At 39.6% G+C, this 57,671-nt stretch carries 54 protein-coding genes (2 of these 54 only partly in view); 40 read left to right on the top strand and 14 right to left on the bottom strand.

Going from position 1 to position 57,671, the window contains the following annotated elements; genetic code table 11:
• The 3 genes from pheT to ACT170_RS04730 all read left to right on the top strand — a co-directional run.
• Positions 1–1,829: the 3' portion of a phenylalanine--tRNA ligase subunit beta gene (gene pheT, locus ACT170_RS04720; RefSeq protein ID WP_324711661.1), read on the top strand. It extends 580 nt beyond the left edge of the window; the window shows 1,829 of its 2,409 coding nt (coding positions 581–2,409); the start codon falls outside the window, past its left edge; its stop codon occupies positions 1,827–1,829.
• Between the two features lie 67 nt (positions 1,830–1,896).
• Positions 1,897–2,478, top strand: a complete 582-nt coding sequence (locus ACT170_RS04725) for a hypothetical protein (protein WP_022496467.1) — start codon at positions 1,897–1,899, stop codon at positions 2,476–2,478.
• Between the two features lie 91 nt (positions 2,479–2,569).
• A complete protein-coding gene (locus ACT170_RS04730; protein WP_002891184.1) occupies positions 2,570–2,908 on the top strand; it encodes an ATP cone domain-containing protein in 339 nt (112 codons plus the stop codon).
• A gap of 41 nt (positions 2,909–2,949) precedes the next feature.
• On the opposite strand, the gene ACT170_RS04735 is transcribed toward ACT170_RS04730, so the two are convergent.
• The gene (locus tag ACT170_RS04735) at positions 2,950–4,215 is read right to left on the bottom strand and encodes an aminotransferase-like domain-containing protein (protein ID WP_038676205.1); all 1,266 of its coding nucleotides are present in this window, start codon (positions 4,213–4,215) and stop codon (positions 2,950–2,952) included.
• A 159-nt stretch (positions 4,216–4,374) separates the two neighbouring features.
• Here ACT170_RS04735 and ACT170_RS04740 point away from each other — a divergent pair, with 159 nt between their 5' ends.
• The 6 genes from ACT170_RS04740 to nox all read left to right on the top strand — a co-directional run bounded on the left by ACT170_RS04740 (position 4,375) and on the right by nox (position 10,269).
• The gene (locus ACT170_RS04740; RefSeq protein WP_022496466.1) at positions 4,375–4,905 is read left to right on the top strand and encodes a DUF5067 domain-containing protein; all 531 of its coding nucleotides are present in this window, start codon (positions 4,375–4,377) and stop codon (positions 4,903–4,905) included.
• A gap of 137 nt (positions 4,906–5,042) precedes the next feature.
• The gene (locus ACT170_RS04745; RefSeq protein WP_004182063.1) at positions 5,043–5,552 is read left to right on the top strand and encodes an ECF transporter S component; all 510 of its coding nucleotides are present in this window, start codon (positions 5,043–5,045) and stop codon (positions 5,550–5,552) included.
• Positions 5,553–6,410 carry a pyridoxamine kinase gene (locus tag ACT170_RS04750; protein WP_004182033.1) on the top strand — a complete coding sequence of 286 codons (858 nt, stop codon included), beginning with the start codon at positions 5,553–5,555 and terminating at the stop codon, positions 6,408–6,410.
• Complete coding sequence (locus ACT170_RS04755; protein WP_004182018.1) at positions 6,400–6,930, top strand: ECF transporter S component; 531 nt, start codon at positions 6,400–6,402, stop codon at positions 6,928–6,930. Before ACT170_RS04750 ends, ACT170_RS04755 begins: the two co-directional genes overlap by 11 nt.
• A gap of 138 nt (positions 6,931–7,068) precedes the next feature.
• The gene (locus ACT170_RS04760) at positions 7,069–8,607 is read left to right on the top strand and encodes an ABC-F family ATP-binding cassette domain-containing protein (protein WP_004182134.1); all 1,539 of its coding nucleotides are present in this window, start codon (positions 7,069–7,071) and stop codon (positions 8,605–8,607) included.
• Between the two features lie 288 nt (positions 8,608–8,895).
• On the top strand, positions 8,896–10,269 hold the full coding sequence (gene nox / locus ACT170_RS04765; protein ID WP_038676203.1) for a H2O-forming NADH oxidase: 1,374 nt from the start codon (positions 8,896–8,898) through the stop codon (positions 10,267–10,269).
• Positions 10,270–10,363: 94 nt separating this feature from the next.
• On the opposite strand, the gene ACT170_RS04770 is transcribed toward nox, so the two are convergent.
• Positions 10,364–11,350: an L-lactate dehydrogenase gene (locus ACT170_RS04770; protein WP_004182038.1), complete on the bottom strand. Its 987-nt coding sequence runs from the start codon at positions 11,348–11,350 to the stop codon at positions 10,364–10,366.
• A 221-nt stretch (positions 11,351–11,571) separates the two neighbouring features.
• On the opposite strand from ACT170_RS04770, the gene gyrA reads away from it, so the two are divergent.
• The 5 genes from gyrA to ACT170_RS04795 all read left to right on the top strand — a co-directional run bounded on the left by gyrA (position 11,572) and on the right by ACT170_RS04795 (position 17,725).
• The gene (gyrA, locus tag ACT170_RS04775) at positions 11,572–14,040 is read left to right on the top strand and encodes a DNA gyrase subunit A (protein WP_444818098.1); all 2,469 of its coding nucleotides are present in this window, start codon (positions 11,572–11,574) and stop codon (positions 14,038–14,040) included.
• Complete coding sequence (locus tag ACT170_RS04780; protein ID WP_038676197.1) at positions 14,040–14,801, top strand: class A sortase; 762 nt, start codon at positions 14,040–14,042, stop codon at positions 14,799–14,801. The genes gyrA and ACT170_RS04780 overlap by 1 nt, the downstream gene beginning before the upstream one ends.
• A gap of 37 nt (positions 14,802–14,838) precedes the next feature.
• Positions 14,839–15,240, top strand: a complete 402-nt coding sequence (gene gloA2 / locus ACT170_RS04785) for an SMU1112c/YaeR family gloxylase I-like metalloprotein (RefSeq protein ID WP_038676193.1) — start codon at positions 14,839–14,841, stop codon at positions 15,238–15,240.
• A gap of 114 nt (positions 15,241–15,354) precedes the next feature.
• On the top strand, positions 15,355–16,323 hold the full coding sequence (locus ACT170_RS04790; RefSeq protein WP_038676191.1) for a DUF1002 domain-containing protein: 969 nt from the start codon (positions 15,355–15,357) through the stop codon (positions 16,321–16,323).
• Between the two features lie 139 nt (positions 16,324–16,462).
• On the top strand, positions 16,463–17,725 hold the full coding sequence (locus ACT170_RS04795) for an NRAMP family divalent metal transporter (protein WP_038676189.1): 1,263 nt from the start codon (positions 16,463–16,465) through the stop codon (positions 17,723–17,725).
• A 126-nt stretch (positions 17,726–17,851) separates the two neighbouring features.
• On the opposite strand, the gene ACT170_RS04800 is transcribed toward ACT170_RS04795, so the two are convergent.
• The 4 genes from ACT170_RS04800 to yghU form a co-directional block, all read right to left on the bottom strand.
• Positions 17,852–18,094, bottom strand: a complete 243-nt coding sequence (locus tag ACT170_RS04800; RefSeq protein WP_003093591.1) for a type B 50S ribosomal protein L31 — start codon at positions 18,092–18,094, stop codon at positions 17,852–17,854.
• Positions 18,095–18,199: 105 nt separating this feature from the next.
• A complete protein-coding gene (locus tag ACT170_RS04805) occupies positions 18,200–19,132 on the bottom strand; it encodes an FAD:protein FMN transferase (RefSeq protein ID WP_444818099.1) in 933 nt (310 codons plus the stop codon).
• On the bottom strand, positions 19,119–20,063 hold the full coding sequence (locus tag ACT170_RS04810; protein WP_004182107.1) for a DHH family phosphoesterase: 945 nt from the start codon (positions 20,061–20,063) through the stop codon (positions 19,119–19,121). The genes ACT170_RS04805 and ACT170_RS04810 overlap by 14 nt, the downstream gene beginning before the upstream one ends.
• Before the next feature lie 80 nt (positions 20,064–20,143).
• Positions 20,144–20,932, bottom strand: a complete 789-nt coding sequence (gene yghU / locus ACT170_RS04815; protein WP_444818100.1) for a glutathione-dependent disulfide-bond oxidoreductase — start codon at positions 20,930–20,932, stop codon at positions 20,144–20,146.
• A 174-nt stretch (positions 20,933–21,106) separates the two neighbouring features.
• Here yghU and add point away from each other — a divergent pair, with 174 nt between their 5' ends.
• The 15 genes from add (at position 21,107) to dltD (ending at position 36,512) form a co-directional block, all read left to right on the top strand.
• Entirely contained in the window at positions 21,107–22,117 is a 1,011-nt protein-coding gene (add, locus tag ACT170_RS04820) for an adenosine deaminase (RefSeq protein WP_004182124.1), read from the top strand.
• A 184-nt stretch (positions 22,118–22,301) separates the two neighbouring features.
• Positions 22,302–22,910 carry a thymidine kinase gene (locus tag ACT170_RS04825; protein ID WP_004182098.1) on the top strand — a complete coding sequence of 203 codons (609 nt, stop codon included), beginning with the start codon at positions 22,302–22,304 and terminating at the stop codon, positions 22,908–22,910.
• 24 nt (positions 22,911–22,934) lie between these two features.
• Positions 22,935–24,014 carry a peptide chain release factor 1 gene (prfA, locus tag ACT170_RS04830; protein ID WP_002891161.1) on the top strand — a complete coding sequence of 360 codons (1,080 nt, stop codon included), beginning with the start codon at positions 22,935–22,937 and terminating at the stop codon, positions 24,012–24,014.
• A complete protein-coding gene (gene prmC, locus ACT170_RS04835; RefSeq protein ID WP_444818101.1) occupies positions 24,011–24,844 on the top strand; it encodes a peptide chain release factor N(5)-glutamine methyltransferase in 834 nt (277 codons plus the stop codon). Before prfA ends, prmC begins: the two co-directional genes overlap by 4 nt.
• Positions 24,831–25,436, top strand: a complete 606-nt coding sequence (locus ACT170_RS04840; RefSeq protein WP_004182037.1) for an L-threonylcarbamoyladenylate synthase — start codon at positions 24,831–24,833, stop codon at positions 25,434–25,436. Before prmC ends, ACT170_RS04840 begins: the two co-directional genes overlap by 14 nt.
• A gap of 92 nt (positions 25,437–25,528) precedes the next feature.
• Entirely contained in the window at positions 25,529–26,779 is a 1,251-nt protein-coding gene (glyA, locus tag ACT170_RS04845) for a serine hydroxymethyltransferase (RefSeq protein ID WP_070577380.1), read from the top strand.
• A gap of 6 nt (positions 26,780–26,785) precedes the next feature.
• Positions 26,786–27,763: a nucleoid-associated protein gene (locus ACT170_RS04850; protein ID WP_004182031.1), complete on the top strand. Its 978-nt coding sequence runs from the start codon at positions 26,786–26,788 to the stop codon at positions 27,761–27,763.
• A gap of 1 nt (position 27,764) precedes the next feature.
• Complete coding sequence (locus ACT170_RS04855) at positions 27,765–28,376, top strand: lysozyme family protein (protein WP_175061333.1); 612 nt, start codon at positions 27,765–27,767, stop codon at positions 28,374–28,376.
• A 31-nt stretch (positions 28,377–28,407) separates the two neighbouring features.
• On the top strand, positions 28,408–30,147 hold the full coding sequence (locus ACT170_RS04860) for an ABC transporter ATP-binding protein (protein ID WP_444818102.1): 1,740 nt from the start codon (positions 28,408–28,410) through the stop codon (positions 30,145–30,147).
• Complete coding sequence (locus tag ACT170_RS04865) at positions 30,137–31,885, top strand: ABC transporter ATP-binding protein (RefSeq protein WP_014634614.1); 1,749 nt, start codon at positions 30,137–30,139, stop codon at positions 31,883–31,885. The genes ACT170_RS04860 and ACT170_RS04865 overlap by 11 nt, the downstream gene beginning before the upstream one ends.
• Positions 31,886–32,060: 175 nt before the next feature.
• A complete protein-coding gene (locus tag ACT170_RS04870; RefSeq protein ID WP_002885174.1) occupies positions 32,061–32,192 on the top strand; it encodes a teichoic acid D-Ala incorporation-associated protein DltX in 132 nt (43 codons plus the stop codon).
• Positions 32,193–32,200: 8 nt separating this feature from the next.
• Entirely contained in the window at positions 32,201–33,754 is a 1,554-nt protein-coding gene (gene dltA / locus ACT170_RS04875; protein ID WP_444818103.1) for a D-alanine--poly(phosphoribitol) ligase subunit DltA, read from the top strand.
• Positions 33,747–34,994 (top strand): D-alanyl-lipoteichoic acid biosynthesis protein DltB, encoded by a 1,248-nt coding sequence (gene dltB / locus ACT170_RS04880; protein WP_045768621.1) that lies wholly within the window; start codon positions 33,747–33,749, stop codon positions 34,992–34,994. Before dltA ends, dltB begins: the two co-directional genes overlap by 8 nt.
• Positions 34,995–35,011: 17 nt before the next feature.
• Complete coding sequence (dltC, locus tag ACT170_RS04885; protein ID WP_002891149.1) at positions 35,012–35,251, top strand: D-alanine--poly(phosphoribitol) ligase subunit DltC; 240 nt, start codon at positions 35,012–35,014, stop codon at positions 35,249–35,251.
• Positions 35,244–36,512: a D-alanyl-lipoteichoic acid biosynthesis protein DltD gene (gene dltD, locus ACT170_RS04890; protein WP_049545442.1), complete on the top strand. Its 1,269-nt coding sequence runs from the start codon at positions 35,244–35,246 to the stop codon at positions 36,510–36,512. The genes dltC and dltD overlap by 8 nt, the downstream gene beginning before the upstream one ends.
• Positions 36,513–36,660: 148 nt before the next feature.
• Here the strand turns inward: dltD and ACT170_RS04895 are convergent, their stop codons facing one another.
• Entirely contained in the window at positions 36,661–39,297 is a 2,637-nt protein-coding gene (locus tag ACT170_RS04895; RefSeq protein ID WP_410537117.1) for a calcium-translocating P-type ATPase, PMCA-type, read from the bottom strand.
• A 227-nt stretch (positions 39,298–39,524) separates the two neighbouring features.
• The gene (pabB, locus tag ACT170_RS04900; protein ID WP_444818104.1) at positions 39,525–41,243 is read right to left on the bottom strand and encodes an aminodeoxychorismate synthase component I; all 1,719 of its coding nucleotides are present in this window, start codon (positions 41,241–41,243) and stop codon (positions 39,525–39,527) included.
• 146 nt (positions 41,244–41,389) lie between these two features.
• Here pabB and ACT170_RS04905 point away from each other — a divergent pair, with 146 nt between their 5' ends.
• The 3 genes from ACT170_RS04905 to metF all read left to right on the top strand — a co-directional run bounded on the left by ACT170_RS04905 (position 41,390) and on the right by metF (position 45,303).
• Positions 41,390–41,740 (top strand): hypothetical protein, encoded by a 351-nt coding sequence (locus ACT170_RS04905; protein ID WP_155212135.1) that lies wholly within the window; start codon positions 41,390–41,392, stop codon positions 41,738–41,740.
• A gap of 252 nt (positions 41,741–41,992) precedes the next feature.
• The gene (metE, locus tag ACT170_RS04910) at positions 41,993–44,242 is read left to right on the top strand and encodes a 5-methyltetrahydropteroyltriglutamate--homocysteine S-methyltransferase (RefSeq protein ID WP_444818105.1); all 2,250 of its coding nucleotides are present in this window, start codon (positions 41,993–41,995) and stop codon (positions 44,240–44,242) included.
• Between the two features lie 185 nt (positions 44,243–44,427).
• On the top strand, positions 44,428–45,303 hold the full coding sequence (gene metF, locus ACT170_RS04915) for a methylenetetrahydrofolate reductase [NAD(P)H] (protein WP_004182090.1): 876 nt from the start codon (positions 44,428–44,430) through the stop codon (positions 45,301–45,303).
• Positions 45,304–45,441: 138 nt separating this feature from the next.
• Here the strand turns inward: metF and ACT170_RS04920 are convergent, their stop codons facing one another.
• The 4 genes from ACT170_RS04920 to ACT170_RS04935 all read right to left on the bottom strand — a co-directional run bounded on the left by ACT170_RS04920 (position 45,442) and on the right by ACT170_RS04935 (position 49,067).
• Positions 45,442–47,160 carry a phospho-sugar mutase gene (locus ACT170_RS04920; protein WP_073687951.1) on the bottom strand — a complete coding sequence of 573 codons (1,719 nt, stop codon included), beginning with the start codon at positions 47,158–47,160 and terminating at the stop codon, positions 45,442–45,444.
• Positions 47,161–47,244: 84 nt separating this feature from the next.
• Positions 47,245–47,817, bottom strand: a complete 573-nt coding sequence (locus tag ACT170_RS04925) for an ECF transporter S component (RefSeq protein WP_021144028.1) — start codon at positions 47,815–47,817, stop codon at positions 47,245–47,247.
• A 28-nt stretch (positions 47,818–47,845) separates the two neighbouring features.
• Complete coding sequence (coaC, locus tag ACT170_RS04930; RefSeq protein ID WP_084869334.1) at positions 47,846–48,391, bottom strand: phosphopantothenoylcysteine decarboxylase; 546 nt, start codon at positions 48,389–48,391, stop codon at positions 47,846–47,848.
• Complete coding sequence (locus ACT170_RS04935; protein WP_084869336.1) at positions 48,384–49,067, bottom strand: phosphopantothenate--cysteine ligase; 684 nt, start codon at positions 49,065–49,067, stop codon at positions 48,384–48,386. The genes coaC and ACT170_RS04935 overlap by 8 nt, the downstream gene beginning before the upstream one ends.
• Before the next feature lie 195 nt (positions 49,068–49,262).
• Here ACT170_RS04935 and ACT170_RS04940 point away from each other — a divergent pair, with 195 nt between their 5' ends.
• From ACT170_RS04940 to ACT170_RS04950, 3 genes are all read left to right on the top strand, one after another.
• Positions 49,263–50,933 carry a formate--tetrahydrofolate ligase gene (locus ACT170_RS04940; RefSeq protein ID WP_037600835.1) on the top strand — a complete coding sequence of 557 codons (1,671 nt, stop codon included), beginning with the start codon at positions 49,263–49,265 and terminating at the stop codon, positions 50,931–50,933.
• A 196-nt stretch (positions 50,934–51,129) separates the two neighbouring features.
• Complete coding sequence (locus ACT170_RS04945) at positions 51,130–51,804, top strand: response regulator transcription factor (RefSeq protein ID WP_073688405.1); 675 nt, start codon at positions 51,130–51,132, stop codon at positions 51,802–51,804.
• Positions 51,794–53,209: a sensor histidine kinase gene (locus tag ACT170_RS04950; protein ID WP_084869337.1), complete on the top strand. Its 1,416-nt coding sequence runs from the start codon at positions 51,794–51,796 to the stop codon at positions 53,207–53,209. Before ACT170_RS04945 ends, ACT170_RS04950 begins: the two co-directional genes overlap by 11 nt.
• Before the next feature lie 77 nt (positions 53,210–53,286).
• Here the strand turns inward: ACT170_RS04950 and rpsT are convergent, their stop codons facing one another.
• Positions 53,287–53,523, bottom strand: a complete 237-nt coding sequence (gene rpsT / locus ACT170_RS04955; RefSeq protein ID WP_004182129.1) for a 30S ribosomal protein S20 — start codon at positions 53,521–53,523, stop codon at positions 53,287–53,289.
• A 69-nt stretch (positions 53,524–53,592) separates the two neighbouring features.
• Entirely contained in the window at positions 53,593–54,513 is a 921-nt protein-coding gene (coaA, locus tag ACT170_RS04960; RefSeq protein ID WP_104021193.1) for a type I pantothenate kinase, read from the bottom strand.
• A 112-nt stretch (positions 54,514–54,625) separates the two neighbouring features.
• Between coaA and ACT170_RS04965 the strand changes: the two genes are divergently transcribed.
• The 5 genes from ACT170_RS04965 to ACT170_RS04985 form a co-directional block, all read left to right on the top strand.
• The gene (locus ACT170_RS04965) at positions 54,626–55,216 is read left to right on the top strand and encodes a class I SAM-dependent methyltransferase (protein ID WP_045768632.1); all 591 of its coding nucleotides are present in this window, start codon (positions 54,626–54,628) and stop codon (positions 55,214–55,216) included.
• Complete coding sequence (locus ACT170_RS04970; protein ID WP_444818106.1) at positions 55,213–56,490, top strand: pyrimidine-nucleoside phosphorylase; 1,278 nt, start codon at positions 55,213–55,215, stop codon at positions 56,488–56,490. The genes ACT170_RS04965 and ACT170_RS04970 overlap by 4 nt, the downstream gene beginning before the upstream one ends.
• Before the next feature lie 33 nt (positions 56,491–56,523).
• A complete protein-coding gene (gene deoC, locus ACT170_RS04975; RefSeq protein WP_444818107.1) occupies positions 56,524–57,186 on the top strand; it encodes a deoxyribose-phosphate aldolase in 663 nt (220 codons plus the stop codon).
• Positions 57,173–57,571 (top strand): cytidine deaminase, encoded by a 399-nt coding sequence (locus ACT170_RS04980; protein WP_073687945.1) that lies wholly within the window; start codon positions 57,173–57,175, stop codon positions 57,569–57,571. Before deoC ends, ACT170_RS04980 begins: the two co-directional genes overlap by 14 nt.
• A 67-nt stretch (positions 57,572–57,638) precedes the next feature.
• A protein-coding gene (locus ACT170_RS04985) for a BMP family lipoprotein (RefSeq protein WP_277619134.1) crosses the window boundary here: on the top strand, positions 57,639–57,671 show its 5' end (the start). It continues 1,032 nt past the right edge of the window; only the first 33 of its 1,065 coding nucleotides appear in the window; the start codon lies at positions 57,639–57,641; its stop codon lies beyond the right edge, outside the window.

Genomic DNA, 57,671 nt, shown 5'->3' on the forward strand with positions numbered 1-57,671 from the left:
ACTTCCCTGAAAAAACGGTTACTGAAGACAGCAAGCCAGCTTCTGATAAGATTTCAGTAGCCATCGAAAGTGATAAAGTGGCTACTTATGCTAGTCGTGTGGTTGAGAATGTCACTGTTCAACCAAGTCCACAATGGTTGCAAAACCTTCTTATGAATGCTGGTATCCGTCCAATCAATAACGTGGTTGATGTGACAAACTATGTTCTTCTTTACTTTGGACAACCAATGCATGCCTTCGATTTGGATAAATTTGAAGATTCACGTATCGTTGCCCGTGATGCCCGTGATGGGGAAAAATTAGTCACTCTCGATGGTGAAGAACGTGAATTGACTGCTGAAGATATTGTTATTACAGTTGCTGACAAACCAGTTGCTCTCGCAGGTGTTATGGGTGGCGCTTCAACTGAAATTGACAACAATTCTAAAAATGTCGTTCTCGAAGCTGCTGTTTTTGATGGAAAATCAGTTCGTAAGACAAGTAGCCGTCTCAACCTTCGTTCAGAATCATCATCACGTTTTGAAAAAGGTATCAATAACGATACTGTCCTTGAAGCACTTGATTTTGCTGCAGCTATGTTGCAAGAATTGGCAAATGGAACGGTGCTTGCAGGCCGTGTTCAAGCGGGATCTGTTGACACAGAGCCAGTTCAAGTTTCTACAAGCCTTGACTACGTGAATGTTCGCCTTGGTACAGAATTGACTTTTGCGGATATTGAAGATGTCTTTGCAAAACTTGGTTTCGGTTTGACAGGTGATGCAGATAAATTTACAGTTTCTGTACCACGTCGTCGTTGGGATATCAGCATCCAAGCAGACTTGGTTGAGGAAATCGCACGTATCTACGGCTATGAAAAATTGCCTACGACACTTCCAGAGGCAGCAGGAACAGCTGGTGAATTGACTGAAACACAAGCGCTTCGTCGCAAGGTTCGTACCATTGCTGAAGGTGCTGGATTGACTGAAATCATCTCATATGCTTTGACAACACCTGAAAAAGCTGTGGAATTTGCTGTGACACCTACTAACTTGACTGAGTTGATGTGGCCAATGACTGTTGACCGTTCAGCCCTCCGTCAGAACATGGTCTCTGGTATGCTTGATACTGTTGCTTACAATGTTAACCGTAAGAATAGTAACGTTGCTATTTACGAAATCGGTAAGGTCTTTGAACAAAATGGTAATCCAAAAGAGGAATTGCCAAATGAAATCAATACCTTTGCCTTCGCTATTTCAGGTCTTGTAGCTGAAAAAGACTTCCAAACCAAAGCAACACCAGTTGATTTCTTCTATGCCAAAGGGATTGTTGAAGCTCTCTTTGATAAACTTGAAGTTTCAGTTGACTATGTACCGACAAAAGATCTAGCAAGCATGCACCCAGGTCGTACAGCTGCTATTGTCCTTGATGGTCAAACGATTGGATTCCTTGGTCAAGTTCACCCACAAACTGCTAAAAACTACGGTATTCCAGAAACTTATGTGGCTGAAATTAACCTTAGTGCTGTAGAAGCAGCCTTGCAACCGGCTCAACCATTTGTTGAAATCACAAAATTCCCTGCAGTATCACGTGATATCGCCCTTCTTCTTAAGGCAGAAATCACACATCAAGAAGTTCTTGATGCTATCTACTCTGCAGGAGTCAAACGCTTGGTTGCTGTTAAACTCTTTGACGTTTACGCAGGTGAAAAACTTGGTACTGGTATGAAATCAATGGCTTATAGCCTTACCTTCCAAAATCCAAATGACAACCTTACAGATGAAGAAGTTGCCAAATACATGGAAAAAATCACCAAAGCCCTTACTGAGAAAGTCGAAGCAGAAGTACGTTAATAGTTAAAAATCCATCTGAGAAGATGGATTTTTAAGTGACTAGACTATATTACAAAAAGGAGTTAATTTGTTTTTAGAGTTTTTTGATGGGATATTAGGACATTACACTTTTGAATCTGATAAAGTCAATGTTCTGATTGATGGTTTACCCAGTTTTGCTTATCCCTTGGGTCAACTGACATTTTTAGTACTAGCCTATTGGTTATTTATTCATCGATACTTGAAAAAGTTTAAGAAAATGTCACCTCAGGATATTTGGGCTTGGCATAAAGAGACGTTCCGCAAAAGTAAATTATCTTTCATTGTCGTCCCAATAGTTTATCTGTTCGTTTTCGGAATGACCTATGTCTTAGTTGAAGATGTTTTGGCTACCGTCACTATTTACAAAGACTATAGAGGCCCTATAGCTAAAACCATTGATGGTCAAGTGGAAAAAATAGATATTAGTCATGTTGGGACAAAAACGAGTAGTGCTAGTATCAGTGCTCACTTTGTAAGCTCTGACGGGCAGACTTATGACATTCACCTGATAAACGGTGATAAGAGAATCGCTAATTATATGCGCCATCATAAGTCAGAGTCCTACACGGCAACCCTTTCCTTTGATAAAGATGGCAAACCAGTTTACATTTCTAAATTCTGGGAATAAGCAGTCTGGATAGCTCTTTCAGGGATTCGCACTTGACAAATATGTAAATTCTCTGCATAATAAAAGAAAAAGCCATGAAAAGAGGGTAGCCATGCAAATTATTAAACGTAATGGTCAAGTTGCTGAATTTGATCCTGATAAAATCTACCAAGCCATCTTAAAAGCAGCACAGACTGTGTATGTTCTTGATGATACTTGGCGCCAAAACCTTGCTCAAGTCACTAAAAAAGTAGTGCTTGATCTTCAAGATGCTCAGGTGGAACGCCCAACCATCAACATGATTCAGTCATTGGTTGAAAATCGTCTCATGGAAGCCGGATTTATCAATATTGCTGAACATTATATTTCATACCGTTTGCAACGTGATTTGGAACGTAACGGTTATGGAGATAAGGTAATCGTACATCTACGCTTTGAACAGACAAAATAAGAAAAAAGCCATCCAGCGATGGCTTTTTGTGTAGTCAATTTTTACTCAGTCTTTTTCAGGAGTTTCAGAAAGTAATTGAGTTCTTTCCCATGGCCTATCTGTAGATAGGTTTCAGAAGTAGGGCTGATAAAGGAGGATTCCAAAAAGCGAATCTGTTTTTTTGCCTTGAATTTTTCTAGAGAGAGTCCTTTAGGAAGCTGCCAGGTAATATGTCTAGGAGAAATCTGATAAGGAGTAGAAATCTTGGCATTCTCAATGCTTTCTCGACTTTTTTCCATAGTTTGCTGAAAGAGGTCCCGAAGTTTCTTAATATTTTTTTGAAACATGCCATTATCTAGATATACTGAAAGAGCCCTTTGCATGATAAGGTTGGTATCATAATCAATGAGTCCCTTATGGGCTAAGAAAGTTGCTTTGAGATTAGGTGGTAAGACGACACTACCTAGGCGCAGACCTGGAAAAAGGGCCATGGAAAATGATTTGATATAAATGACTCGATTCTGAGTGTCATAGTAGTGAATTGGTAGATTTTTGGTATCACTAAAGTCACCCATATAGTCGTCCTCGATAATATAAACATCGTACAGACTGGCCAGTTGTGCCAGCTTTTCTTTTTCTTTAGCGGTATAGCTTAGTCCAAGAGGGTTTGAGTAACGACTAATTGTATAAAAGAACTTAATCTGTCCAGACTTAAAGTGCTCTTCCAGTTTATCAAAATCCAGACCATCAAAATTACGCGTAATGGTTTCATAAGGTAAATTTTGGCGGTTGATTAGTTGGTTCATGCGGTGATAGGTAGGTTGCTCGATGAGAATTTTATATCCACCATTACCAAAATCTATTTGCGACAGAATGTAGAGGGCTTGTTGGCTTCCTGATGTAATGACAATCTGATCTGAATTGACGTAAATATCGTCAGCTGCAAGTCGGTTCTGTAAGGCTTTTACCAATTCTTTAAGTCCAGCTTGTTCATGGTAATAGTTAAAGAGGTAGTCCTGATGACCTGCTAAACTTTCATCGAGACAAAGCTTAAAATCTTCGTAGGCCAATTGATTGTAGTCGTTAAGGTTGAGGAGGGCTTTATCGTCTGTCTCGTTATACCCTTCGAGAACATAATAGCCACTTTTAGGAACGGCATAAATATAGTTCTGATATTTTAGGTCCAGGAGTGCTCTTTGTGCCGTATCCTTACTACAGACATAGGTCTGGCTAAGCTGTCGGATAGAAGGTAACTTACTTCCTTTTTCTAAGCTCCCATTTTTAATATCCTTAATAATAGACGCGACAATATCTTGGTAAACACTCATAACTGACCCCTCACAGATTTTTTATTATTGTACCCTACTTATCTTCTCTGAGCAAGTGAGCTAGGGGGATTTGACAAGATTATTAGATTTTGACATAATAAAAAGGTTGTAAGGTAAAACTAAATTCCCCTTTCAAACAAGTTTAAGGAGATTATAAGAATGACTTTAAAGAAAATCTTAGGACTTCTCGCTCTTGCTTGCTTAACAATCATCGGTTTGTCAGCTTGCACACCTGAGAAGGAACCTACTTGGACCTACGATAAAAACAAAATGCTATTTACGGGACAAGATGCTAGCGTACAAGTTCTTTCTGCAAATAAAATCGAATCACCTGAAGGTCAAAAAGCTGTACGCGTTCACTATAAACTTAGCAACTCAAGTAAAGAAACAATGAATGCCTACACTCTTTTGATGAAAGTTGTCCTTGATGTGAAACAAGAAAAGGAAGAAGTAAAGGTTGCTACAATGGTCTTTTCTCAGGATGATGACCGAGATAAGATGGCTAATAAGACCAAGATTGCACCTAAGGAAGTCAAAGAAGTCGTTGTTGACTATGCCGTTGAAGACTTTGATCATGATTTGGTTATTGATTTCTCAGACTACGGTACAGAAGCGAATGCGACTGCTAAACTTTCACTCCAAAATCTTGAGAAGGCACCTGTAAAATATTTTGATAAGAAAGCTCAATAAGATTTATCACCACATACTTGTGTGGTGTTTTTTGTTGTCTAAAATCTGTACCCGGACAGTAGCTAAAATACTATCTTGTTTAATCGTCAGAATTTTCATAAACTTAGACTATATTTATTTATCAAGGAGTTTTAGGTATGTCAGCAAAACGTTTAACCCTCTCTGCTTTTTTCATGGCACTTGTGATTATTTTGAGTTCTAGTCTCTTATCCATCCCTGTACCGGGTGGTCATTTCTATTTTAATGGGATTGTTATTTTCCTAGTTGGTTTAATTTTCCCACCTACAGAAGCAGTGATTATTGCAGGTATAGGTTCCTTCATCGGAGATTTTCTCTTTTACCCTCTTCCTATGTGGGTAACTCTAGTGACCCATAGCCTTCAAGTTCTTGCTATTGCACTTGTCGTTGGTGGTCGTTTAGGTAAATTGAGTAAATCTAGGGCTGCTCTTGGTCTCTTGCTCGGGGCTATTATTGATTTAGTTGGTTATGGTTTGGGAAGAGCCTTTATCTATGGAACACCAGCAGTTGCTATTATGAAAATTCCTTTTGATGTAATTGCTGCGATAATTGGTTTGGGCTTGGCCTATTATATTTATTTCCATACCGGATTTGTTAAACAGTTTAAAAAAGTTTGGGACGAAAAATAGATGGCTACAGTGATTGTTGCTAATGACCTTGTTGGGGTGGGTAAGGTTGCTTTGACTAGTAGCCTCCCTATCATGTCAGCCTGTCAAACTGAAGTCCTTCCTTTACCAACAGTTCTTTTATCTTCGCATACAGGGGAGTTTGAGAATATCTATATGCGGGATCTTACGGATGACCTGAAGGGATTCTATAAGCAGTGGGAGCACTTGGATTTTACAGTAGATGGCTTAGTAAGTGGTTATTTTAAGTCAAGAGAAGAACTAAAAATTGTAGGTCAATTGGCTCGTGATAAACGGATAGCTCTCTTTGTTGACCCTATTATGGGTGACAATGGTCGTCTCTATCAAGGTTTTGATATGGAATATGTAGAAGCTATGAAAGATTTTTGTCAGCAGGCAGATGCTATCATTCCCAATCTGACAGAAGCCTCTTTGTTAACGGATTCTCCCTATCTAGAAGTAGGTTCCTATGATAAGGCCACTGTTGATAAGCTTCTGCGAGATTTGACTAAGCTTGGACCTCGGAAGGTTGTCTTAACAGGTATTTCATTCGAGGAAGGCAAAATTGGTTTGGCTTATTTTGATAAAGAGACCAATAAAACGACTTATCTTATGAGGAAAAGCTATAAGTCTCACTTTTATGGCAGTGGAGATCTTGTAACAGCTATCTTGGCATCAGGCTATTTTCATCATCTGAATTTACTAAAAGTAGCTAATCTTGCCTTAGATTTCATGGATCAGGTCTTGTCTTCAACCCTAGCTAGTGGTCGTCCTTTAAAATATGGTCTCTGCTATGAGCCCCATATCGGTTATTTATTTAGTGGTTTTAATGCCCTATTGGAGGAGAAAAATGAAAAGTGATAAAACACGTGAATTAGTTGAATTGAGTTTGTACGCAGCTCTAATTATTGTTAGTGTACAGTTCATTCGTATTCCTTTTGGACCTCAATTTGTCCATTTGGGAAATGCTCTGGTTGTGATTGCTGTGTTGATTTTCGGAGCTAGGAAAGGTGCGCTAGTCGCAACAGTGGGCCTAGGCTTATTTGATATTTTCAATGGTTATGCTGCTGAGGTTTGGATTACTATTTTAGAATCTTTGATTGTTTGTTTTGTTCTCTATCTTGTTTTTGAAAAGCTACTCAAATCAAATGACAAAATGATGAACATCATTATTGTTGGCGTGATAGCTGCAGTAACCAAAATTATTTTGAATTTTGTTAAGTATACGATTATTAATAGTGTCGTTGCGGCTTTACCACTAAATGCTGCCATGGCATTGGCACTTACTAAAATTGGTGGGACCTTTGGGACATCAGTAGTGACAATCATTGCAGTTCCGCTCCTGTATCCTGTCTTCAAACGTATTTTACAGAAACATTAAGGATTTAGCAGGTTTGTCCTGCTTTTTCTTTTTAATTTTCCAGAAGCAGAGGTCCAAATTTTCACTAAAAAATGGTAAAATAGTAAAGTTAATGTCAAGAAAGGAAAGGGCTGAAAGCAGGTTTAGCCCAGATATACTATGTCTATTTTAGAAGTCAAAAATCTTAGTCACGGATTTGGTGACCGTGCTATTTTTGAAAATGTCTCATTCCGTTTGCTCAAAGGTGAGCATATCGGTCTTGTCGGTGCTAACGGTGAAGGAAAGTCAACCTTCATGTCTATCGTTACTGGAAAATTGCAACCAGATGAAGGTAAGGTAGAGTGGTCTAAGTATGTTACAGCGGGTTACTTGGATCAGCATGCAGTTCTTGAAAAGGGAATGACAGTTCGTGATGTCCTTCGTACGGCTTTTGATGAGCTTTTTAAAACTGAAGAACGCATCAACGAAATTTACATGTCTATGGCTGAAGAGGGTGCTGATGTTGATGCTCTGATGGAAGAAGTAGGAGAGCTTCAGGATCGCTTGGAAACGCGTGATTTCTATACATTAGATGCTAAGATTGATGAGGTTGCTCGTGCTCTTGGTGTCATGGATTTTGGTATGGACACAGATGTAACAGACCTTTCAGGTGGTCAACGTACCAAGATTCTCTTGGCCAAGTTGCTACTTGAAAAACCAGATATCTTGCTTCTCGACGAGCCAACCAACTATTTGGATGCAGAACACATTGCCTGGCTTAAACGTTACCTTCAGGAGTATGAAAATGCCTTTGTTCTTATTTCGCATGATATTCCGTTCCTAAACGATGTGATTAACATTGTCTATCATGTTGAAAATCAAGACTTGGTTCGCTATGCAGGTGATTATGATAATTTCCAATCTGTCTATGCTATGAAAAAGGCACAATTGGAAGCTGCCTATGAACGTCAGCAGAAAGAAATTGCAGACCTTCAGGATTTTGTTAACCGTAACAAGGCGCGTGTTGCTACGCGAAATATGGCCATGTCTCGTCAGAAGAAATTGGATAAGATGGAAATTATTGAATTGCAGGCTGAGAAGCCAAAACCTGAATTCCATTTCAAGGAAAGCCGTACACCTGGACGTTTTATTTTCCAAACCAAAGACCTCGTTATTGGTTACGACCGCCCTTTGACCAAGGCTCCTTTGAATCTAACCTTCGAACGTAATCAAAAAGTAGCTATCGTGGGTGCCAATGGTATCGGTAAGACTACTTTGCTTAAGAGCCTGCTTGGTATTATTCAACCACTAGAAGGAGAAGTTGAAACAGGTGACTTTATTGACCTAGGTTACTTCGAGCAAGAAGCAGAAGGGTCACGTCAGACGCCTCTTGAAGCGGTTTGGGATGCCTTCCCAGCCTTAAATCAAGCTGAGGTCCGTGCGGCTCTAGCCAAATGCGGATTAACCTCTAAGCATATTGAAAGCCAAATTCAAGTGCTTTCAGGTGGAGAACAGGCTAAAGTTCGCTTCTGTCTCCTTATGAATCGTGAAAATAATGTTCTTGTTCTGGATGAACCTACCAACCACTTGGATGTTGACGCCAAGGATGAATTGAAGCGTGCCCTTCAGGCCTTCAAGGGCAGTATCCTTATGGTATGTCACGAACCAGAATTTTATGAAGGTTGGACAGACGTTTGGGATTTTAATGAGTTAGTATAGAGATAAAAGAGTGTTGACATTCTCTAAAGAGAAAGTTACTCACTCTTTTTTTATATTTTAAAGCAAAGTAACTTTCTAGGATTTGGTAAGACAGTGATGGTGTTAAGAAAGGTAACCGTCATCATAAAGTGTTTTTCTACCTATTTTGACATGATCTACTTGGGTTTTGAGCATAGAAACTTAATTTGTTCAAAAAGTAACAAAGTCTGAGCATAAAAGGTGTAACCGTTTTCCGATTATGGTAGAATAAAATAGTAAACTATTATCAAAAGAAAGTTGGATAAACTTATGTCAAAAATCGTAGTTGTTGGTGCTAACCACGCTGGTACTTTTAGTATTAATACTATTCTCGATAATTACGGAGACCAAAATGAAGTAGTTGTTTTCGACCAAAACTCTAACATTTCATTCTTGGGTTGTGGTATGGCTCTTTGGATCGGTAATCAGATTTCTGGTTCAGACGGACTCTTCTATGCAACAAAAGAAGGTCTTGAAAGCAAAGGTGCTAAAGTTTACATGAACTCACCAGTTGAGTCAATTGACTTTGATGCTAAAACTGTCACAGCTCTTGTCGATGGTAAAGAGCATGTTGAATCATATGATAAATTGATTTTGGCTACTGGCTCACAACCAATCTTGCCTCCAATCGAAGGTGCTGAAATCAAAGAAGGTAGCCGTACTTTCGAAGCAACACTTGAAAATCTTCAATTTGTTAAACTTTTCCAAAACGCTCAAGAAGTTATTGATAAGTTGAACGACAAATCTCAAGATATCAAACGTGTAGCGGTTGTAGGTGCTGGTTACATTGGTGTTGAGTTGGCTGAAGCTTTCCAACGTCATGGAAAAGAAGTTATCCTTATCGACGTTGTTGATACATGTTTGGCTGGTTATTATGACCATGATTTGACTGAACTTATGGCTAAAAATATGGAAAGCCACGGTATTAAATTGGCATTTGGTGAAACTGTTAAGGCAGTTGAAGGAGATACTAAAGTTGAACGTATCGTCACTGATAAAAATGCTTACGATGTCGACATGGTTGTCCTTGCAGTAGGTTTCCGTCCTAACACAGCTCTTGGTGCTGGTAAATTGGAAACATTCCGTAATGGCGCTTACCTTGTTAATAAGAAACAAGAAACATCAATCAAAGACGTTTATGCAGTTGGTGACTGTGCTACCGTTTATGACAATGCTCTTGAAGATGTGAACTACATTGCCTTGGCTTCAAACGCTGTTCGTTCAGGTATTGTCGGTGGTCATAATGCCGGTGGTGGCGATGTTGAATCAAACGGTGTTCAAGGATCAAATGGTATCTCAATCTATGGTTTGAACATGGTATCTACTGGTTTGACAGAAGAAAAAGCAAAACGCTTTGGCTTCAATCCAGCAGTAGTAGAATCAACAGATCTTCAAAAAGCTGCCTTCATGGAAGATGAAAATGAAGACGTTACAATCAAGATTGTTTATGACAAAGACACGCGTAAAATTCTTGGAGCTCAAATGGTATCACGTATGGATATCTCTATGGGAATCCACATGTTCTCATTAGCTATCCAAGAAGGAGTTACAATTGATCGTCTTCAATTGCTTGATTTGTTCTTCTTGCCACACTTTAACCAACCGCTTAGCTATATTGCTAAAGCAGCTATCTCAGCTAAATAATCTTAAACAGCTAATTCGACTGAATTAGCTGTTTTTTCTTTTTTTAATACGAAAAAAGCCTCCTACTGGAGACTTTTATTTAACTAATGTTAGATTAGTTTTTTGAAGCTTCTTGGAAATCAGGGTTTTTCCATGCTTCATCAATGATAGCTTGCAATTCGTCAGCAGAAGCTTTCATTTTTTGTTGTTCCGCATCGTTCAATGGGATGTTAACTGGACGTACGATACCGTGTGCACCTACGATAGCAGGTTGACCGATAAAGACGTTGCTTACACCATATTGACCTTCTTGGAATACAGACAATGGAAGTACTGCATTTTCATCGTCAAGAATAGCTTTAGTGATACGTGCAAGAGCTACGGCGATACCATAGTATGTAGCACCTTTTTTGTTGATGATTGTGTAAGCGGCATCACGAACACCTTCGAACAATTCAACCAATTCAGCTTCTTGAACGTTTTCTTTATCTTTAAGGAATTCTTCAAGGTTTACACCGGCGATGTTAGCGTGTGACCAAACGGCAAATTCTGAGTCACCGTGTTCACCCATGATGTAGGCGTGAACTGAACGAGCGTCAACGTCAAGTTTTTCAGCAAGTGCTTGACGGAAACGAGCTGAGTCAAGTGAAGTACCTGAACCGATAACGCGTTCTTTAGGGAAGCCTGAGAATTTCCATGTTGAGTAAGTCAAAACGTCAACTGGGTTAGCAGCTACAAGGAAGATTCCTTTGAATCCTGATTCAACAACTTGAGTAACGATTGATTTGTTGATTGCAAGGTTTTTACCAACAAGATCAAGACGAGTTTCACCTGGTTTTTGTGGAGCACCAGCAGTGATAACTACAAGGTCAGCATCCGCACAGTCTTCGTATTTAGCTGCATAGATTTTTTTAGGTGAAGTGAAAGCAAGCGCGTGGCTAAGGTCAAGCGCATCACCAACAGCTTTTTCGAACAATTGTGGAATTTCGATGATACCAAGTTCTTGAGCGATACCTTGGTTTACAAGTGCGAAAGCGTAAGATGAACCTACGGCACCGTCACCAACGAGGATGACTTTTTTGTGTTGTTTAGTTGCAGTCATGGGTCTAAACATCTCCTTATTTTTTAATTGGGTTACCCCGTACACTGCTTATTCTACCACTTTAAGTGATAGATGTCACGAAATAATAAGTAATTATTGGATGAAAGCGTTTTACACAAATGAAAAATAAAGCGTTTTATGGTATAATAATATAGAAATTTTCTATACTCTTTTATTAGAGTTTGGAATGATTTGAATGAAAGAAAAGAGGCATTTTTAGAGTGCAAGATAATAATTTAATTGACGTTAATTTGACGTCTGAGATGAAGACGAGCTTTATCGATTATGCCATGAGTGTTATCGTGTCTCGTGCTCTTCCAGATGTTCGTGACGGTTTAAAACCGGTACAACGTCGTATTCTTTATGGAATGAATGAGCTTGGGGTGACACCTGATAAGCCACATAAAAAATCTGCCCGTATTACCGGGGATGTCATGGGTAAATATCACCCACACGGAGACTTATCTATCTATGAAGCCATGGTCCGTATGGCGCAATGGTGGAGCTACCGTTACATGTTGGTTGATGGTCACGGTAACTTTGGTTCTATGGACGGAGATGGGGCTGCCGCTCAGCGTTATACTGAGGCGCGTATGTCTAAAATCGCTTTGGAGATGCTCCGTGATCTCAACAAGAATACCGTAGATTTCCAAGATAACTATGATGGATCAGAACGTGAGCCAATCGTTCTTCCGTCACGTATTCCCAACCTTCTTGTCAATGGTGCGACAGGGATTGCCGTTGGTATGGCGACTAACATTCCACCACATAATTTGGCTGAAACGATTGATGCTGTCAAATTGATGATGGATAATCCTGAAGTCACAACGCGTGAACTGATGGAAGTTCTTCCTGGGCCAGACTTCCCAACTGGAGGCTTGGTCATGGGGAAATCTGGTATTCACAGAGCATACGAGACTGGTAAGGGTTCTATTGTCCTTCGTTCACGTACTGAGATTGAAACAACTAAATCAGGTCGTGAGCGTATTGTTGTCACTGAGTTTCCTTACATGGTCAATAAGACCAAGGTTCATGAACATATCGTGCGTTTAGCTCAAGAAAAACGTATTGAAGGGATTACAGCAGTCCGTGACGAGTCTTCTCGTGAAGGGGTACGCTTTGTCATCGAAGTGCGTCGTGACGCTTCTGCCAATGTTATCTTGAACAATTTGTTCAAATTAACGCAACTTCAGACTAACTTTAGCTTCAACATGTTGGCCATTGAAAAGGGTGTTCCTAAAATCCTTTCCTTGCGTCAAATCTTGGCTGACTATATTGCGCACCAACAAGAAGTTGTGGTTCGTCGTACACAGTTTGACAAGGATAAGGCTGAAGCACGTGCCCACATTTTAGAAGGTTTGCTGATTGCTCTTGATCATTTGGATGAAGTGATTACGATTATCCGTAATAGTCAAACTGATGCTGAGGCTCAGGCTGAGTTGATGGATCGCTTCGAACTCACAGAACGTCAAAGTCAAGCCATTCTTGATATGCGTTTGCGTCGTTTGACAGGTTTGGAACGTGATAAGATTCAAAATGAGTACAATGATCTCCTTGCCTTGATTGCTGATTTAGCTGATATTTTGGCAAAACCAGAACGTGTCATTGCTATCATCAAGGAAGAATTGGACGAAAGCAAGCGTAAATTCGCGGATGCGCGTCGTACCGAGCTGATGGTCGGGGAAGTCATTTCTCTTGAAGATGAAGATCTCATCGAAGAGGAAGATGTCGTTATCACTCTTTCAAACAAGGGGTATATTAAACGTTTGGCTCAAGACGAGTTCCGCTCTCAAAAACGTGGAGGTCGCGGAGTCCAAGGTACTGGTGTTAACGATGATGACTTTGTTCGAGATATTGTCTCAACAAGCACTCATGATTACCTTTACTTCATGACTAATAAGGGGCGTGTATACCGTCTCAAGGGTTATGAAATACCTGAGTATGGTCGTACAGCCAAAGGCTTACCTATTGTCAATCTCTTGAAGTTGGACGAAGGTGAGACCATTCAAACTGTCATTAACGCTAAGAGTGATGAAGCTTCTGAAAATAATCATCTTGTCTTTGTAACTCGCCAAGGTCTGGTTAAACGTACCAAAGAAGCAGAATTTAAGAACATCCGTCAAAACGGTTTGATTGCCTTGAAACTTAGAGAAGGTGATGAGCTAATCAATGTCTTCTTGACCACTGGTAATGAAGAAATTGTCATTGGTACCAAATTTGGTTACAGTGTACGCTTCAAAGAGGACACTATTCGAAGCATGAGCCGTATGGCTGCCGGTGTTAAAGGTGTCACTCTTCGTGATGGTGACCAAGTTGTAGGTGCAGCTGCCATTACAGAAGACCAAGAAGTCTTGATTATCACTGAAAAAGGTTACGGTAAGCGTACCTCAGCTACTGAGTACCCAACGAAGGGACGTGGTGGTAAAGGTATCAAGACTGCTAATATCACAGAGAAGAATGGTAACCTAGCAGGTATTGTCACAGTGTCTGGTGATGAGGATATCATGGTCATCACCGATACAGGTGTTATCATCCGTACTGCCGTTGCTAATATCTCTCAAACTGGTCGTGCAACTCAAGGGGTTAAGGTCATGCGTTTGGATGACTCTGCTCGTATTGTAACCTTTGCTTTAGTTGAGCCAGAAGAAGTTGAACAAGCTTCCGAAGACCAAGAAAGTGGTGACAACTAATGAGCAAAGATAAGAAAAATAAAACAACAAAGAAACGCCCTAAGTGGCTGGATATTCTTCGCTGGGTGTTGATTGTTGTTCTCTTGGTTGTTGGTTTAGCCTTGATTTTCAATAAGTCTATTCGAAACACAGTAATTGCTTGGAATACAAATAAGTATCAAGTGAGCAAGGTTTCTAAAAAGACTATTGAGAAAAACAAGGAAGCTAAGACGAGTTTTGACTTTGATACCGTTAAATCAATTAGCACAGAGTCTGTCTTGCAGGCACAGATGGATGCTCAGGAACTTCCTGTCATTGGTGGTATTGCCATTCCAGAGGTAGGTATCAATCTTCCTATTTTCAAAGGACTTGGTAATACTGAGTTGACCTACGGTGCTGGAACTATGAAAGAAGACCAAGTCATGGGTGGTGAAAATAACTATTCACTAGCTAGTCACCACGTCTTTGGTATTGCTGGTGCATCTGACATGCTATTTTCACCGCTAGATAAGGCTAAGGAAGGCATGAAAATTTATCTTACGGATAAAAATAAGGTCTATACTTATGTCATTAGTGAGGTCAAGGTCGTCCAACCAACCGAAGTAGCAGTGGTTGATGATACACCAGGCAAGTCTGAAGTTACTTTGGTAACTTGTACGGATGCTGAAGCAACCCAACGTACAATAGTCAAAGGTGAATTGAAATCGCAGGTAGATTTTGACAAGGCAAGTTCAGATATTATTGAAGCCTTTAATAAATCATACAATCAATTTCAAAGTTAAGAAAGGGGCCCTCGGGCCTTTTTCTATGGAGGAAAATATGTTTTTAAATACAGTGCACCATGTTGCTATTATTGTTTCTGATTATGACTTGTCTCGAGATTTTTATGTTAATAAACTTGGTTTTGAGATTATTCGGGAAAATCACCGTCCGGAACGCCATGATTATAAGTTAGATCTACGTTGTGGAGATATAGAACTTGAAATCTTTGGCAATAAGACAAGTGATCCGAACTATGTGGAGCCACCCAAACGCCCGTCTTATCCTGAGGCATGTGGCTTACGTCATTTAGCTTTCAGAGTGACTAATATTGAAGAGGTTGTCAAGAGTTTAGAAGAAAAGGGTATTTCCTGCCAACCCATCCGCAAGGACACTTTTACCGGTGAAAAGATGACTTTCTTTGCTGATCCAGATGGTCTCCCCTTGGAGCTGCACGAGTAGTTTTTTTGACCCTAATTATTTAAGTCATGGTATAATAGGTGAACGGCTGAGCCTAGAGTCAGTCGTCCTTTAGGAGATTATGGAATAATATTCTATTTTCGAAAGGAAACACACATGAAATTGAAAAAACTTCTTGTTACTGGGATGGCTATATTGGCTTCAGTAACAGCTTTCACTTCGGTTGCTCAAGCAGCAACCTCATCACAAGTCCAAAAGGTTATTGATGAATCCTATGTTCAGCCTGATTATGTGATGGGCTATTCCTTGTCAGAGGATCAGCGTAATGAAACCCTGAATTTACTGGGATATGATAGTAGTAAGGATACCAATGTTAAGACACTTACGACATCAGCTTATGCAAAAATTATGAACGTTGCTGACGATTCTAGTCTTCAGCTATATTCTTCAGTTAAGATTGCTAAGCTAGGTGCTAAGGAAACCTTGAGTGTAGAGATTGTGACACCGCAAAATATCACGAAAATCACTCCAGATATGTACCGTAATGCTGCAACGACACTTGGTATCGAACACGCCAAGATTACGGTAGCAGCACCAATCGCAGTTACTGGAGAAAGTGCCTTGGCTGGTATTTACTATTCGCTTGAGCAAAATGGGGCTAAGGTTTCTGATGAAAGCAAAGAGCTTGCGCAGGAGGAACTTAAAACCCTTTCTCAAATTAATGAGGAAAATTCAGGCAAGAGTGACTATGATGCCGACAAGCTTAATGTAGCTATGACTGATATTAAGTCAGCAGTTGCTGATAAAGGGGATAAGTTGACTGAAGACCAAGCTAAAACGATTGTTCAGCAGACTATCAATAATTACAACTTGGATCTTTCTGATACGCAAATTAACCTTCTAGTGAATTTTGCTATGAATTTATCTAAGTCTTCAATCATTGACAGTGCTAGCTTTAAGTCAAGCTTGAGATCACTTAAAGATTCTATCGTTTCCAAAGCTGGTAATACTTTCTCTGGAATTAACTTAAACTTTAATGCCAACAAAGCGGTTGAGAACAGCAAAAATATCTTTGCACAAATCTGGCAAGCTATCGTAGATTTCTTTACAGGACTGTCTAAATAGTAAAAGAGCTATCCGTTTGGATGGCTTTTTTCTATTTTTCAGAAAAATGTGAAATACTATTGAAATTATTCCAACAATTGTGTAAAATGGTAAACATCAATTCAGATTATTCTGAAAATTTGTTTTAGGAGATTTTCTTATGTCACAAACAAGTGCAACTAGTCAGTCTACCTGGCGTAGTAAAATAAAAGCAATGGGACCTGGTATCCTAATGGCTTCAGCGGCCGTAGGTGGATCCCACATTGTTTCATCAACCCAAGCGGGTGGTTCTTATGGATGGGCCTTGCTAGGCTTGGTTATTCTTGCTAACCTCTTTAAATACCCATTTTTCCGTTTTGGTGCTGAGTATACCGCAGATACGGGTAAAACCCTCGTTGAAGGTTATGCTGAGAAAGGTAAGTTCTATCTTTGGGTATTCTTCATTTTGAATGTCTTCTCAGCCTTGGTTAATACTGCGGGAGTTTCTATTCTTTGTTCAGCCATCATTGCTAGTGCCTTTCCAATGCTTGGTTTGACTATTACCACATGGTCAATCATTTTGGTTGCCATTATCTGGGGGATGTTACTCTTTGGTGGTTACAAACTTCTTGATGGTATGGCCAAATGGATTATGTCAGCTTTGACTATTGCAACAGTAGCAGCAGTTATTATTGCGGCAATCAAACATCCAGAGTACAGTGCTGACTTCGTTGAAAAAACACCATGGCAGCTCGCAGCCCTTCCATTTATCGTTTCACTTCTTGGATGGATGCCAGCACCAATTGAAATTTCAGCCATTAACTCACTTTGGTCAGCTGAGAAAAAGAAAACTGTTGATTTCAACACTGATGATGCCCTCTTTGACTTTAACGTTGGTTACATCGGAACAGCTATTCTTGCGGTATTCTTTGTAGCACTCGGTGCTCTTATCCAGTACCCAACTGGTAAACCAGTAGAAGCAGCATCAGCTAAGTATATTGCACAGTTTGTTGGTATGTACGCATCAGTGCTTGGTGAGTGGTCACGCTATTTGATTACCTTTATCGCTTTCTTGTGTATCTTTGGTACTGTAATTACCGTTATTGATGGTTACTCACGTGTTAACGAAATTTCTCTTCGTCTTTTGTTTAACCAAAAAGAAAAAAATCAAACACCTTTGAATGTTTGGATGACCTTGACAGCTATTCTTGGTCTCATCATTATTTTCTTCTTCCAAGGTCAAGTAGCAACCATGCTTCGTTTCGCCATGATTGGTTCATTCCTTACAACACCTTTCTTTGCGCTTTTGAATTACGTACTTGTTACAAAAGAGAAGAAAGACCTTCCAACTTGGTTGAAAGGACTTGCTATTGCAGGGTTGATCTTCCTGTTCGGATTTGCCCTCTTCTTTATCTGGGCTTTGGCTATTGGTAAAGCAGGTTAATAGGATTAAACGGTTTCCATATGGAAGTTGTTTTTTTATTATATAAAGATGGGAGTAGGAGAGTTTAGACTCAAGAGCATACAAAAAAACCATTCCAATCGGAATGGTTTAACAACAAGATGTTGCTTATTTGAGACCGTATTTTTTGTTGAAACGATCCACGCGTCCGTCTGCTTGAGTGAATTTTTGACGGCCAGTGTAGAATGGGTGTGAATCTGATGAAATTTCTACACGGATAAGTGGGTAAGTTTCACCTTCGAATTCAACTGTTTCGTTTGAGTGTTTAGTTGAACCGCTAAGGAATTGGTAACCAGTAGTTGTGTCCATGAATACTACTTGACGGTAATCTGGATGGATATCTTTTTTCATGTTAAAATATTTCCTTTCTGCCATGGTACTTTCCGCACCATAGTTTTTTTAACTATTTTAGTTTATCAAAAGGTGGTCTTCTTGACAAGTCTTTTTTACTATTTTTTAGGAAATTCGCATTTTGTAAATGCCACCTGTCTGAAAGCAGTGATTGTCTTTATCAACGATGATTGCTTCAAGCTCAGCTTGTGAACTAACTTCCTGGAAAATGCGTTCGAGACTAGAGCCAAATAAACGAGTTGTCCAAATTTCACCATCCACTGAGAGGGATGAAATAATGGTAAGACTGGCTAGGTCACTGGAGACTGGATAACCAGTCTGGCTATCAAAAATATGATGGTAGGTTTTGCCATCTATCTCAAAAGTACGTTCATAGATTCCCGAAGTGACAACAGACTGGTCTCTTATAGCAAGCACCATAAGATTTGTGTTTCTAGTCTCCTTAGGATTTTGAATACCAATTCGCCATTTTTGGTCAGGATTATGGAGGGCTGGTCCAAAGGTTAGGACATTACCTCCGAGATTGATTAGGGCGCTGGTTACTTTTTCAGCTTTAAGAAAATCTGCAATACGATCTGCAATATATCCTTTTGCTAGGGCACCAAGATCAATTTTCATCCCTTTTTCTTTGAGAAAAACACTTTGATTTTCCTCAGATAGAAGAATGGCATTAGGATTGATGATATCAAGGAGCGGACGAATTTCTTCAGGAAGAGGCAGCTTAGCATCAGAAAAACCAATGCGCCAAGTCTGAATGAGAGGTCCAATAGCAATATTAAGGTGACTTCCAGGTTGGCAGCTATGCCATTTTCCAAGAGAAATAAGTTCAAAAAGCTCCGGGTGAACTGTCACTGGATGTAAGCCTGCTGCCTTGTTAATTTTCATGAGTTCGGAACTGTCGTCATTAGCTGAGAAGCGCTTGTTGTAGGTATGTAGAAGTGCTTCAACTTGGTCTAGCAGGGGTTCTGGTTCTTTATGATAGATAGAGACGTCAATCACAGTTCCCATGAGACGTACACGACGATTAGTGAGTTGCATGGGCAACAGTATCCTTAATTTCTTGATAGATTTGTTCGTTTTCTTCTAAGCTGTAGGAATTGGCCCCACTAGCAAGTGGGTGGCCGCCACCATCATGGCGTTTGGCAATCTCGTTGATGACAATGCTTTTACTACGTAGACGGACACGGTAATGTCCTTCAGGCTGCTCTACGAAAATAGCCCAAGATTCGACACAATCAATACGGCCTGGAGTTCCAACAATGGCAGAACTTTCAGCATCAGTGACATTGAATTCATCCAAAATCTTTCGTGTCAAGACAACTCGAGCTGCACCATTTTCATCGACTTCTAGATTATCGAAAACATAACCTTGTAGTTTAGCAATTTTGAAAGGAAAACTGTCCATACGACGAGCCATTGCTGCAAAATCAAAGTCGTATTCACGAAGTTTAGCCGCGATTTGAAGTGTTTTAGGAGTAGTAGATGGAAAGAGGAAGCGACCTGTATCGCCAACAATACCATTGTAGAGAACACGCGCAGCAGCATCTGACAAGGAAAGGCCAAGGCTGAGGGCCCAGTCTGTCACAATTTCGCTGGCGCTTGAAGCAGTCGTATCAACAAGTAGAAGGTCACCGTAGGCATCATCGTTAGGATGATGGTCAATTTTGATAAGGAAGTCACCTTTATCATAACGATCGTCGTCGATACGAGGGGTGTTGGCAGTATCGGTAACAATAACAAGTGCCCCTTCATAGTCTTGATCAGCTACCTCGTCCATCTCAGCAATCCAAGATAAGGTAGGTTCATTGACACCTGTCGCAAGAACCTTTTTATCTGGAAAGTTTGTTTTTAAAATTTCCTTCAGTCCTACCTGACTACCAATGGCATCTGGGTCAGGTCTTTGGTGGCGGTGGATAATAATAGTGTCGTAGGCTTTGATTTTTTCTAAAATAGCTTGAAATACAGTCATGAATGTCTCCTTGTGATTTTGCTTCTATTATATCATGAAACAATAGAAAAACGGTTAGCCTAGGCAAACCGTTATAAAAATTAGATTTCTTTATAGTCGACTTCAAGTCCTCGTTTAACTGCTGGACGGTCGACAATTTTTTCAGTCCAAGCTTGAAGATGCTTGTATTCTTTAACATCAAGGAAAATACCAGCCTTATCCCAAATCTTATCTTGAGCAAGACGGCCATACCAAGACCAGATAGCGATATCAGCGATAGTATATTCATCGCCAGCAATATAAGGTTTGGTTGCTAATTCTTTATCGAGCAAGTCGAGTTGGCGTTTGGCTTCCATGGCAAAACGGTTGATGGCATATTCGATTTTTTCAGGTGCATAGTGGAAGAAGTGCCCAAAGCCACCACCTAGAAAAGGAGCAGCACCTGTTTGCCAAAAGAGCCAGTTGAGAACTTCCGTACGTTTTCCGTGATCAGTTGGAATGAGTTTGCCGAATTTTTCAGCCAAGTAAAGGAGGATGTTAGCTGATTCGAAGACACGAACTGGTTGGTCTTCAGAGTAATCCATCATGGCTGGAATCTTTGAGTTTGGATTGATTGAAACAAAGTCTGAGCCGAATTGATCACCGTCACCAATCTTAATACGATAAGCGTCATAACCTGCTTGAGTTACACCAAGTTCTTTCAATTCTTCCAGCATGATAGTTGCCTTGATACCATTTGGTGTCGGAAGAGTATAGAGTTGGAAAGGTTGGTCACCTTTAGGTAAAGTTTGTTCAAAACGTGCACCAGCTGTAGGTTGATTGAGGCCACCCCAGGCACCTCCCATAGAGGTTGGGTTTTCCCAAACTTCTGGTAAAATATAGTCAGACATAAAGTTTCTCCTTGTATTCTTGATAGTTACATCCTAACAAAATGCTAATGGCATTTCAAGAATCTACTACGTCCTATTAGGAGCGGCACCTTGACTTTTTCCATAAGAATGATAAGATAGTAAAAATTATTTTTATCTGATAAAAAAACATATTGTTTAGAGAGGAAGAAAAGAATGACTGCTATTGATTTTCATAAGTTGGCTAAAACAGAACTACACTGCCATTTGGATGGTTCTCTATCATTGGAAACCATTCGTCACCTAGCTGACTTGGCACAGATTGAGTTACCTGAGGACGATGCGGAGCTCAAACATCATGTGACAGCACCGGCTACCTGTGAGAGTCTCCTAGATTATCTTGAGGCTTTTGATTATATTCGTCCTTTGCTTCAAACAAAGGAAGCCTTGACTATTGCGGCTTATGATGTCGCAAAACAGGCTGCTCTTGAAAATGTCATCTATATTGAAGTGCGTTTTGCTCCAGAATTGTCAATGGATAAGGGATTGACTGTCGCTGAGACCATTGATGCTGTTTGTCAAGGCTTACGTCAAGCTCAAGAAGAATTTGGTATTGTAGCCAAGGCCCTAGTTTGTGGCATGCGCCAATCAGATCAAGAATTAACGGCTCGTATTCTTGATGAAGCAAATGAAGTTGAAAATAGTGACTTTGTTGGTTTTGATTTTGCTGGAGATGAACATCATTATGGACCTAAAGCGATTAAACCTTTGATTGAACAAGTCCAAAGTTACAACCGTCCGATGACTTTTCATGCTGGTGAGTGTGGTTGCCCTGCCTTTTTGGCTGAGTCGATTGCCATGGGAATTAAGCGTAATGGCCATGCAACGATTTTGGCTCAAGAACCCGAGCTTTTGGAAGAGTTTGTCAAAAATGGTGTCACAGGAGAGTTATGTTTAACAAGTAATCTCCAGACCAAGGCAGCTGTTACAGTTACTGATTTTCCTTATCTAAAAATGAAAGCGGCAGGGGCTAATATTACTATTAATACGGACAATCGTACCGTTTCTGATACAAACCTGACCAAAGAGTACGAACTCTATCACAAGCATTTTGATAGCTCAGTTCAAGACTTTTATGCTCATAATAAGACGGCAATTGAAGCTTCATTTGCCAGCGATGAGGAGAAAGAAGAACTTCTTGAAAAATTGGCTAAAGCCTATTCATAAGAAACTTTTAGACTGGTAAAACTTTATCAGGAAGATAAGATTGAGCCATTTGGAATACCAGTCAAACCTAGCATAAAAATAAGGGAGAGAGGCGAACTTTTTTCAAAAATTGTTCAGTCTCCCTCCCTTTTACGCTTGGAATTATGATAAAATAAGTACAATACATATTTTAGAGGAGACTGGTTTGGCACAACTTTATTTTCGCTACGGCACCATGAATTCTGGGAAATCCATTGAAATTCTTAAGGTTGCCTATAATTACGAAGAACAAGGGAAACCAGTAGTATTGTTGACCAGTCGTTTGGATAATCGAGATGGGGTCGGCTATATCTCTAGTCGTATTGGCATGAAACGGAAGGCCTATCCTATTGGTGATGATACGGATATTTTTGGTTACATTGCTCATATGGATCCACGACCTTACTGCGTTTTAGTTGATGAGGCTCAGTTTTTGACCCGTGCGAATGTCTATGATTTGGCACGAATTGTTGATGAGTTAGATATCCCAGTGATGGCTTTTGGTCTCAAAAATGATTTTCAGAACAATCTCTTTGAAGGTTCTAAATATCTTTTGCTTTTGTCTGATAAGATTGATGAAATCAAGACTATTTGTCATTATTGCTCGAGAAAGGCAACCATGGTTCTTCGTATGGAAGATGGTAAGCCAGTTTATGAGGGAGCACAAGTTCAAATTGGAGGACACGAGAGTTATATCTCCGTTTGCCGAAAGCACTGGTTTAATCCACCTCAAGAAAACATAATCCCTTTGAATAAGGCTGAAAACGACTATTAGTTATATAAGGAGTAAAGATAACAAATGAATATTTATGATCAGTTACAAGCGGTTGAAGACCGTTATGAGGAATTGGGTGAATTGCTTAGTGACCCTGAAGTCGTTTCAGACACTAAACGCTTCATGGAGTTGTCGCGTGAAGAGGCAAATACTCGTGAAACTGTGACAGCATACCGTGAGTACAAGCAAGTCATCCAAAGTATCTCAGACGCTGAAGAGATGATTAAGGAAGCAAGTGGTGATCCTGACTTGGAAGAAATGGCTAAGGAAGAACTCAAAGAATCCAAAGCCGCTAAAGAAGAGTACGAAGAACGCTTGAAAATTCTTCTCTTGCCAAAAGACCCTAATGATGACAAGAATATCATCCTCGAAATCCGTGGAGCCGCAGGTGGTGATGAAGCTGCCTTGTTTGCAGGTGACCTTTTAGCTATGTACCAAAAATACGCAGAAACACAAGGTTGGCGCTTTGAGGTCATGGAAGCTTCTTATAATGGTGTCGGTGGTATCAAAGAAGTGGTTGCCATGGTTTCAGGACAATCAGTCTACTCAAAACTCAAATATGAATCAGGAGCACACCGTGTACAACGTGTGCCTGTGACTGAGAGCCAAGGTCGTGTTCATACCTCTACAGCAACTGTTTTGGTTATGCCAGAAGTTGAAGAAGTAGAGTACGAAATTGATCCTAAGGACCTTCGTGTCGATATCTATCACGCATCTGGTGCTGGTGGTCAGAACGTCAATAAGGTTGCGACTGCGGTTCGTATGGTTCACATTCCTACTGGAATCAAAGTAGAGATGCAAGAAGAACGTACACAACAGAAGAACCGTGATAAAGCCATGAAGATTATCCGTGCGCGTGTTGCGGACCACTTTGCACAAATCGCTCAAGATGAACAAGATGCTGAGCGTAAGTCTACTGTTGGTACAGGAGATCGTTCAGAGCGTATCCGTACTTACAACTTCCCACAAAACCGTGTAACGGATCACCGTATTGGTTTGACCCTTCAAAAACTAGATACGATTTTGGCTGGGAAACTAGATGAAGTTGTGGATGCCTTGGTTCTTTATGATCAAACGCAAAAATTGGAAGAGCTTAACAAATGATTCTAGCGGATGTTCTGGCTGACTATGAGAAGCAGCTTGAGGCAGTTGGAGAAGAGCCAGAGGCCCTTTCCTTTGTTTATCGTGGTTTGAAGCAGTGGGACTTGACTCATTTTGTTCTTCAATTGCGTCAGAAAGTTTCAGAGGAAGATGCTGAGCTATTAGCTCATGTATTTAGCCAACTAAAGAAACACAAGCCTGCCCAGTATATCTTGGGCTATGAAGACTTTCATGGTTTACGTTTTCAGGTTGATGAACGAGTCTTGATTCCACGTCCTGAAACAGAAGAACTAGTGGACTTGATTGTAGCGGAAAACCCAAGCACAGATCTTAAGGTTCTTGATATCGGAACTGGGAGTGGTGCTATTTCGGTATCCCTGAAAAAGAGTTGCCCCCTTTGGAAAGTAACAGCTAGTGACTTATCAGTGGATGCGCTAGAGCTTGCCCAGGAGAATGCAAAGCTAAATCGGGTAGCCATCAGCTTTGTTCAATCAGATGTTTTCGAAAATATTTCTGGTAGTTTTGATATCATCGTGTCAAATCCTCCCTATATTTCTGAAAACGATAAGGACGAAGTTGGGGTCAATGTCTTGGCTAGCGAGCCGAAGATGGCCTTGTTTGCTGATGAAGAGGGACTTGCCATTTATAGACAGATTATTGAGGAGGCAGATAAGTATTTGACTCCTAGTGGAAAGCTCTACTTTGAAATTGGCTATAAGCAGGGCCAGGATTTGAAGAAACTCTTGTCTCTACATTTTCCTGATAAGCGAGTGCGTGTCCTTAAGGACCAATTTGGACAAGATAGAATGGTCGTGATGGATGATGAAAAGTAAGAAAGTATTAAGAGAAATCTTGGCTGACGGTGGTGCAGTCGTTCTTCCTACAGAGACTGTCTATGGTCTATTTGCTAAGGCTATGGATGAGAGTGCTGTAAACCATGTCTATGAGCTGAAAAATCGTCCTAGAGATAAAGCTATGAATTTGAATGTCGCTTCTTATGAAGATATCCTGTCCTACTCAAAAGAGCAACCCAAGTATTTGAAACAATTGTATGATGCTTTTTTGCCTGGACCTTTGACTATCATTTTAAAAGCTAATGATAAAGTCCCCAGATGGATTAATTCAGGATTGGCGACAGTTGGCTTCCGTTTGCCAAATCATCCTGTCACTAGAGAGCTGATCCAAGCGGAAGGTCCTTTAATTGGTCCCTCAGCCAATAAGTCTGGGGAGGCTAGTGGTCGTTATTTTGACCAAATAAGAGCGCAATTTGATTTTCAGGTGACAGGCTATCAAGATGACGCTGCCTTGTTAGGTGTAGATTCGACGATTTTGGATTTATCTGTTTCACCGGCTAAAATTCTCAGACAAGGGAAGATTACAAAAGAAGACCTATTGGCGGCTCTACCCGAGTTGACCATAGAATAAATGACTAACAGAGACCTATGGAAGTGTGAGATAATTTCCGACTGTATGTGGGTGAGTTGATTGAACCCCATTAGACCTCAAAGGAGACCTCTATGATTTTTGATAAAGAAGATTACAAAGCATTTGACCCTGAACTATGGAACGCCATCGATGCCGAGGCTGAACGTCAGCAAAACAATATTGAGTTGATTGCCTCTGAGAACGTGGTATCTAAAGCTGTAATGGCTGCTCAAGGAACACTCTTGACTAACAAGTATGCAGAAGGCTATCCAGGTAAACGTTACTATGGTGGTACAGACGTGATTGATGTGGTTGAGTCACTTGCTATTGAGCGTGCCAAAGAACTTTTTGGAGCAAAATTTGCCAATGTGCAACCTCACTCAGGTAGCCAAGCTAATGCAGCAGTTTACATGTCTTTGATTCAACCAGGTGATACGGTTATGGGAATGGATTTGTCAGCGGGTGGTCACTTGACACATGGTGCACCAGTTAGCTTCTCTGGTAAGACCTATAACTTTGTGGCTTACAACGTTGATAAAGAAACTGAACTTCTTGATTACGATGCTATTCTGGCTCAAGCTAAAGAAGTACAACCAAAACTCATCGTGGCTGGGGCTTCAGCTTACTCACGTATCATTGATTTTGCTAAATTCCGTGAAATTGCTGATGCTGTAGGTGCCTACCTCATGGTAGATATGGCTCACATTGCTGGTCTTGTAGCCTCTGGTCATCATCCAAGTCCAGTTCCTCATGCACATGTGACAACAACAACAACCCACAAGACACTTCGTGGTCCTCGTGGAGGTTTGATTTTGACTGATGATGAAGATATCGCTAAGAAATTGAATTCTGCGGTTTTCCCTGGTTTGCAAGGTGGACCATTGGAACACGTTATTGCTGCTAAGACTGTTGCTCTTAAAGAAGCACTTGATCCTGCCTTTAAGGAATATGGGGAAAATGTTATCAAGAATGCTGCTGCCATGGCGGATGTTTTCAATCAACATCCAGATTTCCGTGTTATCTCAGGTGGAACTAACAATCACCTCTTCTTGGTTGATGTGACTAAAGTTGTTGAAAATGGTAAAGTTGCACAAAACGTTCTTGAAGAAGTTAATATTACTTTGAACAAGAATGGTATTCCTTACGAGCAATTGTCTCCATTCAAGACATCTGGTATCCGTGTTGGTAGTCCAGCCATTACAAGTCGTGGTATGGGTGAAGCTGAGAGCCGTAAAATTGCTGAATTAATGGTTGAAGCTTTGGAAAATCACGATAAACCTGAAGTTTTGGAACGCATTCGTGGAGAAGTTAAAGCTCTTACAGATGCCTTCCCACTCTATTAAAAGACTATGTTAGATTTATATATTAAACGCATTATCATTCACCAGTTTTCGCCAAATGATACGGAGCTGGTTTTAGCAGAAGGGCCTCTTGAAATAACACCTCGATTAGATGAATATTTTCGAAAGAAACTCTCTAAGGTTTTCTCAGATGAGGCTAAACGTGGCTATTTCGATGCAGAGAATGTTTTCATTAGTCATTTAGGAGATGATTTGATGGAAAGTTCAGTCAAGATTGCCCAACTTTGGAAGGAAGAATTTGTCATTTCTGAAGATCAAAAGACCAATGATTTGGTCTTTATTCAGTTTGACAAAGAAGGGCAAGAATATTTTGCTTTCTTGCGTATTGCTCTCAAGGACAGTTTGATTCATTCTTTGGGAGATAGCCAACATCCTATTCAATTGTCACAAAATAATTTGCCTTCTGCGGCCCAGACACCTGATGAAGCTTTGGTAATCAATCGTAGTAGTAAGCAGTATTATTTGATTGAAAAGCGAATCAAGCATAATGGAAGCTTTGCCAATTATTTCTCTGAAAATCTGTTGCAAGTCCAGCCTGAACAATCTGTCAAGAAATCGATTAAGATGGTTGAAGACACTGCCCAGAAGATTGCCGAGAATTTTAATCAGGATGACTTTAACTTCCAAGGGAAAATGAAATCTGCTATTTTCAATAATTTGGAAGAAGATCAAGAGTTATCACCCGAAAAATTGGCAGACCAGCTCTTTGATAATAATTTGACAGCTCGTTTGACCTTTGTTGATGAGCTCAAAGAGGCCATACCTGAGCCTATCTCGGTATCAGATATTGACCATTCACGTCAAATTAAGAAATTGGAGAATCAAAAATTATCGTTATCGAACGGAATTGAGTTAATCGTGCCTAATAATGTTTATCAGGATGCCGATAGTGTTGAATTTATTCAAAATCCTGATGGCACCTACTCTATTCTCATCAAAAATATCGAGGATATCATCAATAAATAATATGTTTAAATGGATAAGACGTCTGGCGGTTTTTGTCGTAGTCCTCATCATAGGTATCCAATGTTATCGAATCCATGCCAATGTTCAACATGTCTTAACCTATGAATCCATGGTTAAGGAGGTATTGGCTGAGGACGATATTGATAATACAACCAATGTCGATTTGGTGTTGGCTATGATCTACACAGAAACCAAGGGGAAGACAGATGACGTGATGCAGTCCAGTGAAAGTTCTACAGGAGTGACTAACTCCATCACAGATCGAAAAGAAAGTATTCGTCAAGGGGTGACGGTGCTGTCAGAAAATCTGGAAGAAGCTGCTCATCATAAGGTGGATCCTTGGACAGCAGTACAAGCTTATAATTTTGGTAAGGCCTATATCGATTATGTGGCTGATAATGGTGGAGTTAACACCGTCGAATTAGCAAAAGCTTATTCAAAAAATGTCGTTGCTCCGAGTCTAGGAAATATCAGTGGAGAAACTTACACCTATTACCAACCGGTTGCCATGTACTATGGTGGCGGAAAACTTTATACAAATGGCGGAAATATTTATTACGCCAAAGAAGTGCAGTTTAACCTCTTTTTGATGCGTATGTTCTCTCGTCTCTAAGAGGATACGCTTCATTCTTAAGGAAAGACAAATGAAAGCATTATTAGTTTATTTCAAAGGATATGTCAAAGACAGTATCCTGGGACCCGTTTTTAAATTAATCGAAGCCAGTTTCGAACTTTTGGTCCCACTAGTCATTGCTGGAATTGTCGACACAACTATTCCAAATAAAGACCAAAATCATCTGTTTATGATGATTTTTCTCTTGTTCGGACTTGCCGTTATTGGGGTTGTTGTTGCTATTTCAGCACAGTATTTTTCATCCAGAGCAGCCGTTGGCTATGCCCGAGGTTTAACCAATGATTTGTATGCGAAAATCATGCGTTTATCAAAGGAAAAGCGGGATGAGATTGGAACGTCAAGTTTGGTGACACGTTTGACTGGTGATACCTTTCAAATCCAAACGGGCATCAATCAATTTTTGAGGCTCTTTTTGAGGGCACCAATTATCGTGACAGGAGCCATTATTATGGCATTCCGAATTAGTCCACGCTTGACCCTATGGTTTCTTGGCATGGTCTTGGTATTGACTCTTATTATTGTACTAGCCAGTCGCATCGTCAATCCTTTATATGCCAAGATTCGAGTGATTAATGAATCGATTGTTACCAATACGCGTCAACAACTTGAAGGTATGAGGGTTATTCGGGCTTTTGATCAAAGTGAGCGTGAATTAGATAACTTTACTGCCGTCAACAAAGACTTGAAGAAGTGGCAGCTCAAAACAGGAGTGATAGCAAGTCTCATTAGTCCTTTGACTTTCTTGGTTGTTAATATGACCTTGATTGCTATCCTTTGGCAAGGAAATCTGCAAATTCAAGTTGGTCTTTTGTCCCAAGGTATGCTGATTGCTCTGGTCAATTATCTCTTGCAAATTTTGACGGAGCTCCTTAAATTGGCCATGATGTTGACTAATCTGAATCAAAGTTTTATTTCAGCGAAACGGGTACAAGCTATTTTTGAACTCCAAGATGAGGATATTGAAGCACCTTTAGAAGTCCGAACTTCTAGTCAGGCTTCCACAGTGCTAGCTATTGATCAGATGACCTTTACCTATCCTACGGCTAGTCAGCCATCACTTCAAGAGATTCATGTAAGTCTTACTCAAGGTCAGTCACTAGGTATTATTGGTGGTACAGGTTCGGGTAAATCGACATTGGTGAACTTAATCATGAACTTATATCAGCCTCAGATTGGTTCATTAGCTATTTTCAAAGATCAAAAATCACCAAAAAACCTTAAAGAGTGGCGTTCTTGGGTTGCCTACGTCCCGCAAAAAGCTGAGCTATTTAGAGGAACTATTCGTTCAAACTTGTCATTAGGACTTGACCACGAACCGAGTGAGCAAGAACTCTGGCATGCTCTTGACATGGCTCAGGCTGCTGATTTTGTTAAAGACAAAGATCTTGGTTTAGATGAGCCAGTTGAGTCATTTGGCCGTAATTTTTCGGGGGGTCAACGTCAACGTTTGACTATTGCGCGTGCGCTGATGAGACCAGCACCATTCTTGATTTTGGACGACTCCACTTCAGCCCTAGATTACTTGACTGAAAGTCGTCTACTAGCGGCTATCAGAGACAATCTTAAATCAACGAGTTTGATTATTATTTCGCAAAGAACAAATAGTCTAAAAGCTGTTGATCAAATTTTGGTGCTTGATAAGGGACATCAAGTTGGCTTGGGTAATCATGAAGAATTGCTTGCCACAAATAAACTCTATCAAGACATTCATTATTCTCAACATCAAAAGGAGGTCGCTGATGAAGGCTAGAAATAATAAATCAACGCTTAAACGTTTAAGTAGAGATATCTTAAGTCAGCGCTACCTCTTTGCCTTAGCAACTGTTGGGACCATTATTCAAGTTGCCTTAACGGTTTACTTACCTATCTTAATTGGTGATGCAGTGGACGCTGTTCTTAAGATGAACGCCGTTCTATTGATGTCACGATTAATTTGGCAGATGCTTGTAGTTATCTTAGCTAATAGTGCAATCCAGTGGCTTAACCCTTTGATTTATAATCGATTAATTTATTCATATAGCGAAAGTTTACGTGAACGAGTCATGATGAAAATTCATGCTATGCCTCTTAGTTACCTTGATCGTCAAGGAACTGGAGACATGGTTAGCCGTGTGACTACAGATAGCGATCAGTTAAACAACGGACTTCTCATGGTCTTTAACCAATTTTTCGTTGGGCTTTTGACTATCTTTGTCATAATCATTACCATGGCTCGCTTAGACTGGTTCATGATGCTCTTAGTTCTAGTGATGACGCCTCTGTCAATGCTTGTGGCACGTTTTATCGCAAAGAAGAGCTATCAACTCTATCGCAATCAAACTAAATGGCGAGGTGTGCAGACTCAGTTGATTGAGGAAAGTCTGACTCAAGAAGCTTTAGTACAGAGTCTAAATGCTCAAGACCAGATGGTTAGGAGTTTTAAAGACGTCAATGGTAAGTATGCTGATTATTCACAGGGTGCTATCTTTTATTCGTCAGCGGTTAACCCAGCTACACGTTTTGTTAATAGTCTAATCTATGCTCTCATTGCAGGTGTTGGTGCTTATCGAATCATGTCGGGTGGCGCTTTTACAGTGGGACAATTGACTACCTTCCTAAATTATGTCACCCAGTATACCAAACCTTTTAATGATATCTCATCTGTTCTATCTGAACTTCAAAGTGCTTTGGCCTGTGCTGATCGCCTTTATATGATATTGGATGAAGAGGAAATAACAGAAACAGGTAAGGCGGTCTTGGAAGAAGCAGATGTGCAGGGACGTTTTCAATTTGACCATGTCCAATTTGGCTATTTGCCTAATAAACCTCTTATCAAGGATTTGAGCATTGATATCCCTGCCGCAAGTACTGTTGCCATTGTTGGTCCAACAGGAGCGGGGAAATCTACCTTGATTAACCTACTTATGCGTTTCTATGATTTGGATAAGGGGAACATTCTACTGGACGGTAGACCTATTACAGATTATACTCGTGAGAGTCTTCGGAAACAGATTGGGATGGTTTTGCAGGAAACTTGGCTTGAGGTCGGCACTATTCATGATAATATTGCCTATGGAAATCCAGAAGCCAGTCGTGAAGAAGTCATAGCAGCGGCCAAGGCTGCCAATGCTGATTTCTTTATTCAGCAGTTGCCTCAAGGCTACGACACCTACTTGAATGATGCGGGGCAATCCCTTTCTCAGGGACAACGTCAGCTTTTGACCATTGCTCGCATATTTGTCAATGTGCCTAAAATCTTAATTTTGGATGAAGCCACTTCTAGTATCGATACTCGTACAGAGCTTCTCATTCAAGAGGCCTTCGCTAAATTAATGAAATGTCGAACAAGTTTCATCATTGCCCATCGATTATCTACCATAGAGAATGCGGACCTTATTTTGGTCATGAATAATGGAGATATCGTTGAACACGGAACCCATGAACAACTGATGCAAGCTAAGGGAATGTACTATCGTATGCAGACGGCCCAAAAGACACAAAATAGTTAAATCCGACAGAGCTTTTAAGCTCTGTTTTTTATGATTTTAGCCAATCATTTATCACGGAAGCTTATTAATGAAAAAGAAATGAAATTTAGTTATTTTTTCTTTTTTATTGGAAAAAATACTGATAAGATGGTAAACTAAAGAGGATATTATATAAAAAAAGGTATCGAAAATTAGAATGTTAAAACATAAAAACGTCCTAGTGTTTTTAGGACAAACCTTGCTTTATTTCGCCATTTTTATGGCCCTAATTTATCTCTACAATTACCTAGGACAAGGTCAAGGTAATTTTATCTATAACGAATTTTAGGAAGAATAATGACGAATACAAAAATTAAAGATATGATCGAAACGATTGAGCAGTTTGCTCAATCACAACCTGACTTTCCTGTTTACAATATTTTAGGGGAAGTTCACACTTACGGTGACTTAAAAGCTGACTCGGATAGCCTAGCTGCCAAGATTGATAGTCTTGATATTCCAGAAAAATCACCTGTTGTGGTTTATGGCGGTCAAGAGTATGAAATGTTGGCAACTTTTGTCGCTTTGACTAAATCTGGTCACGCTTATATTCCAATTGACAGTCACTCAGCTCTTGAGCGCGTGACGGCAATTGTTGAAGTAGCAGAGCCTAGTCTGATTATTGCTATCAATGACTTCCCACTTGAGGATGTCCAAGCTCCAATCCTAACATTGGACCAAGTGACAGCAGCTTTTGAAAGCAAGACTAGCTATGAAGTGACTCATCCTGTTAAGGGGGATGATACTTATTACATCATCTTCACATCAGGAACTACAGGTAAGCCTAAAGGGGTCCAAATTTCACACAATAATCTCCTTAGTTTCACCAACTGGATGATTACGGATAAGGAATTTGCGACTCCAAAACGTCCACAAATGCTGGCTCAACCGCCTTATTCATTTGACCTATCGGTAATGTACTGGGCACCTACATTGGCACTTGGAGGAACACTTTATGCTCTTCCTTCAGCTATTACACAGGACTTCAAGAAGCTCTTTGAAACGATCTTCTCACTTCCAATTGCCATTTGGACATCAACACCATCTTTTGCAGATATGGCAATGTTGTCTGAAGACTTCAATTCAGAAAAGATGCCAGAAATTACGCATTTCTATTTTGACGGAGAAGAGTTGACTGTCAAGACTGCTCAAAAGCTTCGCCAACGTTTCCCAGAAGCACGTATTATCAATGCTTACGGACCAACTGAAGCAACTGTAGCCTTATCAGCAGTAGCAGTAACTGATGAGATGCTGGCTAACCTTAAGCGTTTGCCGATTGGTTATACCAAGGAAGATTCACCGACTTATATTATCGATGAGGATGGCAATATCCTTCCAAATGGTCAACAAGGTGAAATCATCGTCTCAGGACCAGCAGTTTCAAAAGGATATATGAACAATCCTGAAAAGACTGCGGAAGCCTTCTTCGAGTTTAATGGCCTTCCTGCTTACCATACTGGTGATGTAGGAACGATGACTGATGAAGGTCTCCTTCTTTACGGTGGTCGTATGGACTTCCAGATTAAATTTAATGGTTTCCGTATTGAGTTAGAGGATGTTTCACAAAACCTTAATAAGTCTAAGTATATTGATTCAGCAGTAGCTGTGCCACGTTACAATAAAGACCATAAGGTTCAGAACCTCTTGGCTTATGTGATTCTTAAGGATGGTGTTCGTGAGCAGTTTGAACGTGAAATTGATATCACCAAGGCGATTAAGGCTGACTTAGAAGATATCATGATGTCTTACATGATGCCTACTAAGTTCCTCTATCGTGAGAGCTTGCCTTTAACACCAAATGGGAAAATCGATATCAAGGGTCTTATCAGTGAGGTTAACAACCATGATTGACTTCTTGAAACAGCTCCCCCATTTAGAAGCCTACGGTAATCCCTTCTATTTTATCTATCTTGGATTAGCTCTATTGCCAATCTTTGTGGGTCTCTTCTTTAAAAAGCGTTTTGCGATTTATGAGTGTTTGGTAAGTCTAGCCTTTATTGTTCTCGCTCTGACAGGAACACATGCTAGCCAATTACTAGCCTTACTCTTCTATATTGTTTGGCAAATCATCTGGGTTTATTCCTACAAACATTACCGCAGTAAAAAGGACAATAAATGGGTTTTCTATTTACACTCATTTCTTGTAGTCCTTCCCTTGATTTTTGTTAAGGTAGAGCCTGCGATAAATGGTACTCAGTCAGTCTTAAACTTTCTTGGTATTTCTTACTTGACCTTCCGATCAGTTGGTATGATTATCGAGATGCGGGATGGTGTCCTTAAAGAGTTTACACTTGGAGAATTTCTCCGATTCATGCTCTTTATGCCAACCTTTACGAGTGGTCCTATTGATCGCTTCAAACGCTTTAACGAAGATTACCAGGCGATTCCTGAGCGAGACGAGCTGATGAATATGTTGGAGCAAGCTGTAAAATATATCATGCTTGGTTTCCTCTATAAGTTTGTTTTGGCTCAGATTTTCGGAAGTATGCTCTTGCCTTCGCTGAAAGCACAAGCTTTGGCTCAAGGTGGTATCTTTAATTTACCAACACTTGGTGTCATGTATGTTTTCGGTTTTGATCTCTTCTTTGACTTTGCGGGTTACTCGATGTTTGCCTTGGCAGCATCAAACCTTATGGGGATTAAGAGCCCAATCAACTTTGACAAACCTTTCATCTCACGAGACTTGAAAGAATTTTGGAATCGTTGGCATATGAGCTTGTCTTTCTGGTTCCGTGACTTTGTCTTTATGCGTTTGGTTATGGTTTTGATGCGTAACAAAGTTTTCAAAAATCGTAACACGACATCAAATGTGGCCTATGTCATTAATATGATGGTAATGGGATTCTGGCATGGAGTTACCTGGTACTACATTGCTTATGGTATTTTCCATGGTATTGGTCTAGGAATCAATGATGCCTGGTTACGTAAGAAGAAGACCATTAATAAAGAACGTAAGAAAGCTGGTCTTGAGCCACTTCCTGAAAATAAATGGACGAAGGCTTTGGGAATCTTTATTACATTTAACACTGTTATGTTGTCATTCTTGATTTTCTCTGGATTCTTGAATGACCTCTGGTTCACTAAAAAATAAGTAAAGGAATTATAAAAATGGATGTAAAATCAGAAGTTATTGAAATTATTGATGAACTCTTCATGGAAGATGTTTCAGACATGATGGATGAAGACCTTTTCGATGCTGGTGTTCTTGATTCTATGGGAACAGTTGAGCTTATCGTTGAATTGGAATCACGTTTCGATATTCGTGTGCCAGTTTCAGAATTTGGTCGTGATGACTGGAACACAGCTAATAAGATTGTTGAAGGGGTAACGGAGCTTCGCAATGCTTAAGCGTTTATGGCAAATTTTTGGCCCTATAATCTGTGCCTTAGTCTTGGTAGTAGTAGTTATTTTTTCCTACCCTCAAGGCAGAAAACATAATTATGAGGTTGAAAAACGTAACGCAGTAACCTTGACAACTGAGAACTTTAAGAGCCGTATTAATAAGACGACAGCTCTTTCTGATAAGAATCATCGATTTGTCCCTTTCTTTGGGTCTAGTGAGTGGTTGCGTTTTGATGCCCTTCATCCAGCTGTTTTAGCTGAAAAATACGACCGTAACTATCGCCCATATTTTATTGGACAACGTGGGGCTGCCTCTCTAAACCAATATTTGGGAATGCAACAAATGATTCCTGAATTGAAAAATGGGACAGCAGTCTACGTCTTGTCACCACAGTGGTTTACTAAAAAAGGTTACAATTCTGCGGCTTTCCAGCAGTTCTACAATAACGACCAACTTAGTAGTTTCTTAAGTCAAAATCAGACGGATGCAAATTCTCAATATGCTGCTCAGCGTATCTTAGAGATGAAGCCTGAGATTACTATGAAATCTCAACTTTCTAAAGTGGCTAAGGGGCAAGAGTTAAATTCACTTGATAAGACTTATATTCAATTTATGGCAGAGCTTAATAAGCGAGAAGATGCCTTGTTTAGTCCTTTAGCAGCATCAAATAACGCTAATTACGAGAAGAAAGTTCTTCCTTATCTTAAAGAGTTGCCAGACAAGCTCTCTTATGAGGCACTTGATCAGGTTGCTGTAAGAGATGCAGAAGCTCATACTAAGTCAAACGACTTTGGTATCGATGACCGTTTCTATAAGAAACGTTTGTCTAAGAAGATTGGTAAACTTAAAGGTTTCCAGAAAAATCTTTCTTATGAAGTTTCACAAGAATACGGTGACCTACAGTTGGTGCTAAATCAATTTGCTAAGTCAAATACTAATGTCATTTTTGTCATCCCACCTGTTAATAGCAAGTGGATGGCTTATACGGGACTTAGTCAAGAAATGTATGATGCTACGGTTTCTAAAATCCGTTATCAATTGGAAAGTCAAGGCTTTACCAATATTGCAGACTTCTCAAAAGATGGAGATCAACCTTACTTTATGCAAGACACCATTCATATGGGATGGAAAGGGTGGGTAGCCTTTGACAAGGCTGTTGATCCATTTGTAAGTAATCCAACACCTGCACCTAGCTATAACTTGAACGACCGCTTTTATAGTAAGGATTGGGCAGGTTATACAGGGACTCCTAGTCAATTTAAGTAGTGTTACTTAATAAATCAAAAAGGCTTGTTAAAGCCTTTTTATGTTATGATCTTTCCACGGTATTACCTTCGGAAATTATTAAAAAAGGTTTGGGAGTTATCCCAATCCTTTTTATCCTTTTAAGTTTTATAATACGTTAAACAGATAGTTATTTGTTTTTAGTTAGAGCTTTTCGAATTAAATCTGCAGGGATGATCAAAACCGCGATAAGAAGTGCAACGATATAGTGTTGAACGTCCATTGGAACGGTACTAAATACTTTACCACCGAATTGAATAATCAAGGTTTGAACGACAGCAATAGAAATCATTACAATTGAGAATTTCTTGTTTTCGCCGATATGTTCAAAAACATTGAATCCATTACTACGTGTATTAAGTGAGTTGAAAATGACAGCATAGATAAATACTGTAAAGGTGAATGTTGTTACCATTTCAAAGTTGCCAGTTCCATTTGTGATAAAGCCTTGGATACCACCAACATTTTTAAGAATAGCTAAACATACAAGAGTAATGAAGACGCTAGCTACACCAATAGCAGATTTCATATAGCCAGTAAGAATATTTGCCTTCTTAGCAACTGGCTTTTCATTCATGTAACGATCTAGGGTAGGCTCTTCACCAAAGGCAAGGGCAGCAAGTGTGTCCATGATAAGGTTAATCCAGAGAATTTGGATAATTGTAAATGGTTCTTTGAGGCCCAAAAGTGGTGAGAGAAGTGACATAGCAATTGTAGTCACGTTAACGGTTAATTGGAAGATAATGAATTTACTTACTGACTTACTCATAGTACGTCCATAGAGGACAGCTTTCTCAATAGAAGTCAATGAGTTATTCAAGATAACGATATCTGAGGCTTCACGTGCGACTTCAGTACCATCACCCATTGAGAATCCGACATCAGCTGATTTGAGGGCAGGTGAGTCATTGACCCCATCACCCGTCATACCAGCGACCATATCGAGGTCTTGAGCTGCCTCAATAAGACGTTTTTTATCCATTGGAAGGGCACGACTGACCACTTTTAAGTGAGGCAATTGTTGTTTAAGTTCTTGATCTGAAAGGGCAGAAAGTTCATCGTGAGTAAGGACAAGGTCATTTTGACCAGTAACGATACCGGCTTCTTTAGCGATAGCAACAGCGGTTTCTTTACGGTCACCAGTTACCATAACTACTTGAACACCTGCACAATTCATTGTTTCAACAGTTTGTTTAATTGAAGAACGAACGTTATCACGGATACATACGATACCAATCAAGACTTTATCTTTACCATCTGTATTTAGGATAGCAAGCAAACGCATTGAACGGTTAGCTTGTTCCAATGATAAATCTTGGAAGCGAGCTTTAATATCATCTGTAAAGTTTTGTTTATTACCATCTTTATCAAGATAGTAGTAGCAGTCATTTAGGATGAATTCTGGAGCACCTTTGATGTAGGTTTTTCCATTATTAGTCGTTACACTTGCAAATTTTGTTGCTGAGTTGAATTGTTGTTTCTCAGTAATTGTATTTGTATCAAAATCAAGTTGAGAACGTCCGATAAGGAAATCAAGAAGTGCACGGTCAGTGGCGTTACTACCAACAGCACTGCCATCAGCTACCATGGCGTCGTTATTAAGACCGATACCATTAATCATTTCAGCTTTAAGGCTATCTGACATTGTGTCAAAATCAGGAGCGTCAGTTTCACCAGTAGCTGCATAAAGTGTTCCATCAGCAAGGAAGAAGTCAACTACAGATAGTTTACCTTCAGTGATAGTACCAGTCTTATCACTGAAGAGGATATTCATGTATCCGGCTGTTTCAATGGTATCAGGATGGCGAACCAGGATATTTTGAGCTAAAAGTCGTCCTGAGTTCATTGAAGAAACGAGTGCCAACATCATTGGAAGACCTTCTGGAACAGCCATGATGATGATTGTAACCGCAAAGAGAATCGTTTCAATGATAAGAAGGAAGATTGAACCACCATTGAGGTTATTAGCCTTATTAAGGGCAATAAAGCCTAAAACAAGGTTGATTACTGAATATGCAGCACCTGCACTATAACCGAGGACACCGATGTTTCCAGCAAGCTTGTTGAGTTTTTCTTTGGATGGTGAATCTTTACTATCTTCTTGAAGAGAAGTATTGATGCTTCCTAGAACGGTATTATCACCAATTTGTGTAGCTTCCATAACGGCTTCACCTGAAGTAACAACTGTACCACGGAAGACTTTGAGCTCTGTAAAGAGGTCGGAAGAGTCTGGCTCTGCTTGATCACCAAGTGGAAGTTTTTTAGCATCTTCACTTTCACCATTAAGGACAGCTTGGTTTACTTTTAACTCACCTTCCAAGATGATACCATCAACTGGGATCTTGTCCCCTGATTGAAGGAGAATTTGATCACCTTTTACAATATCATCAACAAGAACTTCTTTAAGTTTACCATCACGATAAACCTTAGCATTAGTTTTTGAAGCCTCTTCTTGAAGAGTGTTGAATTTTTGCTCATTTCGGTATTGTGAGACTGCTGAGAATCCTGTAGACATCAAAATGGCGAAAATTAGTGAGATAGCCTCATACCAATTGGCTTCACCAATAGCAGGGAAAATCATTCCAACAAAGTTGAAGATGATTTTTAATCCTAAGGCAGCTAAGAGGATAAGAATCCATTGATCTTGGAAGGCTTCGATAAAGATTGAGAGGAGCGAGTTAGCCTCTTTACTAGAGAGCCTATTATCGCCATGGGCGTTTTTACTTGCTTGAACTTCAGCAGAAGTCAAGCCTTTAAATTTTTTCATTTAAGGTTTGTATCCTTTCTAAATTATTACTGAATTTTAAGGCTAGTAAATTATAAGCCAAAAAACTTATCATTACAGTCACGATAACTGAATAACTATCAGTAAGTATTATACTTTATTTTACTATTAAATTGTTGATTTTTTACCAATAGAATATTGAAGTTTCTTTTGTCTTTAGCAAGAGTAGGGGAGAACAAAAAACTTGTATTTTTTCGTTAAATATAATTCTATCCTTCCACCTTCAATTCATACAAGCCTCTCACCGCATTGCATCCGTAGATGGCCTGAGCCTGTTCCATATCTTTTACGGTCAAGACTTTTTCTTTAAGCTTATTATCAGCAATTAGGCTTTGTCTGTAGATGCCATTTAAGAGGCCGAGGTGAACGGGTGGTGTGTAGAGTTGGTCCTCGATTTTAAGCACAATGTTACCGATAGAGGTTTCTAGGAGTTGCCCCTCATGATTATAATAGATTTGTTCGTGAGGTTCGATACTAAGGTGAGGACGGTAACTTGTTTTGAAGAAGGTATAGGGGCTATCCAACGGATGCCTTTGCTCAACTAACCTTGCTTGGCAGAAGTCATTGGATAAGTTTGTTAATTGGGTATGTTCAAACTGCAGTTCACCATCTTTTGCAAGTGACATTTTAAGACGGTAATCTTTGTCAAAGTCTAGTGATTGGCACAGAATTTCGACTTGATAGTGTGCTTTTTCCACATTGAAAGGATAGTCAAAGTAGCGACTACTCTCTTGCAAGCGTTTCATATGCTCCTCAAGAAATAACAGTTTTCCTTGATGGACACGACCAGTTGAAATGAGATCGAATTTGGGGTTCTGACGGTATAGAACAGCAGCTTTTTGCTTTGTTTCTTCATATTCAGCTTCCCAGTTGCTGTCCCAGGTAATACCTCCTCCGACACCATAGATAGCCTTGGTTCCTTCCATTTGTAGTGTCCGAATGGCCACGTTAAAAATACTAGGTCCCTGTGGCACCAAGATACCAATAGCTCCACAATAAACACCTCGAGGCTGTTTTTCAACCTTCTTAATAATCTCCATGGTTGCTATTTTTGGGGCACCTGTAATCGATCCGCATGGAAAAAGGGCTTGGAAGACATCATTTAAACGACTATTTGGTAGGAGTTGCGTCTCAATAGTTGAAGTCATTTGCCAAACCGTAGAGTATTGTTCAACTTGGCAAAGGCTCTTGACATCTTCACTTCCTATTTTTGAAATACGATTCATGTCATTTCTAAGTAGATCGACAATCATCATATTTTCAGAGCGATTTTTCTGATCCTGAGCTAGCCAATGGGCTTGTTTGAGGTCAGTTTCAGTTGTTAAACCACGATTGGTGGTACCTTTCATTGGACGAGTGGTCAGTCTATCACCATCTTTTTTAAAGAAGAGTTCTGGACTTATGGAAATGATAGAAACATCATCGTGCTGAATAAAGGCATTGTAATGTGCATTTTGCTCAACAACCAATCGGTTATAGATGGCAAAGGGATCAGCTGTCAGCTTCTGTTGAAGTTGAACAGTATAATTAACCTGATAAGTATCACCTTGTCGAATATGGTGGTGTATTTGCTCAATAGCAGCCTTGTATTCCTCTGCAGAAGTTAGCTCTTGCCAAGATTCTGGTAGGGAAATTGGCTCATAAGTAAGTGGAATAGGCTCTGTTTGAACAGTTTCATGAATAGTGAAGTAGAGGAGATACTCTGACATTAATGGACCATCAATAACCTGAAATTTTGTCTCGAAGGCAGGGGCTGCTTCATAGGAAACATAACCTACTGCATAATAACCTTCATTTTGATAGGCTTCGAGTTCATCTAAAAGGGGTTTGACTTCCTTAATGTCCTTTGTTTTTAGTTCTTTAATGGCGTCTGTAAAGATTTGTCTGACACCAAGTTCTTTAAAATCAATAACAGTTTTCTTATGCATACTTAGAGTATAACATAAGAAGTTTCCCTCTGGTTCTTTTTCATGTTTTAATTATCTTTCTCAAAATTTTAACCAAAAATGAACTTTTCAGACAGTTTTACATATGTTATAATGATAGGGACTAAAAGAAGATTTTAGAGGGAAATATGACTGAAAAAAATAACTTTGAGAAAGGCAACAGCAACCTTTCAAACAATAAAATGAAAAAAGGCACTTCTAAGAATTCATGGAAGCACCAGATGTACGAACTAGAAATAGCTATTGCTAAAGAGTCAAGTAACAAAAAAAGAAATGAACTCATTAAACTTCATAATGGCTATATGAGTGAGTATGATAGCTTAAAGAAACAAATCATATGGTTAGCCGTCTTGGGAATTTGTTTCTTATTAGTCTTGGCAGTTTTTGGTTATTTTATTTGGAATAGTTACAATAGTGAGAATATGTCTTATACATCATCTTGGCTTCAAGAGAGGGTACTGAGCACTTATAGAGCTTAGTGTTCTGATCCTAGTAAATAATAGAGTCTCTAGACAAAAGTCTAGGGATTTTTTGATATAAAAAGGGATTTAGTAAGTCAATATATAGTTATTAGCTATAACAATATCTAAGCAAAAGGAGATAACAGAAGTCGGAAACCCTTTATTTTATAGGGTATAGTCTAAAACTATATATAGAGAAAACTAATAGCAATTATACAGCTCCCCATTTCTTTGGTAAGATAAGTTCAACAACAAAGAGGAGGACACAAGATGTCAACTACTATCATTGGTTTCCCACGTTTGGGTGAATTCCGCGAATTAAAATTTACAACAGAAAAATACTTTAGAAATGAAATTACTGCAGATGAACTTTTAGCAGCAGCCAAAGACTTGCGTGCAAAACACTGGAATATTGTTAAAGAGAAGGGTATCACTGAAATTCCTTCAAATGATTTTTCACATTACGATAACTTCCTTGATGCAGCTTTCCTTTTCAACGTCGTACCTGAATCTGTTCAAAACTTGGATTTGACAGATCTTGAACGTTACTTTGCTTTGGCGCGTGGTTACCAAGGTGAAAAAGGGGATGTTCGTGCCCTTCCTATGAAAAAATGGTTTAATACTAACTACCATTACATCGTTCCTAAATTTGAAAAAACAACAGAAGTTAAACTTGCTGGTCACAAGATTTTTGATGAGTACCAAGAAGCAAAAGAATTGGGTCTTAATACACGTCCAGTTGTGGTTGGACCATTCACTTTCCTTCAATTGTCTGACTTTGAAGATGGTGTAAAAGCTGAAGACTTCGTAGATAGCTTTGTTTCTGCATACCAAGATGTTTTTGCAAAATTGGCAGAGCTTGGTGCTACTCGTATTCAACTCGATGAGCCAGCTCTTGTTAAAGATTTGACATCTGAAGAAAAAGCTCTCTTCTTGAGCCTCTACAACAAGCTCTTGGCTGATAAGAAAGGCCTTGAAGTTTTGATTCAAACTTACTTTGGTGATGTTCGTGATGTCTACAATGACCTTGTGAACTTGCCAGTTGATGGTATTGGTCTTGACTTTGTTGAAGGTAAGAAAACACTTGAATTGGTTAAAGGTGGTTTCCCAGCTGATAAGATTCTCTATGCCGGTATCGTCAATGGTAAGAACATCTGGCGTAACAACTATGAGAAGAGCCTCGCAATTCTTGAACAAGTTCCAGCTGAAAATGTTGTTTTGACAACCTCTTGCTCACTTCTCCATGTACCATTTACAACCGCTAATGAAGATTTTGAACCAGCTATTTTGGATCACTTCGCCTTTGCGGTTGAAAAATTGGGTGAATTGCGTGACTTGGATGCCATCCGCAATGGTCAAGGTGCAGAAGCACTTGCTGCTAACAAAGAACTCTTTGCGACTGAGCGTGTTGGTGAAAATGCTGAACTTCGTGCCCGTATTGCAGGCTTGACTGAAGCTGATTACACTCGTTTGCCAGCATTTGCAGAACGTGAAGCGATTCAAAAAGATGCTTTCAAACTTCCTTTGCTTCCAACAACAACTATCGGTTCATTCCCTCAAACTAAGGAAGTTCGTGCGAAACGTTTGGCTTTCCGTAAGAATGAATTGTCACAAGAAGAATACGATGCTTTCCTTGCTGAAATCACTGATGAATGGATTAAATGGCAAGAAGAAGTTGGATTTGACGTACTTGTACACGGTGAATTCGAACGTAACGACATGGTTGAATACTTCGGTCAAAACTTGTCAGGTTACCTCTTCTCTAAAAATGGTTGGGTGCAATCATACGGTATGCGTGGGGTTAAACCACCAATCATTTGGGGTGATGTCACTCGTCTTAACCCAATCACTGTGAAATGGTCTAGCTACGCACAAAGCCGTACTGACAAACCTGTTAAAGGTATGTTAACTGGACCTGTTACTATCCTTAACTGGTCATTCCCACGTGAGGATATCTCTATCAAGGATTCAACTCTTCAAATTGCTCTTGCAATCAAAGATGAAGTCCTTGACCTTGAAGCTGCAGGCGTGAAAATTATCCAAATTGACGAAGCTGCTCTTCGTGAAAAATTGCCACTCCGTCGTAGTGACTGGTACGAGGATTACCTCGACTGGGCAATTCCAGCCTTCCGTTTGGTACACTCAACTGTAGCACCAGACACACAAATCCACACTCACATGTGTTACTCAGAATTTACAGATATCATCCCTGCTATCGACAACTTGGATGCTGACGTTATCTCATTTGAAGCTAGCCGTTCAAATCTTGAAATCTTGGACGAACTTAAAGCTCAAAACTTCCAAACAGAAGTTGGACCTGGGGTTTACGATATCCACTCACCACGTGTCCCACAAGACGGTGAAATTGACCACACTATCGAAGCAATCTTGGCTAAAGTACCAAGCGGTAAAGTATGGATCAACCCTGACTGTGGTTTGAAGACTCGCGGAATCAAAGAAACTAAAGAAAGCTTAATCAAGCTTGTAGAAGCTGCAAAAGCGGCTCGCGAAAACTTGTAAGCAGAAGTTATTATATGTTGAAGCCTTCTTCCTTAAGTGTAGAAGGTTTTCAATAGCGAATAATGTTCTAAAGATTTTTGCAAGCAGGCTATGATTAACAAGTGTTTAACTGTACTCATGAAGTCAGTAGGCACTTAAAACAGCTTACGTCTTAACAAAAATCTAAAAAGAAGAAGGTATAAAATATGACAAGCCAAACACCATCACTCTCTTTTGAAGTCTTTCCACCTAACCCAGCAGTAGGTAATGAAAAAATTCTACGTGCTCTTGAGGATATGCAAGGATTGGCTCCACACTTTATCAGTGTGACAGCTAGTAATAACAAATATAATATCAAAGAGACGACGGTTCCTTTGGCGGATCATATTCAAAATGACCTAGCTATCCCAACGATTGCCCACCTTCCAGCTATCTATTTGAGTAAAGAAAAGGTTGCTGATACCTTACGTGACTTGGATGCTGTTGGTGTACACCGTATCTTAGCCCTACGTGGCGATATCATTCCAGGTGTGGAACCACTTAAAGACTTTAGATATGCCACTGATTTGATTGAATTTATCAAGGAAGAAGCTCCTCAATTTGATATCATCGGAGCCTGCTATCCTGAAGGGCATCCGGATTCGCCAAATCAAATCTCTGATATCCAAAACCTTAAGAAAAAGGTTGATGCAGGTTGTTCTAGTCTTTTAACCCAACTCTTCTTTGACAATGAACGTTTCTATGATTTTCAAGATAAATGTACCTTGGCTGGAATTGATGTACCAATTCATGCGGGTATTATGCCAATTTTGAATCGTAACCAAGCTCTACGTTTGCTTAAGACTTGTGAGAATATCCATTTGCCACGTAAGTTCCGTGCCATTTTGGATAAGTATGAACACGATCCTGAATCACTAAGAGCGGCAGGTCTTGCTTATGCGATTGACCAGATTGTCGACCTTGTTACTCAAGATGTTGCAGGCGTTCACCTCTACACCATGAATAATGCAGAAACTGCTCGTCATATTCACGAAGCTACTCATTCCTTGTTTAAGCATCATTCACAAGTTAGCGCTCTATAATTGAATCATAAAACTACCACCTATAGTTTAATCTATAGGTGGTTTCTTGGTTCTAGTAGTAAAAAAGATAGCTTGCTTCCGCAATCACAGTTTTGTCGGTATAAAAAAGACTTAGAGCTTAGCTCTAAGTCTTAAATATTATTCGCCTACGAAAGCATTGATTTCTGCTTCGATATTCGCAATTTTTTCTTTAGCATCTGCTTCAGATTCACCAACTGTAGCGATGTAGAATTTGATTTTTGGTTCTGTACCTGAAGGACGAACGGCAAACCATGAATCATCAGCCAAGATGTATTTAAGCACGTTACTTGGAGGAGTTGTCAATTTTTCAACGCCGTCAGCAGTAGTAGCTGTTTGTTCCAAGAAGTCTTCTGTCTTAGCAATGTCTGTGTTGTTGAATTGTTTAGGAGCATTGCCACGGAATTTATCCATGATTTTCTTGATTTCAGCAGCTCCGTCAACACCTGAAAGGGTAACAGAGATAGTTTTTTCTGCGAAGTAACCATATTGTTTGTAGATTTCTTCGATACCGTCTGCCAAAGTCATGCCACGTGAACGGTAGTAAGCAGCGATTTCAGCAACGATAAGAACAGCTTGGATAGCGTCTTTGTCACGTACGAATGGTTTGATGAGGTAACCGAAGCTTTCTTCGAAACCAAGCATGTAAGTGTGGTTGTGTTGTGTTTCAAATTCATGAATTTTTTCACCGATAAATTTGAAACCAGTCAAGACGTTAAACATAGTTGCGCCGTAGCTTTCTGCAATCTTAGTAACCAACTCAGTTGATACGATTGATTTACAGAGGGCAGCATTGGCAGGAAGGGTACCAGCTGTTTTGTGAGCTTCAAGAATGTATTTAGCAATGATAGCCCCGATTTGGTTACCAGAAAGGTTGAGGTAAGAACCATCTGGTTGGCGGATTTCAACACCAAGGCGGTCAGCATCTGGGTCAGTTGCAACCAATACATCAGCGTCTACTTTGCGACCAAGCTCTTCAGCAAGAGCAAAGGCAGCTTGGTTTTCAGGGTTTGGAGATTTAACAGTTGAGAAGTCAGCATCTGGAACAGCTTGAGCTTCAACAACTTGAACAGCTTCAAATCCAGCTTGTGCAAGAGCACGACGAGCCAACATTTCACCAGTACCATGAAGTGGAGTGTAGACAATCTTCATGTCACGACCATATTCATTGATCAAGTCTTGGTTGATGTTAACACCTTTCACTTCTTTCAAGTATTCAGCGTCGACATTTTCACCGATAACTTCAATCAAGCCGTTAGCTTTGCTTTCTTCAAGGTCAGCCAATTGTACAGTGAAAGGATTTTCGATAGCGCGGATGTAATCTGTCAAAGCATCGGCATCTGCAGGTGGCATTTGTCCACCGTCTTCACCGTATACCTTGTAACCATTAAATGGAGCAGGGTTGTGGCTAGCTGTTACCATGATACCAGCAAATGTGTGGAGATGACGAACAGCAAATGACAATTCAGGTGTTGGACGTAGGCTTTCAAATACATAAGATTTGATACCATGAGCAGCCAAAACTTGAGCAGATTCAAAAGCAAACTCAGGAGAGAAGTGACGGCTATCGTAAGCAATAGCAACACCACGTTTTTTAGCTTCTTCCCCTTTTGAGTCAATCAATTGAGCCAAACCTTCAGTTGCTTGGCGAACAACGTAAATGTTAATGCGGTTAGTACCAGCACCAATCAATCCACGCATACCAGCTGTACCGAATTCAAGGTTGGTATAGAAGGCATCTTCTTTCATTTTTTCATCCATTGCGACCAACTCATCACGAAGGTAAGCAGGCAATTCAGCAAAGTCGAGCCATTTTTGATAATTTTCAGTGTAAGACATAGCAATCTCCTTTATATTTTTAAACGCTTACATTATACCATAATTAAAGGAAAAAAACATGGTAATCACCATGTTTTTTCTTTATTATTTTTTCAATCTTAATAACACAGGTGTGATACTTAGAGTTAACAGGCCGGCGATAATCATTTCAGCAATCGAATTTGTTGTGAAAATGGTTGCCATTAGTGTTTTGCCACCTGCTGTGTAGAAGTTAGGAATTAGGAAGTAGATACCAAGAAGTACAAAAAATGTATTAGTGAAAGCACCTAAAACCCCAGATAGAGCCAGACCTAGACGGTTTTGAAGTAATTTGTAGACAAAGTAAGGGAAAATACCGATCAGGATACGAGGAACGATGGCAATGACTGCAGATGCCCAAGTTCCCCCTTCAACAAAAGGACTAAAGAGATAGCTACTAACCGTATAGATAACAGTGTTTCGAATAATACTCATAATTCCCATGAAGCCACCCAAATAAGCTCCAATTTTAGGACCGTAGACGATGCTAGCGATAATAACTGGGATATGGGTTAGGGTTGGTTTGATTGGAAGTACAAAAGCAGCAAAGATGGTTTGACTGAGTACTTCGATTACAACCATTGTAGCTATCAAGAGGGATAACTGAGCCGTTTGGTTTGCTTTATTTTTCTTATTCATCATAAACTCCTTTTTATTCTATGCAAGGCTATTTTGTTAAAGCATTGTCAATGGATTCAATAATGTCATCAATATCAGCTAAGGCACCACGTCCTGTATCTCCACAAGCCAGTAAACCTGATTTTGGAAGAATTTCTTGGTAGCCAAGGTCATGCAAAGTATCTAGATTCTTCTTAGTCAGTGGATTTTCATACATTTTCGTATTCATTGCAGGGGCAATTAGTTTAGGTGTGGTGCAAGGTAAAGCTAAAGCAGTAGCAGTAAGCATATTATCGGCTAGACCATGTGCTAATTTGGCAATGGTATTTGCTGAAGCTGGAGCTACAACAAAGAGGTCAGCTTCTTTACCTAAGTCAATATGATTAATACGTTCAGCCAATTTTTCTTCCATGACATCAGTGTGAACAGGATTCTTCGAAAGGACTTGAAGTGTCAGAGGGGTGATAAAGGCTTGAGCAGCTTCAGTCATAATGACGTGAACGTCATAACCTTTTTTCTTTAACCTGCTTGTTAAATCAGCTGCTTTATAGGCGGATATTGATCCTGAAACAGCAAGGATGATACGTTTAGTCATGGCATATCCTTTCAAATAAAGCTTGAGCAATTGCAGATTTAGTCGTAACTTTCTCCTCGTTTTTTTCGTCAACAAGATAGGCAATATGCTGATCTGGAGTAATATCACTCAAGTCGTTGGCAACAATAATATCAGCTTTGTTGCGTTTCAGACTTGCACGAGCAACCTCAAAAAGCTCTTCTTTTCTTACATTAACCAAAAGTTTGAAGCCAATCAATTGAATATCAGGATTCCATTGTTTGACGAGGCTAATGATCTTCGGTGTTTTTTTTAGAAAAAGAACCTGATAATCAGAAGCCGATGATATCTTGCTTTCAGTGTTAGATTTATGCAAGAATTGAGCGAGATCTTCGGTGTCCTCCAGTTCAGCAAAATCCGTCATATAAATAGGAGTATAATCAGAGACTGCCATACTATGTATAAGAACATCGTGCTCTTTGACGAGTGGCTCCATCTTTTTGAGAAGACTTTCTACGTTCGTAATTTCTGTAATCTTTAGATTTTCTTTCGGTTCTGGTTTAACCGCTGTCTTGGTCGTTACTAAGGTTACTTGGTGACCCTTAGCCAAGAAAAGTTCAGCGATTTCCTTTCCTAGATAACCTGTTGAATGGTTTGTGATTCCACGTACAGCATCAATCTTTTCAGTGGTACCACCCGATGTAATCAAAATTTTCATAGTAGTATTGTACTAAAAATTGGGTCTTTAGTAAATAAAAGTAAGTATTTTTTTGAGGCGTACCCCTATAAATTAAAGTTATAACGATTTATAACAAAACAAAAACCGAACATTGAAAAGTAATTAACCAAAAATAATGCGTTTTTTATCAAACTCTGATATAATAGATTCTAGAAAAATATAGAGGAGTGTCTCATGAAAACAGATATCGAAATTGCTCAAAGTGTAGAATTAAAACCAATCACAGAAGTAGTTGAAAAAGTTGGAATCGGCTTTGACGATTTGGAACTCTACGGAAAATATAAGGCAAAATTGTCATTTGATAAAATCAATGCAGTCAAAGACAATAAGCCAGGAAAATTGATTTTGGTGACAGCTATCAACCCAACACCAGCTGGTGAAGGGAAATCAACCATGTCAATTGGTCTTGCAGACGCTCTTAACAAAATTGGTAAGAAAACAATGATTGCCCTTCGTGAACCATCTCTTGGTCCGGTTATGGGAATCAAAGGTGGTGCTGCAGGTGGTGGTTACGCTCAAGTGCTTCCGATGGAAGATATCAACCTCCACTTCACAGGGGATATGCACGCTATTACTACAGCAAATAATGCTTTGTCAGCCCTTCTTGACAACCATATTCATCAAGGAAATGCTCTCGGCATTGACCAACGTCGTATCATTTGGAAACGTGTGGTTGACCTTAATGACCGTGCACTTCGTCATGTAAATGTTGGTCTTGGCGGACCACTTAATGGTATTCCACGTGAAGATGGTTTTGATATTACTGTTGCGTCTGAAATCATGGCGATTCTTTGCTTGGCTACTGATATTAATGACCTTAAAGAACGTTTGGCTAACATTGTAGTTGCCTACCGTTATGACCGTACACCAGTTTATGTAGGTGATCTTGAAATTGAAGGTGCGCTTACCCTTATTCTTAAAGATGCCATCAAACCAAACTTGGTACAGACAATTTATGGGACACCAGCCTTGGTACACGGTGGTCCATTTGCCAATATCGCTCACGGATGTAACTCAGTTCTAGCTACAGCTACAGCTCTTCGTTTGGCTGATTATACGATTACTGAAGCAGGTTTTGGTGCTGACCTTGGTGCTGAAAAATTCCTTGATATCAAGACACCAAACCTCCCAACAACTCCTGATGCTGTTGTTATTGTTGCGACACTTCGTGCCCTTAAAATGCACGGTGGGGTTGCCAAAACTGACCTCTCTGAAGAAAATGTTCAGGCCGTTCGTGATGGCTTCGCAAACTTGAAACGTCATGTAGAAAACGTTCGTAAATTTGGTCTTCCAGCAGTCGTTGCTATTAACGAGTTTGTTGCTGATACAGAAGCTGAAATTGCAGCCCTTAAAGAACTTTGTGCAGAAATCGATGTTCCTGTTGAATTGGCTAGCGTTTGGGCTAATGGTGCTGATGGTGGTATTGACCTTGCCAACGCAGTAGTTGATGCTGTTGAAAATGGTAATGCCGACTATAAACGTCTTTATTCTGATGATGATAGCTTGGAAGAAAAAATCACTAAGATTGTTACTGAAATCTATGGTGGTAAATCAGTTGTCTTCGAGAAAAAAGCTAAGAACCAACTCAAACAATTTGCAGAATTCGGTTGGGATAAATTGCCAGTATGTATGGCTAAAACACAATATAGCTTCTCAGATAACCAATTCTTACTTGGAGCACCAGAAGGTTTTGATATCACTATCCGTGAATTTGTTCCTAAAACAGGTGCTGGATTTATCGTAGCTCTTACAGGTGACGTCATGACAATGCCTGGTCTTCCAAAAGCACCAGCAGCCCTCAAGATGGACGTAGCTGAAGATGGAACAGCTGTTGGTTTGTTCTAAAGAAATATCGATATAAAACAGTACCTATTGGTGCTGTTTTTTTGTTTGAGTTATGAAAAGCTTAAGGAAAGTTTAGTAGACTAAAGCTAAATAAAAGAAGATCAAAGCACTAGATGATTACGTCTATTTTAGATATAATGATAAAACTTAGTCAAAGTGTTATTTGTATCTTTGACACCTAACAAGGGGGATAACTATGATTAAAATACTACTAGTAGAAGATGATTTGAGTTTGTCGAACTCAGTTTTTGATTTTTTAGATGACTTTGCTGATGTGATGCAAGTCTTTGATGGTGATGAAGGCCTTTACGAAGCTGAAAGTGGCGTTTATGATTTGATTCTTTTAGACCTTATGTTGCCTGAAAAAGATGGTTTCACGGTTCTTAGAGAATTACGTGAAAAAGGTGTAACAACTCCTGTACTTATCATGACGGCTAAGGAAAGTCTAGATGATAAAGGCCACGGCTTTGAACTTGGTGCAGATGACTACCTAACTAAGCCTTTCTATTTAGAAGAGTTGAAGATGCGTATTCAAGCACTTTTGAAACGCTCTGGTAAATTTGACCAAAACACACTTTCTTTTGGTGATGTTCGTGTCAATCTTGCTACAAATTCAACCTTTGTGGGGGATAAAGAAGTAGAACTTCTTGGTAAAGAGTTTGATTTATTAGTTTACTTCTTACAAAATCAAAATGTCATCTTGCCTAAGTCACAAATTTTTGACCGTCTTTGGGGATTTGATAGTGATACCACGGTATCAGTTGTCGAGGTTTATGTTTCTAAAATTCGTAAGAAACTTAAAGGAACAGACTTTGCTGCCAACCTCCAAACCTTGAGAAGTGTGGGGTATATTTTGAAGCATGCTGACTAAATTTTTCAATTATCTCTTTAGGAGAATCAAGTCAGACGGATTTAAGTCGTTCATTCATTTCTTTGCCACTTTTTCTGGTATTTTCCTTATCATGACTGTCATGATTTTACAGATTCTGAGTTACGGCGTTTATTCCAATGTGGACTCTAGTCTGAAAATGGCAGCCACTAAGACCAATTCTTATTTAGAAATGGAAATGCTAAAACGGGAACTTTTTCTGACTTCTGAGGTAGATCAAAATAATACGACGACCATTTACCAGGCTTATGATACTAAAGGGGCGACAACTGAAACATCTGACTCGAGTGACTCTAAGAAAGAACCTAAGAAGAAATCAAAAATTGAAGATGCCCCTCACGATTTATCTGTTGCGGCAAATACTAGTGTCTTGGTACTTGATAAGAATGGAAAAGTCCTCAATGTCGTTGATAAATTTTCAAGCTTATCCAATTTACCAATAGATAAAAATAACATTGATGTTATCAGCAAGGGAAGTGCTCAGAATTATTTCGATCAAACGGAAAAGTATCGTCTGATCACTGAGAAAGTAGACAATAGCCTCTATCCTGATGCTAAGTACCTTGTTATTGCGATTAATACAACTCAATTGGAAGAAGCTACTGAACGTTATGTTAAGCTCATTGTCATCATGATGAGTTTCTTCTGGCTCTTATCTGTTGCGGCTAGTATGTATTTGGCTAAGTGGTCAAGACGTCCTATCCAGGAAAGCTTGGAGAAGCAGAAGGCTTTTGTTGAAAATGCTAGTCATGAGTTACGGACACCGCTTGCTGTGATTCAAAACAGGTTAGAGGTTCTTTTCCGTAAGCCTGAGAGTACTATTTTAGATAATTCAGAGAATATTGCATCAAGTCTTGATGAAGTTCGTAATATGCGTCTTTTGACGACTAATCTCTTGAACTTGGCTCGTCGTGACGATGGTATTAAACCAGAAATCGAAACCTTAGAACCTGCTTTCTTTGATACAGTATTTACCAACTATGCCATGATTGCAGAAGAAAATGAGAAAGGTTTCACGTCTCAAAACCAAGTTGGTCGTCCAATCCAGACTGATAAAACGTTATTGAAACAGTTAATGACCATCTTATTTGATAATGCTATTAAATATACGGAAGATGACGGACATGTTACCTTTACTGTCCGCACTAACGATCGCCATCTTTATATTTCTGTAGCTGATAATGGTCCTGGAATATCAGATAGTGATAAGAAGAAAATCTTTGATCGATTTTATCGCGTAGATAAGGCTAGAACCAGACAAAAAGGTGGGTTTGGACTTGGCTTATCCCTAGCGCAACAAATTGTTATAGCCCTTAAAGGAACAATTGTTGTTAAAGATAATCAACCAAAGGGAACGATTTTTGAAGTTAAAATCACCGGAGTTTAATTAACAAAGAAAACCTGCTAGACGATACGCTAGCAGGTTTTTTAGGTAATAAAAAAACTCCTAAATGGAGCTTTCAATTAGTTAGCCAATTTAGCTGCAAGACGTGATTTATCGCGGCTTGCTTTGTTTTTATGAATCAAACCTTTAGAAGCGGCTTTATCGATGCTAGCTGATGCAGCACGGTAAGCTTCTTCAGTTGGGTTAGCGTTGAATGCTTTAATAGCAGTACGCAAAGCTGATTTTTGAGCTGAGTTTTTTTCGTTTTGTTTAACGTTAAGTTCAGCGCGTTTGATAGCTGATTTAATATTTGCCAATGTTTTCACCTCCAAAATTTATCTAACTATGTCATTATACGTTATTTTAGGCCCCTTGGCAAGCTTTTTCTATTTTTTTAAGTGGATGAAGTCGATTTTATGATTGTCTCCCTTATGAAGAATCAGTTCGGCTCGGCTTCGTGTAGGTTCGATATAATTTTCCAGGTTAACTAAATTGATATCACGCCAGGTTTTTTGTGCTAAAGATAAAGCTTCACCCTTACTAAATTTAGTGAAACGATGGTAGTAGTTGTTTTCATCTTTTTTGGCAAGCTCAAGAAGAGTTTGGAAACGTTCGAGATACCAGGATTCAATATTATTAACTTCAGCGTCAATGTAGAGAGAAAAATCGAAATAGTCACTCATGTAGAGCCGTTGGTTAATAGGGTTCTGGAAAACATTAATCCCTTCGACAATTAAAAAATTAGGCTGTCTGATTTCTTGTGTAAGTCCTGGTACAATATCATAAATTTCATGAGAGTAAACAGGAATATTGACATCACCACCATTTTTTATAGTATCTAAAAAATTGAGAAGGAGTGGCATATCGTAGGATTCAGGGAAACCCTTACGGTTAAGGATGTCTTTTTCTTTCAAAACTTGGTTAGGATAGAGAAATCCATCAGTTGTCACAAGTTCAACATTGGATTGGGGAAAGGTACGCTGCAACAAGAGTTGAAGCAAACGACTGGTAGTGGATTTGCCAACAGCAACTGAACCAGATACCCCAATAATAAATGGACGGTTAGTCTGTGATTTTTGTAAAAATATACTTTTAGAAAAGGTCAGATCATTGGCAGTTTTCTGATAGATACGAATGAGATTAATAAGAGGAAGATAAATGTCACTAACTTCTTGCACATCAATCTTATCATTAAGGCTGCGAATGGAATCCAGTTCTTCTGCAGTCAATGGGGCATTGTCCTCTTTATGAAGGCGTTGCCATTCCTTGCGTGATATCGTTTCGAAATTGATAAATTCATTTAACATAGCTAACATTATAGCAGAAAAAAAGCCTGAATGTAAGCCTTGTCATATTACTAGCCTTACTTTGGTATTTATGATACGATAAAGAAAATGACTATCTAGAAGGAAAAAAATAATGTCAAAAATGTATTATGCTGAGACGCCAGATGCGGCTCACGATATTCACGATTTAAAGGTAAATTTATTAGGAGAAAGTTTTCAGTTTTATACGGATGCTGGGGTTTTCTCTAAAAAAATGATTGATTTTGGAAGTCAAGTGCTTTTGAGTGCATTAGATTTGGAAGCTGGCAAAACGCTTTTAGATGTGGGCTGTGGCTATGGTCCTCTTGGTATCAGTTTAGCCAAGGTTCAAGGAGTCAAAGCGACAATGATTGACATTAATAGTAGGGCAATTGATTTAGCTAAACAAAATGCTCAACGAAACAAGGTTGAAGCTACTATCTTCCAATCAAATATCTATGAAAATGTTACAGGAAGTTTTGACTATATTATTTCTAATCCACCTATCCGTGCGGGCAAGAAGGTGGTTCATCAAGTTATCGAGGAGGCATATGATTATCTTAATCAAGGTGGTAACCTAACTATTGTTATTCAGAAAAAACAAGGTGCTCCGTCAGCTAAGGCTAAGATGGAGGATGTGTTTGGTAATGCTGAAGTCGTTAAAAAGGATAAAGGATATTATATCCTTAGAAGTGAGAAAATATGAGAACAGTTGATTTAATTGAAAAGAAAAGAGATGGTGGGGAGTTAAGCACAGCGGAAATTTCATATCTCATTAATGGCTATGTGTCTGGGGAAATACCTGACTATCAGATAGCTGCTCTGGCGATGGCGATTTATTATCAAGGTATGTCTATTCGTGAAATCCATGATTTGACCACTGATATGGTTGCTTCAGGCGAACAATATGATTTGTCAGAAATTCCAGGTGTTAAGGTAGATAAACATTCGACCGGAGGCGTTGGTGATAAGGTAACCATCATTCTGATGCCGCTTGTAGCTAGCTTTGGTGTTCCAGTGGCTAAGATGAGTGGTCGTGGTCTCGGACACACAGGTGGAACGATTGACAAATTAGAGTCTATCAAAGGCTATCAGGTTGAGCGTAGTAAGGAAGAATTCATTCAGCAAGTTAAAGACATTGGGATTTCCCTTATTGGTCAGTCTGAGCATTTGGTTAAGGCTGATAAACTTCTTTATGCCTTGCGTGATGTCACTGCAACAGTAGATTCCATTCCTCTAATCGCAAGCTCTGTTATGTCCAAAAAGATAGCAGCAGGCGCTGATAAGATTTTACTGGATGTTACTGTTGGTCAAGGCGCTTTCATGAAAAATATGTCTGACGCTGAGAAGTTGTCTGAGACCATGGTTGCACTAGGTCATGAGGTCAATCGTGAAACCATTGCAGTTATTACAGATATGAGTCAGCCACTAGGTAAGGCTATTGGTAACCGTTTAGAAATCACAGAGGCTATTGAAATTATGCAAGGTAAGGGACGTGAAGATATCACTGACTTTATCTGTGAGTTGGCTGAGATTCTATTAGATTTAGCTCAGGTTGAAGCTAGCCAGGAAGAGATTCGTCAGCACTTAGTGGGTGGAAAAGCCCTTGCTAAGTTTGAAGAACTCATTCAAGCTCAAGGTGGTGATTTGACCGATCTTTATCGTTATAGCAGTGCGCCTGTCGTGACAGATATTCATGCTCATGAAACAGGTTACATTAAAGAGTTACCTGCTATGGCATTTGGAAAATTTGCTATGCAATTAGGAGCAGGTCGAGCTACGAAGTCAGATAGTCTTAATTATGAAACAGGAATTGTATTTGAAAAGAAAGTTGGCGATTTTGTGACTCAAGGAGACCTTATTGCCAAGGTCTATAGCCAAGAAATTTTATCTGAAAAAATGCTGACTGAATTCGAAAAAAATGTTATTATGGGTAGTGAATGTAAAGAAACGACAGAAATATTAAAGATAATTCGCTAACCCTTAATTTAATTCTAATCAAGGAGTTTATTTATGTCTGTTAATAGCTATATTGACCATACCTTACTAAAAGCTGATGCTAATAAAGAACAGATTCTTGCCCTAATTGATGAGGCTAAGAAGTATGAGTTTGCCAGTGTCTGTGTTAATCCAACTTGGGTCAAAACGGCAGCTGAATTGCTTAAGGATAGTTCTGTCAAAGTTTGTACGGTTATTGGTTTTCCTTTGGGAGCATCGACCTCCGCAGTTAAGGCTTTTGAAGCCAAGGATGCTATTTCCAATGGGGCGGATGAAATTGATATGGTAATCAATATCGGTGCTCTTAAATCTAGAAATCTTAAATTAGTTGAAGACGATATTAAAGCTGTTGTTGAAGCTAGTGGAAGTAAACTTGTAAAGGTTATTATTGAAACTTGTCTATTGACTGATGAAGAAAAGGTCGAAGCTTGCCAATTAGCAAAACTGGCAGGTGCAGATTTTGTGAAGACATCTACAGGTTTTTCTACTGGTGGTGCTACCATTGAAGATATTGAACTTATGCGAGAAGCTGTTGGGCCTATTATGGGAGTCAAGGCATCTGGTGGAGCACGAACACTTGAGGCGGCTCAAGCCTTTATCAAAGCTGGTGCAACCCGTATTGGTACTTCATCAGGAGTGGCCATTATGAAAGGGCAAGAAAGCCATGACAATTATTGAAAAAGATCAAGTAATAAAAGCGGCGCAAGAAGCAGCTGAAAATGCCTATGTTCCCTATTCTCGTTTTAGAGTTGGAGCAGCATTGCTTACAAAGGATGGGGACATTTTTCAAGGATGTAACATTGAGAATGCCTCATTCGGATTGACCAATTGTGCAGAAAGAACAGCCATTTTTAAGGCGGTATCCGAAGGTCATAGAGACTTTGAATGTCTCGCAGTATACGGAGACACCAAAGAGCCTATATCACCATGCGGTGCATGTCGCCAAGTGATGGTTGAATTTTTTAAATCCGATTCTAAAGTGATTCTTATCGCTGAAGATAAATCGACAGTCGAGATGACAGTCGGAGAGTTGTTACCATACTCTTTTACAGACTTACAATAGTCTAGTTGTTTTATTCTTTATTAAGCAAGTTTTCTTGCAAGTTATAGGAGGAGTGTTCAAGATGAAATTGAACAAGAAAATTATCGGTCTTGGCCTTGTT

This window comes from Streptococcus sp. cx1 (assembly GCF_052384325.1).
Classification (GTDB): Bacteria; Bacillota; Bacilli; order Lactobacillales; family Streptococcaceae; genus Streptococcus; species Streptococcus salivarius_G.

Coding starts and splice junctions, on each gene's coding strand:
- ACT170_RS04750 (WP_004182033.1), top strand. CDS start 5,553: ATGGCTACAGTGATTGTTGCTAATGACCTTGTTGGGGTGGGTAAGGTT.
- ACT170_RS04945 (WP_073688405.1), top strand. CDS start 51,130: ATGATTAAAATACTACTAGTAGAAGATGATTTGAGTTTGTCGAACTCA.
- ACT170_RS04980 (WP_073687945.1), top strand. CDS start 57,173: ATGACAATTATTGAAAAAGATCAAGTAATAAAAGCGGCGCAAGAAGCA.
- coaC (WP_084869334.1), bottom strand. CDS start 48,391: ATGACTAAACGTATCATCCTTGCTGTTTCAGGATCAATATCCGCCTAT.
- ACT170_RS04840 (WP_004182037.1), top strand. CDS start 24,831: ATGATGAAAAGTAAGAAAGTATTAAGAGAAATCTTGGCTGACGGTGGT.
- ACT170_RS04860 (WP_444818102.1), top strand. CDS start 28,408: ATGAAAGCATTATTAGTTTATTTCAAAGGATATGTCAAAGACAGTATC.
- coaA (WP_104021193.1), bottom strand. CDS start 54,513: ATGTTAAATGAATTTATCAATTTCGAAACGATATCACGCAAGGAATGG.
- ACT170_RS04895 (WP_410537117.1), bottom strand. CDS start 39,297: ATGAAAAAATTTAAAGGCTTGACTTCTGCTGAAGTTCAAGCAAGTAAA.
- ACT170_RS04740 (WP_022496466.1), top strand. CDS start 4,375: ATGACTTTAAAGAAAATCTTAGGACTTCTCGCTCTTGCTTGCTTAACA.
- ACT170_RS04935 (WP_084869336.1), bottom strand. CDS start 49,067: ATGAAAATTTTGATTACATCGGGTGGTACCACTGAAAAGATTGATGCT.
- metE (WP_444818105.1), top strand. CDS start 41,993: ATGTCAACTACTATCATTGGTTTCCCACGTTTGGGTGAATTCCGCGAA.
- ACT170_RS04970 (WP_444818106.1), top strand. CDS start 55,213: ATGAGAACAGTTGATTTAATTGAAAAGAAAAGAGATGGTGGGGAGTTA.
- gloA2 (WP_038676193.1), top strand. CDS start 14,839: ATGTTTTTAAATACAGTGCACCATGTTGCTATTATTGTTTCTGATTAT.
- ACT170_RS04855 (WP_175061333.1), top strand. CDS start 27,765: ATGTTTAAATGGATAAGACGTCTGGCGGTTTTTGTCGTAGTCCTCATC.
- ACT170_RS04755 (WP_004182018.1), top strand. CDS start 6,400: ATGAAAAGTGATAAAACACGTGAATTAGTTGAATTGAGTTTGTACGCA.
- ACT170_RS04735 (WP_038676205.1), bottom strand. CDS start 4,215: ATGAGTGTTTACCAAGATATTGTCGCGTCTATTATTAAGGATATTAAA.
- ACT170_RS04925 (WP_021144028.1), bottom strand. CDS start 47,817: ATGAATAAGAAAAATAAAGCAAACCAAACGGCTCAGTTATCCCTCTTG.
- ACT170_RS04950 (WP_084869337.1), top strand. CDS start 51,794: ATGCTGACTAAATTTTTCAATTATCTCTTTAGGAGAATCAAGTCAGAC.
- glyA (WP_070577380.1), top strand. CDS start 25,529: ATGATTTTTGATAAAGAAGATTACAAAGCATTTGACCCTGAACTATGG.
- ACT170_RS04810 (WP_004182107.1), bottom strand. CDS start 20,063: ATGACTGTATTTCAAGCTATTTTAGAAAAAATCAAAGCCTACGACACT.
- dltB (WP_045768621.1), top strand. CDS start 33,747: ATGATTGACTTCTTGAAACAGCTCCCCCATTTAGAAGCCTACGGTAAT.
- add (WP_004182124.1), top strand. CDS start 21,107: ATGACTGCTATTGATTTTCATAAGTTGGCTAAAACAGAACTACACTGC.
- dltA (WP_444818103.1), top strand. CDS start 32,201: ATGACGAATACAAAAATTAAAGATATGATCGAAACGATTGAGCAGTTT.
- dltC (WP_002891149.1), top strand. CDS start 35,012: ATGGATGTAAAATCAGAAGTTATTGAAATTATTGATGAACTCTTCATG.
- ACT170_RS04745 (WP_004182063.1), top strand. CDS start 5,043: ATGTCAGCAAAACGTTTAACCCTCTCTGCTTTTTTCATGGCACTTGTG.
- ACT170_RS04770 (WP_004182038.1), bottom strand. CDS start 11,350: ATGACTGCAACTAAACAACACAAAAAAGTCATCCTCGTTGGTGACGGT.
- ACT170_RS04920 (WP_073687951.1), bottom strand. CDS start 47,160: ATGTCTTACACTGAAAATTATCAAAAATGGCTCGACTTTGCTGAATTG.
- ACT170_RS04850 (WP_004182031.1), top strand. CDS start 26,786: ATGTTAGATTTATATATTAAACGCATTATCATTCACCAGTTTTCGCCA.
- ACT170_RS04870 (WP_002885174.1), top strand. CDS start 32,061: ATGTTAAAACATAAAAACGTCCTAGTGTTTTTAGGACAAACCTTGCTT.
- ACT170_RS04865 (WP_014634614.1), top strand. CDS start 30,137: ATGAAGGCTAGAAATAATAAATCAACGCTTAAACGTTTAAGTAGAGAT.
- dltD (WP_049545442.1), top strand. CDS start 35,244: ATGCTTAAGCGTTTATGGCAAATTTTTGGCCCTATAATCTGTGCCTTA.
- ACT170_RS04800 (WP_003093591.1), bottom strand. CDS start 18,094: ATGAAAAAAGATATCCATCCAGATTACCGTCAAGTAGTATTCATGGAC.
- ACT170_RS04760 (WP_004182134.1), top strand. CDS start 7,069: ATGTCTATTTTAGAAGTCAAAAATCTTAGTCACGGATTTGGTGACCGT.
- ACT170_RS04795 (WP_038676189.1), top strand. CDS start 16,463: ATGTCACAAACAAGTGCAACTAGTCAGTCTACCTGGCGTAGTAAAATA.
- ACT170_RS04790 (WP_038676191.1), top strand. CDS start 15,355: ATGAAATTGAAAAAACTTCTTGTTACTGGGATGGCTATATTGGCTTCA.
- ACT170_RS04905 (WP_155212135.1), top strand. CDS start 41,390: ATGACTGAAAAAAATAACTTTGAGAAAGGCAACAGCAACCTTTCAAAC.
- prmC (WP_444818101.1), top strand. CDS start 24,011: ATGATTCTAGCGGATGTTCTGGCTGACTATGAGAAGCAGCTTGAGGCA.
- yghU (WP_444818100.1), bottom strand. CDS start 20,932: ATGTCTGACTATATTTTACCAGAAGTTTGGGAAAACCCAACCTCTATG.
- ACT170_RS04780 (WP_038676197.1), top strand. CDS start 14,040: ATGAGCAAAGATAAGAAAAATAAAACAACAAAGAAACGCCCTAAGTGG.
- prfA (WP_002891161.1), top strand. CDS start 22,935: ATGAATATTTATGATCAGTTACAAGCGGTTGAAGACCGTTATGAGGAA.
- ACT170_RS04730 (WP_002891184.1), top strand. CDS start 2,570: ATGCAAATTATTAAACGTAATGGTCAAGTTGCTGAATTTGATCCTGAT.
- nox (WP_038676203.1), top strand. CDS start 8,896: ATGTCAAAAATCGTAGTTGTTGGTGCTAACCACGCTGGTACTTTTAGT.
- deoC (WP_444818107.1), top strand. CDS start 56,524: ATGTCTGTTAATAGCTATATTGACCATACCTTACTAAAAGCTGATGCT.
- ACT170_RS04805 (WP_444818099.1), bottom strand. CDS start 19,132: ATGCAACTCACTAATCGTCGTGTACGTCTCATGGGAACTGTGATTGAC.
- ACT170_RS04940 (WP_037600835.1), top strand. CDS start 49,263: ATGAAAACAGATATCGAAATTGCTCAAAGTGTAGAATTAAAACCAATC.
- ACT170_RS04965 (WP_045768632.1), top strand. CDS start 54,626: ATGTCAAAAATGTATTATGCTGAGACGCCAGATGCGGCTCACGATATT.
- metF (WP_004182090.1), top strand. CDS start 44,428: ATGACAAGCCAAACACCATCACTCTCTTTTGAAGTCTTTCCACCTAAC.
- pabB (WP_444818104.1), bottom strand. CDS start 41,243: ATGCATAAGAAAACTGTTATTGATTTTAAAGAACTTGGTGTCAGACAA.